Annotated in this window: 52 protein-coding genes and 1 tRNA gene; 33 read left to right on the top strand and 20 right to left on the bottom strand. The window is 67.5% G+C overall.

The window, feature by feature from the left end:
• Positions 1–121 precede the first annotated feature (121 nt).
• Together IOE58_RS12850 and IOE58_RS12845 are read left to right on the top strand one after the other, a co-directional pair.
• On the top strand, positions 122–568 hold the full coding sequence (locus tag IOE58_RS12850) for a Fur family transcriptional regulator (protein WP_348981985.1): 447 nt from the start codon (positions 122–124) through the stop codon (positions 566–568).
• A gap of 108 nt (positions 569–676) precedes the next feature.
• Positions 677–2,197, top strand: coding sequence for a catalase (locus IOE58_RS12845; RefSeq protein ID WP_193866765.1), 1,521 nt, complete (start codon positions 677–679; stop codon positions 2,195–2,197).
• Between the two features lie 123 nt (positions 2,198–2,320).
• Here the strand turns inward: IOE58_RS12845 and IOE58_RS12840 are convergent, their stop codons facing one another.
• Both IOE58_RS12840 and IOE58_RS12835 read right to left on the bottom strand, forming a co-directional pair.
• Entirely contained in the window at positions 2,321–2,704 is a 384-nt protein-coding gene (locus tag IOE58_RS12840) for a universal stress protein (RefSeq protein ID WP_193866764.1), read from the bottom strand.
• 125 nt (positions 2,705–2,829) lie between these two features.
• Positions 2,830–3,501: a lysophospholipid acyltransferase family protein gene (locus IOE58_RS12835; protein ID WP_193866763.1), complete on the bottom strand. Its 672-nt coding sequence runs from the start codon at positions 3,499–3,501 to the stop codon at positions 2,830–2,832.
• Between the two features lie 184 nt (positions 3,502–3,685).
• Here IOE58_RS12835 and IOE58_RS12830 point away from each other — a divergent pair, with 184 nt between their 5' ends.
• The 4 genes from IOE58_RS12830 (at position 3,686) to nrdE (ending at position 8,834) form a co-directional block, all read left to right on the top strand.
• Entirely contained in the window at positions 3,686–5,383 is a 1,698-nt protein-coding gene (locus IOE58_RS12830) for a Gfo/Idh/MocA family protein (RefSeq protein ID WP_193866762.1), read from the top strand.
• A 633-nt stretch (positions 5,384–6,016) separates the two neighbouring features.
• Complete coding sequence (gene nrdH / locus IOE58_RS12825; RefSeq protein ID WP_193866761.1) at positions 6,017–6,274, top strand: glutaredoxin-like protein NrdH; 258 nt, start codon at positions 6,017–6,019, stop codon at positions 6,272–6,274.
• 23 nt (positions 6,275–6,297) lie between these two features.
• Positions 6,298–6,696, top strand: coding sequence for a class Ib ribonucleoside-diphosphate reductase assembly flavoprotein NrdI (gene nrdI, locus IOE58_RS12820; RefSeq protein WP_193866760.1), 399 nt, complete (start codon positions 6,298–6,300; stop codon positions 6,694–6,696).
• 5 nt (positions 6,697–6,701) lie between these two features.
• Entirely contained in the window at positions 6,702–8,834 is a 2,133-nt protein-coding gene (nrdE, locus tag IOE58_RS12815; RefSeq protein WP_193866759.1) for a class 1b ribonucleoside-diphosphate reductase subunit alpha, read from the top strand.
• A gap of 72 nt (positions 8,835–8,906) precedes the next feature.
• On the opposite strand, the gene IOE58_RS14900 is transcribed toward nrdE, so the two are convergent.
• From IOE58_RS14900 to IOE58_RS12800, 3 genes are all read right to left on the bottom strand, one after another.
• Positions 8,907–9,107: a nitrous oxide-stimulated promoter family protein gene (locus IOE58_RS14900; RefSeq protein WP_193866758.1), complete on the bottom strand. Its 201-nt coding sequence runs from the start codon at positions 9,105–9,107 to the stop codon at positions 8,907–8,909.
• 131 nt (positions 9,108–9,238) lie between these two features.
• Positions 9,239–10,255: a permease prefix domain 1-containing protein gene (locus IOE58_RS12805; protein WP_193866757.1), complete on the bottom strand. Its 1,017-nt coding sequence runs from the start codon at positions 10,253–10,255 to the stop codon at positions 9,239–9,241.
• Entirely contained in the window at positions 10,252–10,587 is a 336-nt protein-coding gene (locus tag IOE58_RS12800) for a PadR family transcriptional regulator (protein WP_193866756.1), read from the bottom strand. The genes IOE58_RS12805 and IOE58_RS12800 overlap by 4 nt, the downstream gene beginning before the upstream one ends.
• A gap of 285 nt (positions 10,588–10,872) precedes the next feature.
• Between IOE58_RS12800 and IOE58_RS12795 the strand changes: the two genes are divergently transcribed.
• The 3 genes from IOE58_RS12795 (at position 10,873) to IOE58_RS12785 (ending at position 15,112) form a co-directional block, all read left to right on the top strand.
• Positions 10,873–12,822 carry a ribonucleoside triphosphate reductase gene (locus IOE58_RS12795; RefSeq protein WP_431831712.1) on the top strand — a complete coding sequence of 650 codons (1,950 nt, stop codon included), beginning with the start codon at positions 10,873–10,875 and terminating at the stop codon, positions 12,820–12,822.
• Positions 12,819–13,586, top strand: a complete 768-nt coding sequence (locus IOE58_RS12790; protein WP_348981984.1) for an anaerobic ribonucleoside-triphosphate reductase activating protein — start codon at positions 12,819–12,821, stop codon at positions 13,584–13,586. The genes IOE58_RS12795 and IOE58_RS12790 overlap by 4 nt, the downstream gene beginning before the upstream one ends.
• Before the next feature lie 119 nt (positions 13,587–13,705).
• Entirely contained in the window at positions 13,706–15,112 is a 1,407-nt protein-coding gene (locus IOE58_RS12785) for a GntP family permease (RefSeq protein ID WP_193866755.1), read from the top strand.
• On the opposite strand, the gene IOE58_RS12780 is transcribed toward IOE58_RS12785, so the two are convergent.
• The gene (locus tag IOE58_RS12780) at positions 15,085–16,551 is read right to left on the bottom strand and encodes a DUF418 domain-containing protein (RefSeq protein ID WP_193866754.1); all 1,467 of its coding nucleotides are present in this window, start codon (positions 16,549–16,551) and stop codon (positions 15,085–15,087) included. The genes IOE58_RS12785 and IOE58_RS12780 overlap by 28 nt on opposite strands.
• A 217-nt stretch (positions 16,552–16,768) precedes the next feature.
• Here IOE58_RS12780 and nrdF point away from each other — a divergent pair, with 217 nt between their 5' ends.
• Together nrdF and IOE58_RS12770 are read left to right on the top strand one after the other, a co-directional pair.
• The gene (gene nrdF, locus IOE58_RS12775; RefSeq protein WP_193866753.1) at positions 16,769–17,737 is read left to right on the top strand and encodes a class 1b ribonucleoside-diphosphate reductase subunit beta; all 969 of its coding nucleotides are present in this window, start codon (positions 16,769–16,771) and stop codon (positions 17,735–17,737) included.
• Positions 17,738–17,979: 242 nt separating this feature from the next.
• Positions 17,980–18,270, top strand: a complete 291-nt coding sequence (locus tag IOE58_RS12770; RefSeq protein WP_193866752.1) for a GlsB/YeaQ/YmgE family stress response membrane protein — start codon at positions 17,980–17,982, stop codon at positions 18,268–18,270.
• Between the two features lie 95 nt (positions 18,271–18,365).
• On the opposite strand, the gene IOE58_RS12765 is transcribed toward IOE58_RS12770, so the two are convergent.
• The gene (locus tag IOE58_RS12765; protein ID WP_193866751.1) at positions 18,366–19,022 is read right to left on the bottom strand and encodes an IMPACT family protein; all 657 of its coding nucleotides are present in this window, start codon (positions 19,020–19,022) and stop codon (positions 18,366–18,368) included.
• Between the two features lie 108 nt (positions 19,023–19,130).
• Here IOE58_RS12765 and IOE58_RS12760 point away from each other — a divergent pair, with 108 nt between their 5' ends.
• The 5 genes from IOE58_RS12760 to IOE58_RS12740 all read left to right on the top strand — a co-directional run bounded on the left by IOE58_RS12760 (position 19,131) and on the right by IOE58_RS12740 (position 24,199).
• Entirely contained in the window at positions 19,131–19,724 is a 594-nt protein-coding gene (locus IOE58_RS12760) for a hypothetical protein (RefSeq protein ID WP_193866750.1), read from the top strand.
• 204 nt (positions 19,725–19,928) lie between these two features.
• Positions 19,929–20,468, top strand: a complete 540-nt coding sequence (locus IOE58_RS12755) for a (2Fe-2S)-binding protein (protein ID WP_193866749.1) — start codon at positions 19,929–19,931, stop codon at positions 20,466–20,468.
• Positions 20,465–21,496 (top strand): FAD binding domain-containing protein, encoded by a 1,032-nt coding sequence (locus IOE58_RS12750; protein ID WP_193866748.1) that lies wholly within the window; start codon positions 20,465–20,467, stop codon positions 21,494–21,496. Before IOE58_RS12755 ends, IOE58_RS12750 begins: the two co-directional genes overlap by 4 nt.
• Positions 21,489–23,561 carry a xanthine dehydrogenase family protein molybdopterin-binding subunit gene (locus tag IOE58_RS12745; protein WP_193866747.1) on the top strand — a complete coding sequence of 691 codons (2,073 nt, stop codon included), beginning with the start codon at positions 21,489–21,491 and terminating at the stop codon, positions 23,559–23,561. Before IOE58_RS12750 ends, IOE58_RS12745 begins: the two co-directional genes overlap by 8 nt.
• Positions 23,558–24,199, top strand: a complete 642-nt coding sequence (locus IOE58_RS12740) for a nucleotidyltransferase family protein (RefSeq protein ID WP_193866746.1) — start codon at positions 23,558–23,560, stop codon at positions 24,197–24,199. Before IOE58_RS12745 ends, IOE58_RS12740 begins: the two co-directional genes overlap by 4 nt.
• 4 nt (positions 24,200–24,203) lie before the next feature.
• On the opposite strand, the gene IOE58_RS12735 is transcribed toward IOE58_RS12740, so the two are convergent.
• Both IOE58_RS12735 and IOE58_RS14895 read right to left on the bottom strand, forming a co-directional pair.
• A complete protein-coding gene (locus IOE58_RS12735) occupies positions 24,204–24,998 on the bottom strand; it encodes an XdhC family protein (protein ID WP_431831711.1) in 795 nt (264 codons plus the stop codon).
• Positions 24,943–25,377 carry an XdhC family protein gene (locus IOE58_RS14895; protein WP_431831710.1) on the bottom strand — a complete coding sequence of 145 codons (435 nt, stop codon included), beginning with the start codon at positions 25,375–25,377 and terminating at the stop codon, positions 24,943–24,945. The genes IOE58_RS12735 and IOE58_RS14895 overlap by 56 nt, the downstream gene beginning before the upstream one ends.
• Before the next feature lie 326 nt (positions 25,378–25,703).
• On the opposite strand from IOE58_RS14895, the gene IOE58_RS12730 reads away from it, so the two are divergent.
• Complete coding sequence (locus IOE58_RS12730) at positions 25,704–26,060, top strand: hypothetical protein (RefSeq protein WP_193866745.1); 357 nt, start codon at positions 25,704–25,706, stop codon at positions 26,058–26,060.
• 53 nt (positions 26,061–26,113) lie between these two features.
• Positions 26,114–26,186, top strand: a tRNA-Lys gene (locus IOE58_RS12725).
• A 214-nt stretch (positions 26,187–26,400) separates the two neighbouring features.
• Here IOE58_RS12725 and IOE58_RS12720 read toward each other — a convergent pair.
• The 7 genes from IOE58_RS12720 to IOE58_RS12690 all read right to left on the bottom strand — a co-directional run bounded on the left by IOE58_RS12720 (position 26,401) and on the right by IOE58_RS12690 (position 32,071).
• Positions 26,401–26,868 (bottom strand): HD domain-containing protein, encoded by a 468-nt coding sequence (locus tag IOE58_RS12720; protein ID WP_228020086.1) that lies wholly within the window; start codon positions 26,866–26,868, stop codon positions 26,401–26,403.
• 10 nt (positions 26,869–26,878) lie between these two features.
• Positions 26,879–27,325 carry a hypothetical protein gene (locus tag IOE58_RS12715; RefSeq protein WP_193866744.1) on the bottom strand — a complete coding sequence of 149 codons (447 nt, stop codon included), beginning with the start codon at positions 27,323–27,325 and terminating at the stop codon, positions 26,879–26,881.
• Positions 27,326–27,351: 26 nt separating this feature from the next.
• Complete coding sequence (locus tag IOE58_RS12710) at positions 27,352–28,476, bottom strand: tyrosine-type recombinase/integrase (protein WP_193866743.1); 1,125 nt, start codon at positions 28,474–28,476, stop codon at positions 27,352–27,354.
• Complete coding sequence (locus tag IOE58_RS12705; protein ID WP_181869305.1) at positions 28,473–28,658, bottom strand: helix-turn-helix domain-containing protein; 186 nt, start codon at positions 28,656–28,658, stop codon at positions 28,473–28,475. The genes IOE58_RS12710 and IOE58_RS12705 overlap by 4 nt, the downstream gene beginning before the upstream one ends.
• On the bottom strand, positions 28,633–30,108 hold the full coding sequence (locus IOE58_RS12700) for a replication initiator (protein ID WP_193866742.1): 1,476 nt from the start codon (positions 30,106–30,108) through the stop codon (positions 28,633–28,635). Before IOE58_RS12700 ends, IOE58_RS12705 begins: the two co-directional genes overlap by 26 nt.
• Positions 30,105–31,544 (bottom strand): FtsK/SpoIIIE domain-containing protein, encoded by a 1,440-nt coding sequence (locus IOE58_RS12695; RefSeq protein ID WP_193866741.1) that lies wholly within the window; start codon positions 31,542–31,544, stop codon positions 30,105–30,107. The genes IOE58_RS12700 and IOE58_RS12695 overlap by 4 nt, the downstream gene beginning before the upstream one ends.
• A 107-nt stretch (positions 31,545–31,651) precedes the next feature.
• The gene (locus IOE58_RS12690; protein WP_193866740.1) at positions 31,652–32,071 is read right to left on the bottom strand and encodes a plasmid replication, integration and excision activator; all 420 of its coding nucleotides are present in this window, start codon (positions 32,069–32,071) and stop codon (positions 31,652–31,654) included.
• A 99-nt stretch (positions 32,072–32,170) separates the two neighbouring features.
• Here IOE58_RS12690 and IOE58_RS12685 point away from each other — a divergent pair, with 99 nt between their 5' ends.
• Complete coding sequence (locus IOE58_RS12685; protein WP_122942810.1) at positions 32,171–32,917, top strand: hypothetical protein; 747 nt, start codon at positions 32,171–32,173, stop codon at positions 32,915–32,917.
• A gap of 1,123 nt (positions 32,918–34,040) precedes the next feature.
• On the top strand, positions 34,041–35,714 hold the full coding sequence (locus IOE58_RS12680) for a hypothetical protein (protein ID WP_193866739.1): 1,674 nt from the start codon (positions 34,041–34,043) through the stop codon (positions 35,712–35,714).
• A 760-nt stretch (positions 35,715–36,474) separates the two neighbouring features.
• Here the strand turns inward: IOE58_RS12680 and IOE58_RS12675 are convergent.
• The 3 genes from IOE58_RS12675 to IOE58_RS12665 are packed head-to-tail and all read right to left on the bottom strand — an operon-like array spanning position 36,475 to position 38,418.
• A complete protein-coding gene (locus tag IOE58_RS12675; protein WP_193866738.1) occupies positions 36,475–37,350 on the bottom strand; it encodes an SDR family NAD(P)-dependent oxidoreductase in 876 nt (291 codons plus the stop codon).
• A gap of 28 nt (positions 37,351–37,378) precedes the next feature.
• Positions 37,379–37,774, bottom strand: a complete 396-nt coding sequence (locus IOE58_RS12670; RefSeq protein ID WP_193866737.1) for a DoxX-related protein — start codon at positions 37,772–37,774, stop codon at positions 37,379–37,381.
• A gap of 20 nt (positions 37,775–37,794) precedes the next feature.
• Complete coding sequence (locus tag IOE58_RS12665; protein WP_193866736.1) at positions 37,795–38,418, bottom strand: TetR/AcrR family transcriptional regulator; 624 nt, start codon at positions 38,416–38,418, stop codon at positions 37,795–37,797.
• A 123-nt stretch (positions 38,419–38,541) separates the two neighbouring features.
• Here IOE58_RS12665 and IOE58_RS12660 point away from each other — a divergent pair, with 123 nt between their 5' ends.
• From IOE58_RS12660 to IOE58_RS12645, 4 genes are read left to right on the top strand one after another with little or no spacing between them, the layout of a single operon-like run.
• Positions 38,542–39,141, top strand: coding sequence for an NADPH-dependent F420 reductase (locus tag IOE58_RS12660; RefSeq protein ID WP_193866735.1), 600 nt, complete (start codon positions 38,542–38,544; stop codon positions 39,139–39,141).
• Between the two features lie 55 nt (positions 39,142–39,196).
• Positions 39,197–39,898, top strand: a complete 702-nt coding sequence (locus tag IOE58_RS12655) for an HXXEE domain-containing protein (RefSeq protein WP_348981983.1) — start codon at positions 39,197–39,199, stop codon at positions 39,896–39,898.
• Positions 39,898–40,839 carry a hypothetical protein gene (locus tag IOE58_RS12650; protein WP_193866733.1) on the top strand — a complete coding sequence of 314 codons (942 nt, stop codon included), beginning with the start codon at positions 39,898–39,900 and terminating at the stop codon, positions 40,837–40,839. The genes IOE58_RS12655 and IOE58_RS12650 overlap by 1 nt, the downstream gene beginning before the upstream one ends.
• Positions 40,823–41,611: a ferritin-like domain-containing protein gene (locus tag IOE58_RS12645; protein WP_193866732.1), complete on the top strand. Its 789-nt coding sequence runs from the start codon at positions 40,823–40,825 to the stop codon at positions 41,609–41,611. Before IOE58_RS12650 ends, IOE58_RS12645 begins: the two co-directional genes overlap by 17 nt.
• 66 nt (positions 41,612–41,677) lie before the next feature.
• Here IOE58_RS12645 and IOE58_RS12640 read toward each other — a convergent pair whose 3' ends face one another.
• The gene (locus tag IOE58_RS12640) at positions 41,678–42,682 is read right to left on the bottom strand and encodes an ABC transporter permease (RefSeq protein WP_193866731.1); all 1,005 of its coding nucleotides are present in this window, start codon (positions 42,680–42,682) and stop codon (positions 41,678–41,680) included.
• A 139-nt stretch (positions 42,683–42,821) separates the two neighbouring features.
• Here IOE58_RS12640 and IOE58_RS12635 point away from each other — a divergent pair, with 139 nt between their 5' ends.
• The 9 genes from IOE58_RS12635 (at position 42,822) to IOE58_RS12595 (ending at position 51,944) form a co-directional block, all read left to right on the top strand.
• A complete protein-coding gene (locus IOE58_RS12635) occupies positions 42,822–43,427 on the top strand; it encodes a TetR/AcrR family transcriptional regulator (protein ID WP_193866730.1) in 606 nt (201 codons plus the stop codon).
• 239 nt (positions 43,428–43,666) lie between these two features.
• Positions 43,667–45,079 carry an IS1380 family transposase gene (locus tag IOE58_RS12630; RefSeq protein WP_193864963.1) on the top strand — a complete coding sequence of 471 codons (1,413 nt, stop codon included), beginning with the start codon at positions 43,667–43,669 and terminating at the stop codon, positions 45,077–45,079.
• Positions 45,080–45,659: 580 nt separating this feature from the next.
• Positions 45,660–46,040: a Cd(II)/Pb(II)-sensing metalloregulatory transcriptional regulator CmtR gene (gene cmtR / locus IOE58_RS12625; RefSeq protein ID WP_193866729.1), complete on the top strand. Its 381-nt coding sequence runs from the start codon at positions 45,660–45,662 to the stop codon at positions 46,038–46,040.
• Positions 46,037–48,079, top strand: a complete 2,043-nt coding sequence (locus IOE58_RS12620; protein WP_228020083.1) for a heavy metal translocating P-type ATPase — start codon at positions 46,037–46,039, stop codon at positions 48,077–48,079. The genes cmtR and IOE58_RS12620 overlap by 4 nt, the downstream gene beginning before the upstream one ends.
• Complete coding sequence (locus IOE58_RS12615; protein WP_193866728.1) at positions 48,076–48,726, top strand: DsbA family protein; 651 nt, start codon at positions 48,076–48,078, stop codon at positions 48,724–48,726. Before IOE58_RS12620 ends, IOE58_RS12615 begins: the two co-directional genes overlap by 4 nt.
• 52 nt (positions 48,727–48,778) lie before the next feature.
• A complete protein-coding gene (locus tag IOE58_RS12610; protein WP_193866727.1) occupies positions 48,779–49,342 on the top strand; it encodes a vitamin K epoxide reductase family protein in 564 nt (187 codons plus the stop codon).
• Positions 49,343–49,407: 65 nt separating this feature from the next.
• Positions 49,408–50,007, top strand: a complete 600-nt coding sequence (locus IOE58_RS12605; RefSeq protein WP_193866726.1) for a TlpA family protein disulfide reductase — start codon at positions 49,408–49,410, stop codon at positions 50,005–50,007.
• Complete coding sequence (locus tag IOE58_RS12600; RefSeq protein ID WP_193866725.1) at positions 50,004–50,846, top strand: cytochrome c biogenesis CcdA family protein; 843 nt, start codon at positions 50,004–50,006, stop codon at positions 50,844–50,846. The genes IOE58_RS12605 and IOE58_RS12600 overlap by 4 nt, the downstream gene beginning before the upstream one ends.
• A 342-nt stretch (positions 50,847–51,188) precedes the next feature.
• Complete coding sequence (locus IOE58_RS12595; RefSeq protein ID WP_228020080.1) at positions 51,189–51,944, top strand: C40 family peptidase; 756 nt, start codon at positions 51,189–51,191, stop codon at positions 51,942–51,944.
• The last annotated feature ends 82 nt before the right edge of the window (positions 51,945–52,026 follow it).

Genomic DNA, 52,026 nt, shown 5'->3' with positions numbered 1-52,026 from the left:
CCCGGCAGGGCTGGCAGAACTCATGCTGGCCGTCGAACGGCACGCACCATAGGCCATGCACCCACCGGGACCGAGTGGTCACGACCCTACCGAACAAGGCCGCACTAAGGATGGTCCCCCAGTGAGCACCACCGACCGCACCTCCGGCCAGGCAGCCGATCACGCCGCCGCGCTGCGTGCTGCGGGGCTGCGGGTCACAGGTCCGCGGCTGGCCACCCTGGAAGTGGTGGAGCGCCGTCCCCATGCTGATGCGGAGACCGTCGCTCACGCCGTGCGTGAGCGTCTCGGGACAGTCTCGCGGCAGGCCGTGTACGACGTCCTGCACGCTCTCACCGATGCGGAGCTCCTGCGCCGCGTCCTGGTGGACGGCCGCCGCTCGCGCTACGAGCTGCACCGGCACGACAACCACCACCATCTGGTGTGCCGCAGGTGTGGCCGCCTGGAGGACGTGCCCTGCGCCGTCGGCGCCGCACCCTGCCTGATCCCGCACGATGATCTCGGCTTCGACGTCGAGGTCGCCGATGTCGTCTATCGGGGGCTGTGCTCCGCCTGTCGTGAGAGAGGCTGACCCCATCACCGGCGCACCCGTCGGCCCGCCTGCTCCCGTCCCCGTCCAGTCGTCCACCCCCTGTACGTCGCCCCGATCATCCGATCGAAACCCACCTGAGGAGAAGGAATGACCCAGTTCGATCCCACCAAGCCCTCCACCACCGAGTCCGGTGCACCGCGTCAGTCCGATGCGCACTCGCTCAGCGTGGGTGCCGACGGTCCGCTGCTGCTGCACGACGTCGCCCTGGTCGAGAAGCTGGCCCGCTTTGACCGTGAGCGGGTGCCGGAGCGCAGCCCCCACGCGAAGGGCTCCGGCGCCTTCGGCGAGTTCGAGGTCACCCAGGACGTCTCGAAGTACACCAAGGCCAAGTTCCTCCAGCCCGGTGCCAAGACCAATATGCTGGCCCGCTTCTCCACCGTGGCCGGTGAGCTCGGCTCCCCCGACACCTGGCGGGACGTGCGCGGCTTCGCGCTGAAGTTCTACACCGAGGACGGCAACTTCGACTTGGTCGGCAACAACACGCCGGTCTTCTTCGTGCGCGATCCCATGAAGTTCCCCGACTTCATCCACTCCCAGAAGCGCACCCCCGATTCCGGCCTGCGCGACAACACCATGCAGTGGGACTTCTGGACCCTGTCCCCGGAGTCCTCCCACCAGGTGACCTACCTGATGGGTGACCGTGGCCTGCCCAAGACCTGGCGCCACATGAACGGCTACTCCTCCCACACCTACATGTGGGTCAACGAGGCCGGCGAGAAGTTCTGGGTCAAGTACCACTTCCACACCGACCAGGGCATGGCCTTCCTCTCCAACGAGGAGGCCGGTCGCCTCGCCGGTGAGGACTCGGACTACCACCGCCGCGACCTGTTCCAGGCCATCGAGCGCGGCGAATACCCCTCCTGGACCATGAACGTGCAGATCATGCCGTACGAGGACGCGAAGGACTACCGCTTCAACCCCTTCGACCTCACCAAGGTGTGGCCCCACGCGGACTACCCGCTGCACGAGGTGGGCCGGTTCACCCTCAAGGAGAACCCCAAGAACCACTTCGCGCAGATCGAGCAGGCGGCCTTCAGCCCGGCCAACACCGTGCCCGGCACCGGGGTGTCCCCTGACAAGATGCTGCTGGCCCGCGTGTTCTCCTACCCGGACGCGCAGCGCCACCGCATCGGCACCAACTTCAACCAGCTGCCGGTCAACGCCCCCGTGGTCCCCATGAACTCCTACGACAAGGAGGGCAACATGGAGTACCACCACTCGGGCGACGCCCCGGTATACGCACCGAACTCCTTCGGTCGCGCCTACCAGGGCGATGACCATCAGGGTCAGGTCGACAACGGCTGGGAGGCCGACGGCACCCTGGTGCGCTCGGCCTACACGCTGCATTCGGAGGACGACGACTTCGGCCAGGCCCACACCCTGGTGCGCGAGGTCTTCGACGACGCGGCGCGCGAGCGCCTGGTGGAGACGGTCTCCGGCTCGCTGAGCACGGTGCAGGAGCCGGTCCTCTCGCGTGCCTTCCAGTACTGGAAGAACATCGACCAGGAGGTGGGCGAGGCCATCGAGCGCGCCGTCAACACCCCCAAGGCCGATTCCCAGCCCGGTGGCGACCCGCTGGATGCCGAGACCCCTGCCGAGCAGGCCTGAACCCGGCTGAACAGCAAAACGACGAAGCGGCCCGTTCCCATCCGGGGGCGGGCCGCTTCGGCGGTTCGTGTCCGAGTGCGGGCCGTGCGTCCGCAGCGGCCGGCGCACCCCGGTCGCCCGGTCTCACACCACCAGCACCTCGCTACGGGCGGCCAGCAGCAGCTTCTGCACCGTCAGGCCCAGCAGGTGGCGCGCCAGATCGTTCTGACGGCGGATGCCGAGCACCAGCAGCTCGGCCCTCTCCTCGTCGACCACCTTCAGCAGGACGTCGGCGATGTCGTCCTCGGTGTGCTCCTGGCGCACCTGCACGCGCACGGCGGAGCGCCGCAGGCGTTCCAATGCCGTCTCGAGCTGGAGGTCGTCGGCGTGGCGGGGGTCCTCGGAGACGCCTTCGCGCACCACGTTGACCACGATCAGCGGGCCCCCGCGCTGCTCGGCGGCATCGCGCGCGGCATCCAGCGCCTTGTAGCCCACCTCGGTGGGGATGAATCCGACGACGACGGCCATCTGCTCTCCTGCGCTGCGCTGCGGTTGCGGGCGGCCCCCGCGACGACGGGTGGCCTGCACCGATACTAGGCGCAGACGGGCCGCGATGTCGGGTCGAGGGTCCGAGCCGGAGGGGCGGGCGGCGATCAGGGCTGCGGATCCCGATGGGCGACGGGGGAGCGGCGCTGCCCGGACAGCGCCTGGATCTCGTCCATGATCCGCGCGGTCATCTGACGCCGCCGGGCACCCTTGGACAGCCCGGGATCCAGATCGGAGAAGTCGATCGGCGCACCGATCCGCACCGAGATCGCGCCGCGCTCGGGAAGCAGGCGACGGGGCCGGAAGTGCGGTGTTCCCTTCAGACCCACCGGGATCACCGGGCAGCCCGACTCCAGTGCGAGCCAAGCCGCACCCTGCTTGCCCGGATGCAGCAGGCCGTCCTTGGATCGGCCGCCCTCGGGGTAGATGCCGAACCCGTCACCCCGGCGCAGGATCTCCAGCCCGGCCTGCAGGGCACCCTTGCCGGAGGAGAGGGCCTGCCGGTCCACCGGGACCGCCCCCACCTGCTCGAAGAACCAGTCGAGCATCCGGCCAAGGAGGCCCGTCCGCTTCCACAGGTCGTCCTTGGCGACGAAGTGGACGGGGCGGGGGATCGCGATCGGGATGATCGCCGAGTCGATGTAGGCCAGGTGGTTGGAGGCCACGATGAAGCCTCCCTCGCGGGGCACGTTCTCCACGCCCGTCACGCGCGGCCGCCAGATGCCGTGCAGCAGCGGGACGGCGGCCCTGCGGGCGACGGTGTAGAACAATGTGGGCATCGTGACCTCCCCGGACGTGCTGGACGACGCCCCACGATAGCCGCCGGAGGGGCCCGATCGCGTGTGGTAGAACAACCACAGCGCAGCGCGCCGCCGCCGGCGGCGCCGGAGTCCTGCGCGGCGCCCCGCCCCGGAACCCGGGAGCCGCCGCCCGCCTCCGCCGAGCCCTCGAGGAGCCCGCCCGATGCCGAAGACCCTGAACATCGCCGTGATCGGTGCCGGAACGATGGCACAGGCCGTGCACCTGCCGGTGCTGCGTCGTCGCTGGGACAGGTTCACGGTGACCGCCCTGGTCGAGCACTCACCGCGCCGCCGCCGCGAGGCCTCCGAGGTGTGGGGGGTGGCCGAGGAGTCGCGCTACGAGTCGGTGGCCGATCTGATCACCGCGGTGCGCGGCAAGAAGGTCGCGGTGGACGCCGCGCTGCTGTCCACCGACGGCCTGCACGTCAGCGATCTGATGCAGCTGATGCGGCGGGGCATCCCAGTGCTGGTGGAGCCGCCGCTGGGGTTCTCCGCCGAGGAGATCGCCGAGGTCGTCGATTTCGAGCGCATGACCGGGCGTCACCTGGTGATGATGGCCCACCCCCAGCAGTACGACGATTCCGTCATCGCGCTGTCGGAGAAGATCGCCGCGAAGGACGTGCGGATGATCGACCACGAGGTGCTGATGCCGGCCAGTCAGCCGCTGTTCGGCTGGGCGCACGTGACCACCTCGGCCTACGACCTGCCCACCGAGGTGCGCTCCCAGCGCCGCAAGTCCCTCCAGGCCGCCGTGGAAGCGGGCGCCGGAGGCGGCGCCACCCAGCGCGACCGCGACCTGTACGTCAAGGGGCTGCTGACCGGTGTGGCCCACCAGGTGGCGGTGATCGAGCGTGCCTACGGGCCGGTGACCCGTCTGGTCGCGGTGCGGCACTGGCCCAAGGGCGTGATCCCGGGGTCCATCGAGATACTGGGAGAGCTGGAGAACGGCGCACCGGTGCGCCTGGTGTGGCACTACCTGCCGTTCGCCCCGGAGTACTCCGAGCGCATCGAGGTGCTGTCGGCCCGCAAGCGGGTGGACGTGGAGCTGCCGGCTCCGTCGCTGGGCGATCGGCGCTCGAGAATCAGCCTGCGGGAGAAGTCCGCCGGGGCGGTGGTCACTACAGCGAGCACGGCCACTGCAGGGGCGGCCGAGGCGATGTGGGAGGCGTTCCACGCCTTCGTGGGCCGCGGCACGCGCCCGATCATGGGTGCGGAGGAAGCACGCGCACAGCTGCTGCTGATGCGCGAGGTGCTCGCGGCGATCGTGGAGGCCGACGGACGCAGCCTCGAGCCGGAGCCCGAGCCGGAGCCCGAGGCAGCCGCTGAGCCGGAGCCGGAGGCAGTACCGGAGGCGAAGTCCGCATCCCCGCGCGTCGATGGGATCGAGTCCGAGGTCGAGGTCCAGCCCGCATCCGAGCCCGGTGCCACCGCCGACCCCGGCGAGGGAGACGAACCGCAGCACGCCGCCGTGGGTGCTCCGGACGGTGATGCGCATGCCCCCTCGGCGCCCGAGTCGGCCCCTCCCCAGGACACGGACGACGAGCCGGCTGTCGAACCCGCACCGGTCACCGAGCCGGTGCCCATCACCGAACCCGTCCCGGTCGTGGAGCAGTCCCCGTCTCCCGCCTCGGAGCAGATCGCCGAACCCGCACCGATTGCGGACCCGGCTCCGGTCGGCGAGCCCGAGCCCGTGACCGAACCGGTGCCCGTCCTCGAGGCGGCCGCCGAGGAGCCGGGAGCTGATCGGCCGAGTGCGCAGGAGCCGTCGGCGGGCGGGGCCCGCCGCTCCCTGCCCACCGACGAGGTCGACGTGTGGAACCTGGACCACGGCCACTCGCACCCTGACGACGACGGGCGCTGAGCCCCTCGCACCCTCCCTCGCGCCACGCCCACCAAAAGCGTCGCGGCCCGACCATCGGTTCACCCCGACTCGCCGCAACACGGCCATCGGTTCGCCCAGACTCGCCGCGACCCGACCTTCGGTTCACCCCGACTTGCCGCGACACGCCCATCGGCCCACCCCGACACGCCGCGACGCGCCCGGGATTCCGTGGCGATCCGAGTCACCTTGAGCCCGGTCCAACAGCCCGCCCGAGCGCTTCGTCCACCACCGGTGGAGCTGCCCCCTGCCTTCGTCCACAGGCTGTGATCGGCGCCGTCCTGCTGTTCCGTGCGTGGGGTGCCTGCTGTGTCCACAGTCCTCCCGGACCGTCCACATCCCGTCAACAGCCCGATGTGGATGACATTGTTGTAGTTCGGTACATCTTGTGGTGCTCCCACCGATCGACCACTAGGTGTAGTGTTGGCGGGGCCGCAGGGATCCACCCCTTCCACCGCCCTCCCAGGGGCAGCCGGCCACCTCGCGAGCAACGAGGTGGACGGCGGGACCGGGGGCCGGAGCCGGCGGCACGGGCCCCCGGGCCGCACTGACAACCGCATCACCCGTTCCTCCTCGCGCCGCCCCGGCGCGGTGCCCCGAGAAAGGTCTTCCTCCGTGGACATCACCGTGTACTCGAAGCCCCTGTGCGTCCAGTGCGATGCGACCAAGCGCGCCCTGAACAAGGCGGGCATCGCCTACGACGTCGTCGACATCACCGAGGATGCCGAAGCCCTCGCCCGCGTGAAGTCTCTGGGCTACGTCCAGGCGCCCGTCGTCATCACCGGTGAGGACCACTGGTCCGGCTTCCGCCCGGACAAGATCAAGGCGATCGCCGCCGCTTCCGGCGTGCAGCGTCGCGCCGCCGCCATCTGAGAGACCGCGCAGGAGGCATCGGCGTGGGCACCCTCGTCTATTTCTCCTCGGTGTCGGAGAACACCCACCGCTTCGTAGAGAAGCTCGGGATCCCCGCGCACCGCATCCCTCTCTACGCCAAGGAGGAGCCCCTCGTCATGGACGAGGAGTTCGTCCTGATGGTCCCGACCTACGGCGGCGGCAACCACGGTGGCGCCGTCCCCAAGCAGGTCATCAAGTTCCTCAACGACAAGCGCAACCGGGACCTGATCCGGGGCGTCATCACCGGTGGCAACACCAACTTCGGCGAGGCCTACTGCATCGCGGGAGACATCATCTCCGCCAAGTGCAAGGTCCCCCACATGTACAAGTTCGAACTGCTGGGCACTGCACGGGACGTGCAGAAGGTCCACGACGGATTGGAAGAGTTTTGGCGACACTGACCGAGATGCCCCCGGCCGAGCACCACAAGCCGCTGGACTACCACGCGCTCAACGCGATGCTGAACCTGTACGGACCGGACGGCAAGATCCAGTTCGAGAAGGATCGCCTGGCCGCCCGCGAGTACTTCCTGCAGCACGTGAACCCCAACACGGTGTTCTTCCACTCGCTGCGCGAGAAGCTCGACTACCTGGTGGAGAACAAGTACTACGAGCCCGAGGTGCTCGCGCAGTACGACTTCTCCTTCGTGGAGTCGCTGTCCGAGCAGGCCTACGCCAAGAAGTTCCGCTTCCCCACCTTCCTGGGCGCCTTCAAGTACTACACCTCGTACACCCTGAAGACCTTCGACGGGAAGCGGTACCTGGAGCGCTTCGAGGATCGCGTGGTGATGGTGGCCCTGACCCTCGCCCGCGGGGACGAGCGGCTCGCCCGGAACCTGGTCGAGGAGATCCTGGACGGTCGCTTCCAGCCAGCCACCCCCACCTTCCTCAACGCCGGCAAGGCGCAGCGCGGTGAGCTGGTCTCCTGCTTCCTGCTGCGCATCGAGGACAACATGGAGTCCATCGGCCGCTCCATCAACTCCGCCCTGCAGCTGTCCAAGCGCGGCGGCGGCGTGGCGCTGCTGCTGAGCAACCTGCGCGAGTACGGTGCGCCGATCAAGCACATCGAGAACCAGTCCAGCGGTGTGATCCCCGTGATGAAGCTGCTGGAGGACTCCTTCAGCTACGCCAACCAGCTGGGCGCCCGCCAGGGTGCCGGTGCCGTGTACCTGCACGCGCACCACCCGGACATCCTGCGGTTCCTGGACACCAAGCGCGAGAACGCCGACGAGAAGATCCGCATCAAGACCCTCTCGCTCGGCGTGGTGATCCCCGACATCACCTTCGAGCTGGCCAAGAAGAACGAGCCGATGTACCTGTTCTCCCCGTACGACGTGGAGCGCGAGTACGGCAAGCCCTTCGCCGACATCAACGTCACCGAGCTCTACCACGAGATGGTGGACAACCCCGCCATCTCCAAGAAGAAGATCCGCGCCCGCGACTTCTTCCAGGTGCTCGCAGAGATCCAGTTCGAGTCCGGCTACCCGTACATCATGTTCGAGGACACGGTGAACCGGGCCAACCCCATCCCCGGCAAGGTCACCCACTCCAACCTGTGCTCGGAGATCCTGCAGATCGCCACCCCGTCGGAGATGAACGTCGACCTCTCCTACGACACCTTGGGCCGGGACATCTCCTGCAACCTGGGCTCGCTGAACATCGCCAAGGCGATGGACTCCCCGGACTTCGCGCAGACCATCGCCACTGCGATCCGTGGTCTCACGGCCGTCTCGGACACCTCCGACATCGAGTCCGTGCCCACCATCGCCGAGGGCAACCGCAAGTCCCACGCCATCGGCCTGGGGCAGATGAACCTGCACGGCTACCTGGCCCGCGAGGCGATCCACTACGGGTCCGAGGAGGGCCTGGACTTCACGAACATGTACTTCTACGCGGTCACCTACCACGCCATCAAGGCGTCGATGGAGATCGCCAAGGAGCGCGGGGAGACCTTCTACGAGTTCGAGAAGTCCCAGTACGGCACCGGCGAGTACTTCGACAAGTACACCGACCAGGTGTGGGAGCCGGCCACGCAGAAGGTGCGCGACCTGTTCGCGGCCTCCAGCGTGCACCTTCCCACCCAGGACGACTGGCGCGAGCTGCGCGAGCAGGTGCGAGAGCACGGCATGTACAACGCCTACCTGCAGGCCGTCCCGCCCACCGGGTCGATCTCCTACATCAACCACTCCACCTCCTCGATCCACCCGATCGTCTCCAAGATCGAGATCCGCAAGGAGGGCAAGATCGGACGGGTGTACTACCCGGCGCCGTTCATGACCAACGACAACCTCGAGTACTACGAGGACGCATACGAGATCGGCTTCGAGAAGATCATCGACACCTACGCCGAGGCCACCAAGCACGTGGACCAGGGCCTGTCGCTGACGCTGTTCTTCCCGGACACAGCCACCACGCGCGACGTCAACAAGGCGCAGATCTACGCCTGGCGCAAGGGCATCAAGACCCTCTACTACATCCGCCTGCGGCAGATGGCGATCGAGGGCACCGAGGTCGAGGGCTGCGTGAGCTGCATGCTCTGAGCCGACATCGGCCGACAAACCGGGGCCCGGTCGAGGATTCGCTCCTCGACCGGGCCCCGGTTCGTGCTTGCGTCAGGTGCGATTTTCCAGCCGGCGGATCCGGGCGCGCACACTCCCTGTGAAGTGCCGTGCACCCTGCCGAGCGAAGCCGCAGGTCCACGACCGCGGCCCCGCGTAGCGCATCATCTGGCGGTTCCAGGCGCGCTCCTCGGCCTCGAAGCAGTGCACCTCGCAGTGCGCACAGAACGGCGTGGGGTCCAGCGTGCAGAACACTCACCGCGCTGTCTCTGGGGCACCCCGGTCGACGGCGGCCGCTGAGAGCTCTTTGGCCCAGAGGTGCGCAGTCGGCGATCAGGGCGGGCCGTTCCGCCAACTCAGCACAGCTTGAGCCCGCATGCCCAGAATCAGGGTCGTGACACGCTCTCCAGGGCGGAGGTGGCCGCCCAGAGAGCCGCGTAGAGCACCGCGGCCACCGGCCAGATCACCCAGGTCGACCCCCAGTCACCGGTCACGAAGCTCCACCCCAGGTATATCGCGACGGTCAGCGGCCAGAACACCGCGGCGATGACCCGGACCACGGGCGACCGGCTGGTCTCGGGAAGGTCGTCCGTCTCCTGCTCCAGCGTCGAGGCCGCGGAGTCCATCCAGGATCCTTGGATGTAGATCAGCAGGCCGAGTGCCACCATCAGAAGTGTGCCGCACACGCCGAGCAGGGGCAGCATGCCGTCCTGGCGGAGATTGCCGAGCACCAGGATCGGGACGGCGCTCAGGATCCACAGGGCGATCGCCACCGCAGTCGTGAGCGTCGAGGAGCGGCGGTGGGTGCGCCGCAGCTCCTGGGTGTACTCGTGCAGCGTCGGCGCGGGGGTGAATCTGCCCTCGGAGATGTCCTCGTAGTCCGCCAACCGGGCTCCCCGTACGATCAGCAGCAGCACGCCGAGCGCGATGGCGCCCAGCAGCAGCACCAGCCCGGTGATCACCACCCAGGAGGCGGGGTCGGTGTCCGGGGAGGTGAAGGCGATCAGGGCCAGCAGCGGAACGGGGGACAGCACGAACAGGGGGATGGCGATGGCGCTGAGCGGCTGTGCGGCGCGCACCGACTGCACGTACTGACGCGCACGGTCGGTGTCCAGGACAGGATCGGTGCGCACGTCCCCGGCCAGGGTGCCGTCGGCTCCGAAGCGCGGGCTGGTGGCGGCGCCGATCTCACGATCGATGCCCAGGACGGGGGCGACCTCCTCGAGGCTGCCGAACTCGGCGATCACGGTGCCGACGGCCTGGGCCTCGCTGTGACCGCGGTCCATCAGCTCCTGCTGCTTGTCCTCCATCATGGCGCGCAGCTCGATGCGAGCGCTGCGCATCCGCGAGGAGTCGGGGTAGGGGGCGAAGAGTGTATCGAGATAGGAGTCGATGACGCTCATGGCTGGTGCTGTCCTTCTGCGAAGTGATCGACGAGCTGACGGGTGCGGGCCCATTCGAGCCGCTTCGCCGAGAGCTGTGCGATGCCCTCGGCGGTGATGCGGTAGTAGGTGCGCGGCTTGCCGGAGGTGGAGACGTCCTCGTAGCTGTCCAGCAGCTGCTGGGACTCGAGCCGCTTGACCGCGGTGTACAGAGTGGTCTGCTTGATGACGTAGTCGCCGTCGGAGCGGTCGGTGATGGTCTTGGAGATCTCGTAGGCGTAGGAGGGGCGGGACTCGAGGATCGACAGCACGATCAGGTCGATGTGCCCTCGAATGGCATCGGCTCCGATCAATGCCCCTCCTTCTGCCGGGTGGGATGCGGGAGTACCGATCAGTGCCATCACCGTACTACGCCTGGCGTAGTACGGCTAGCGTCCATCGGGGACTTTGGTCCTCCCGGCGCCGGTTTCGTCGCAACCAGAACCACTACACCTGGGGGTATCGGCGTGTTGCGACCCCAATATGTTGTGGTCGATTCCTACGTTGGCAGAGCCGCGGCGCACACCACACACCCGCATCGTTGCGCGCCACCCGTGCCCACACCCGTGCACCGTGCCCCGTCCCGAAGGAGAGAGCCCATGACCGCGTCCCCGAAGCAGCCCGCCCCGATCGAGCCCGCCGAGCCCGGCGCGGCCCCCGTCGGCCGCCGCATGATCGATCCGGTCGCCACCGTCACCGAGTACGTGGACCGCTCCGACTGGCGCGTCAACGCCAACGCCAACCAGGGCTACTCCGTGGGCGGGCTGGTGCTCAACGCCGCGGGCAAGATGATCGCCAACTACTGGCTGGACGAGGTGTTCAGTGCCGAGGCGGGCCGTGCCCACCGCGACGGGGACATCCACATCCACGACCTCGACATGCTCACCGGGTACTGCGCCGGCTGGTCGCTGCGGCGTCTGCTCGAGGAGGGCTTCAACGGTGTGCCCGGGGCGATCGCCGCCGCCCCGCCCAAGCACTTCTCCTCGGCCTGCGGGCAGATCGTCAACTTCCTGGGCACCCTGCAGAACGAGTGGGCCGGCGCCCAGGCCTTCAGCTCCTTCGACACCTACATGGCGCCGTTCGTGCGGCTGGATGACATGACCTACGAGGAGGTGCTGCAGTGCATGCAGGAGCTGATCTACAACCTCAACGTGCCCAGTCGTTGGGGCTCGCAGTGCCCCTTCACCAACCTCACCTTCGACTGGGCCTGCCCGGAGGACCTGCAGGGCCAGCACCCCCTGATCGGCGAGCAGCTGTGCGACTTCACCTACGGCGATCTCCAGCACGAGATGGACCTGGTCAACCGGGCCTACATCGAGGTGATGACCGCGGGCGACGCTGACGGGCGCGCCTTCACCTTCCCCATCCCCACCTACAACATCACCCGCGACTTCGACTGGGAGGCCGAGAACACCCAGCGGCTGTTCGCGATGACCGCGAAGTACGGGCTGCCCTACTTCCAGAACTTCATCAACTCCGACCTGGACCCCGGGATGATTCGCTCGATGTGCTGCCGCCTGCAGCTGGACCTGCGCGAGCTGCTCAAGCGCGGCAACGGCCTGTTCGGTTCCGCGGAGCTCACCGGCTCCATCGGCGTGGTCACGGTCAACATGGCGCGCCTGGGCTACCTGTACGCCGGGGACGAGGACGCGCTGATCGCCGAGCTGGACCGCCTGCTCGAGGTGGGCAAGGACACCCTGGAGAAGCGGCGGGCCACCGTGCAGGAGCTGATCGACGGCGGCCTGTACCCGTACACCAAGCGGTACATGGGCCACCTGGGCAACCACTTCTCCACCCTTGGGGTCAACGGGATGAATGAGATGGTCCGCAACTTCACCGGCGATGCCCACGACCTGATGGACGAGTTCGGGCAGCAGATGTGCCTGCGGATCCTCGACCACGTGCGCGAGACGATGGTGCGGTACCAGGAGGAGACCGAGACCCTGTACACCCTGGAGGCCCCCCCGCCCGAGGGCGCCACCTACCGCTCCGCCAAGGAGGCCCGCGCGCGCTCCCCCGGCACCCTCACCGCCGGCACCACCGCCAACCCGTACTACACCAACTCCTCCCAGATCCCCGTGGGCGCCACTGAGGACCCCTTCGAGGCGCTCGAGCTGCAGGAGGAGCTGCAATCCCAGTACACGGGCGGCACCGTGCTGCACCTGTACATGAACGAGGCGATGAGCTCGGCGACCACCTGCCGGGAACTCGTGCGCAGAGCACTGACCCGGTTCCACCTGCCGTACCTGACCATCACCCCCACCTTCTCGATCTGCCCCAGCCACGGCTACCTCACCGGCGAGCACCACCAGTGCGAGCGCTGTGGTGAAGCCTGCGAGGTGTGGACCCGTGTGATGGGCTACTTCCGGCCCATGGCCTCCTTCAACATCGGCAAGAAGGGCGAGTACGCCGAGCGCACCTTCTTCACCGAGCAGGCCTCCGGCGTAGGCGGCTGCCAGGAGGCGGCCGACGGGCCCGCTGCGGCGGCCGACGAGCCCGCGGCCGCGACCGGCCGCCCAGGGGCCGTGATCACCCCGGTGACGGCGTGAGCCCTCTGGCCAGCCTGGCGGCACCAGACCTGCGCATCGCAGGTCTGGTGCCGCTGTCCACCGTGGACTGGCCCGGCCGCCTGGTGGCCGCGGTGTTCTGCCAGGGCTGCCCCTGGCGCTGCACCTACTGCCACAACACCGCGATCCTGGACGCCCACGCCCCCGGCGCCGTGCCCTTCGGTGAGCTGGGTCGGCTCCTGGAGCGACGGGGAGGGCTGCTGGACGGCGTGGTGTTCAGTGGGGGAGAGGCCACCATGCAGCACGCTGTGGTGCCTGCCGCCCGCGCCGTTCGCGAGCGCGGCTTCGCGGTTGGGCTGCACCCCGGCGGGGCCTTCCCCACCCGGATGCAGGCCCTGCTCGGGGTCGACACCGACGGGCATCGCGTCTGCTCACCGCTGGTGGACTGGGTGGGGTTCGACGTGAAGGCCGCGCCGGCCGGCTACACGGACCTGGTGGGACGGGCCGGTGCCTGGCGGCGAAGTGCGAAATCCCTCCAGTTCCTGCTGGCCTCCGGTGTGGACCACGAACTGAGGATGACGGTCACCCCGCAGTTGATCGACCAGGTCCCCGCGGTGATCGAGACCGTCCATCGCGGCGGCGGCACGCACCTGGTGCTGCAGAAGGCACGGGCCGACGGTGCAGAGAGCGGCTTCGCCAGGCAGCTGGCTGCAGTGCCGGACTGGACGGAGCGATTCGACGCTGCCGCGCACAGAGCACGGCAGCTCGGAGCGCAGCAGGGCCTTGAGGTCACGGTCCGAGCGTGACGGGGCCGTGACCCGCGCCAGCGCCGGTCCGAGGAAGGGCGGTCCTAGGATGACAGTGACGGGGTCCCCCGTCAGCGAATTCTGGCCCGTCCCTGTTCCCCTGCCCGTTTGGAGTCGTCATGGATGACCTCGTCCTCAACTGGGAACTCGGCACAGCCGGGCTGCTGATCGTGGCAGTCTCGGCCATCGCCGTGCTTCTCATCCTCATCATGGCCTTCAAGGTCCATGCATTCCTCGCCCTGATGATCACCTCGATCGGAACGGCCCTGGCTGCGGGCATCGCCCCGGCCAGCGTGCTGCCCGCCCTCGCCTTCGGCTTCAACACGACCCTGGGCAACGTCATGCTGCTGGTCGCACTCGGCGCGATGCTGGGCAGGATGATCGAGACCTCCGGCGGCGCCCAGGTGCTCGCCGACCGGATGATCGACCTGGTCGGCGAGAAGCGGGCCGGCTTCGGCCTGTCCCTGGCCAGCCTGCTGATGGGCTTCCCCATCTTCTTCGACGCCGGCCTGGTGGTCATGATGCCCATCATCTACGCCGTGGCCCGACGGGTCGGCGGCTCCTTCCTGTCCATCGCGCTGCCCTCGGCGGTGGCTTTCAGCGCCATGCACATCTTCGCCCCGCCGCATCCCGGCCCGGTGGCCGCCTCCGGCATCGTCGGTGCTGACATCGGCCTGGTGATGCTGGTGGGTCTCGTGTTCGCTGTCATCATCTGGTACCTGGTGGGCGTGCTGCTGGCACCCCGCCTGGGCATGCGCTTCGACATCCCGGTGCCGGACATCCTCGAGGGCGACAAGGACGAGATGGGCTTCTCCTCCAGCCCCCGCGTCCCCACCATCATCGGCCTGCTGCTGCTGCCGTTGATCCTCATCCTGCTGAACACCGGTCTGAACACCATCGGTTCGACCCGTCCGGACAAGGACGCGTTCCTGGCCGACGGCGTGGTCTCGACCCTGCGCCTGCTGGGTGAGACCCCGATCGCCCTGCTGATCACCGTGATCGTCTCGATGTTCGTGCTGGGCTGGGGTGCCGGCAAGAAGGGCACCCTGATCGAGAAGGTAGCTGATTCAGCCCTGGGGCCGATCTGCTCGGTGGTGCTGGTGACCGGTGCCGGCGGCATGTTCGGCGGTGTGCTGCGCGTGACCGGGATCGGGGACGCCGTGGCGGATTCGCTGAACAACGTCGGCCTGCCGGTGATCGTGGCGGCCTACCTGATCGCCCAGATCGTGCGCCTGGCACAGGGCTCGGCCACCGTGGCTCTGACCACCGCGGCCTCCCTGATGGCCGGCGTGATCGCCGCCAGCGACTTCAGCCCCCTGCAGGTGGTCGCGATCGTGATGGCGATGTCGGCCGGCTCGGTGGGCTTCTCCCACGTCAACGACTCCGGCTTCTGGCTGGTCAGCAGGTTCTTCGGGATGGACATGAAGCAGACCCTGGCCACCTGGACTCTCATTCAGGGCGCGATGGCCATCGTCGGCTTCACCCTGTCCTACATCCTCTACGGCGTCGCCTCGGCGATTGGCTGAGCCCCTGCCTGCGCCGCCGCATCCTGCTTCCCGTAGGTGAGGCGGCGCAGCAGACGCTCAGCCGGGCCCCGCATGTCCCTCGATGCCATCCATCCGGCGATCAGCACCGAGATCAGCCATACCCCCAGTGCCAGCGCGGTCGAGGCGGTGGTGGACAGGTGCTGTCCCAGGCCGAAGCCCCAGGCGGCCAGCAGGGGAGCGAAGATGATCGACTGGAACAGGTAGAAGGTGAGCGAACGCTGCCCCACTGCGGCGATGGCGCGCACCGGGGCACTCACCTGCCGTGTCATCTCCGGTGTCACCGGTGATGCCGGGGCCCCGTAGGAACGTGAGGCCACCAGAGCGGACCGGGCATCGGGGGAGAGGTCGCGCTTGCGCACGGCCGGTTCGGGGGCCTCGGCGGGCGCTGCGGTTGTGTTCGTCGCGGGACGGGTGCGTCCCTCCAGGTGCGCCGCGATCAGGCCGAACGCAGCGGCGTACCCGATGCCGCAGGCCACGCCGGAGATCATCTCGGTGCCCATGAACGTCCAGAACAGCACGTCCGGCATGTCCAGCACCCCCAGCATCGGCAGGATCCGCGTCACGCCCCCGGCCCAACCGATCGTGATCCCGACGGCGGCCGTCAGGCGCAGCAGGCGCATGTGGTTCCAGGGTTCGTCCAGGACACGGTGGCGCGCCGCCAGCCATCCCAGCATGATCGAGACCGGGACGGCGAACCCGAGGGCCGTGGAGGGCAAGCTGAAGGCCCACATCCCCGCTCGGAGCCCCGCGGCCACCAGGTAGTTCGACTGCCCGTGGGCGATGTCCCGGAACGACCCCATGGAGAAGGAGGCGCCGCCGGCATCCATGGCCTCCAGGATGTCCGGCTGGGTGGAGAGGTACAGGCCGCTGACCACGGAGCCCAGGGAGTACAGGGCGAACAGGGCCGTCGCCACGCTGATCCAGATCAGCAGGGTGCGATCGCGCCGTCCGAAGAAGATCCACACCAGCAGCAGCCCGGCGATCGCGTAGGCCCCCAGGATGTCGCCGAGGAACAGCAGCAGGGCGTGCAGGAACCCCAGCAGCAGCATCGCCCAATGGCGGCGACGCAGCATGCGCCGCACGGTGCGGTGCTCGAGGCCGCGATCGATGCGGGAGCGGAAGAACTGCACCATGCCGTACCCGAACAGGAAGGCGAACAGCGGGAAGCTGCGGCCGTCCACCCCCAGGCCCATCACCACCTGGATCGCCGTGTCCAGGGCATTGCGGGCCGGCACGTGGATTCCGAACGCCCCGGACTCCTGGCCCCACAAAAACCAGGGCACGTTCGCCATCGCGATCAGGGCGAGCATCAGGCCGCGCGCGAGATCGGGCGCGAGGGAACGAGGTGGACGTGCCTGCGTATCGGGGCAGCCCTCGCGGATACGAGGGCGTGCGGGGACCGGTTCGGTGGCGCTCACGATGATCGACCCTCTCGGCTCGTGGGGCTGTGGTTCGACCGTAACCGCCTCGCTGCCGGCGCGCACCCCGACGAAGGTCGCCGCTCCTGGCGGGTGGTGGCGCGGTGGTGGCGCGTCCCACCGTGGGGAACCGGATGCCACGGTCCCTTTGAGCACCGCCTCTGCCTAGACTGGCAGGCACCCGAACCCGACCCCTGAAGGAGCAAGTGAGGCAGCGGTGAACGACCACCTGAAGACGTCTGTCCAGGCGATCAACTGGAACCGGATCCCCGATCCCAAGGACCAGGAGGTATGGGACCGCCTGACCGGCAACTTCTGGCTGCCGGAGAAGGTGCCGCTGTCCAACGACATCCCCTCCTGGGGCCGCCTGAGCGAGCAGGAGCAGACCCTGGTGATGCGGGTGTTCACCGGCCTCACCCTGCTGGACACCGTCCAGGGCACCGTCGGCGCCGTCTCCCTCATCCCCGATGCGGTCACCCCGCACGAGGAGGCGGTGTACACCAACATCGCGTTCATGGAGTCGGTGCACGCGAAGTCCTACAGCCAGATCTTCTCGACCCTCTCGAGCACCAAGCAGATCGACGAGGCCTTCCGCTGGAGCGAGTTCAACGAGCCGCTGCAGAAGAAGGCCAAGATCGTCATGAGCTACTACCAGGGCGATGACCCGGAGAAGCGCAAGGTGGCCTCCACCCTGCTGGAGTCCTTCCTGTTCTACTCCGGCTTCTACCTGCCCATGCACTACTCCAGCCACGGCGAGCTCACCAACACCGCCGACATCATCCGGCTGATCATCCGTGACGAGGCCGTGCACGGCTACTACATCGGCTACAAGTTCCAGAAGGCACTGGAGAAGGCCTCGCCCGAGCGTCGTGCCGAGATGAAGGACTACACCTTCTCGCTGCTCATGGAGCTGTACGACAACGAGGAGGAGTACACCGAGGATCTCTACGACCCGGTGGGCTGGACCGAGGAGGTCAAGACCTTCCTGCGGTACAACGCCAACAAGGCGCTGATGAACCTGGGCTACGAGGGCCTGTTCCCCTCCGAGGCCACCGAGGTGAACCCGGCGATCCTTGCCTCGCTGTCGCCGAACGCGGATGAGAACCACGACTTCTTCTCCGGCTCCGGCTCCAGCTACGTGATGGGCAAGGCTGTGGAGACCGAGGACGACGACTGGGACTTCTGAACCGGCCGTGCCAGGGAGTGTGCGGGCTAAAGGTGTTGTAAAGCCCACCTTCGGATATGCACAACTTCTTCGCGCACCCGGCACGCGCAAAGTGTCACAAAGCGGGGCGAATCGGTCACCAGTACGCCGGAATTCCTGTACTTCTGACCGCTAGGTCGGCCGCGTGTTCCACCATGCGAGCGTCATCTGGGGCAGAATGGTCGCCGTAGTCCCTGATCCCTTCCCCTGATTGGAGAAAAACAATGGGTCTTCTCTGGGCCATCATTTCCTGGATCATCATCGGTGCCATCATCGGCCTGATCGCTCGCGCCATCATGCCGGGCAAGCAGTCGATGGGCCTCGGCCTGACCATCGTCCTGGGCGTCATCGGCGCCATCGTCGGTGGCTTCCTCGGCGGCCTGTTCGGTGGTGACGGCATCTCCGGCATCATGAACAACCCGTGGAGCATCGGCACCATCCTGCTCGCCGTCATCGGCGCGCTGATCGTCATGGTCATCTACGGCCTGGCCACCGGCAGCCGCAACCGCGCGTGATCCACATGCGCTTCGCCTGACACGTCAGGCACACATCGCCGCAGCGCCGTCCCCGACTCAGGTCGGGGGCGGCGCTGTTCTTCTGCCCGCTTCGGTCAGGCCATGGGCACGTCCGCATCGCGGCGGCCTGCCTCGGTGACGCGTACGCGACCGGAGGACCAGCGGGCCACATCGGCCGCGAAGTCATCGAGCAGCGGCGGGTCCAGCAGCACGTCCAACCGGGCGAGCCGGGAGGTGTACTCGGTGGGCTCCGCCTGGGCGCCATGGGCGCCGGCCCACACCCGTACCGCGTTCTCGGCGATGCCCACCTCAGCCAGCGGCACCTCCAGGCGCGCCACCACCAGTTCCGTGCGGCGCAGCAGGGTCGCGGCCGCCACGGCCTGCTCCACCCCGGCGGTGTAGGCGCGCAGCAGACCCCCCGCCCCCAGCTTGACCCCGCCGAAGTAGCGGATCACCACCGCCAGGGTGTCGGTGAGATCGGCGTGCAGCAGCGCTTGCAGCATCGGCATGCCGGCGGTCCCGGAGGGCTCTCCGTCATCGCTGGAGCGGTGCACAGGAGCGGCTGTGCCCGTGGCGCCGATGACCAGGGCAGTGCAGTGATGGCGTGCATCAGGGTGATCGGTGCGCGCGGTGCGGATGCGCTCCTCGGCCTGCTCGACCGAGGTGACACGGTGCAGGCGGGTGAGGAAACGGGAGCGGCGCTCGACCAGTTCGGTCTCGACGTCGGCGGCGAGTACGAACAGATCGGACATACGGAAAGTCTAGGCGCGTTGCCGTGCGGGAACCGGTTCGAGCGCGACGGCGCGGGGGTGACAGGGGATACGCTGAACGCGGCCGCAGCTTCGACCCGGGAGGTCCCGATGTCCACGTCCCAGCCCGCACCTCAGCCCCACTCCGACCCGGCGCCCAGCTTCGCTCCGGAGTTCGGCTCCGCCCCCGCGCCCCGGAAGAAGTCCAAGGGACCGACGATCCTCATGGTCCTGGGCGGCATCATCCTGCTGCTCAGCCTGATCATCGGCACGATCCTCACCGTGGTCGGTGTGGGTAATACCGCCGACGGTCTGAGCGAGATCGAGCAGCTGCCCGGCGGCAGCGGCAGCATCACCGCGGAGGAGGGGGACGTGCTCCAGCTGTACGCGCCCGAGGGAACCACCGCCACCTGCACCATCATGACTCCGGACGGGGCTGAGCCCGGCCCGGGCACCAACCAGTCCAGCAGCACCACCATCGACGGCGCCACCTGGGTCTCCTTCGACTCCTTCGAGGCCACCGCTACCGGCGAGCACCAGATCGACTGCGACAGCCCCCAGGTGGCCGTGGGCCCGCCCGTCTCCCTGGGCGGCATCTTCGGCGCCATCGGCGGCGTGCTGCTGGGCATCGGCGGCGGCATCCTGGGCTTCCTGCTGCTGCTGGCCGGCCTGATCTGGTGGCTGGTCACCCGCAAGAAGGACTGACGTCCATCGAGCCGCCGTTCTTCACCTGGCTGGCACCCCCAGCGCGAGCGAGCGCTCGTACTTGCTGCTGCCGCGCCGGTCCGGCCACTGGGAAGACCGTGCGCCTCGGTGCAGGCGAACGATCGGTCGGTGCCCGCCGGAACCGTTTGCCGAGCCCCCGGGCGGCCGGTACGGTCGAATCCCGACCTGATCCGGAGGTGCCCGATGGGCCATCCAGTCCACCTCATCGTCGATGGTCAGCCGCATGACCTGACCGTCGACCCGCGCACCACCCTGCTCGACGCGCTGCGGGACCACCTGGGGAACATGTCCCCGAAGAAGGGCTGCGACCACGGGCAGTGTGGCGCCTGCACCGTGCTGGTCGACGGGCGGCGGCTGAACTCCTGCCTGCTGCTGGCCGTGTCCCTCGACGGCGCGGAGGTGCTCACCTCAAACGGCCTCGCCACCGACGGCGAGCTCTCCGCCCTGCACACTGCTTTCCTCGAGCAGGATGCCTTCCAGTGCGGCTACTGCACCCCCGGGCAGATCTGCTCCGCGACCGGTGTGCTCCGCGAGGCGGCCGAGGGGCACCCCAGCGTGGTCACCGAGTACCACGGCCACGACCACCCGATCGAGCTCACCGAGGACGAGATCCGCGAGCGCATGAGCGGTAACCTGTGCCGCTGCGGCGCGTACGTCAACATCGTCGCCGCCGTCCAGCAGGCGGCCGGGGCGAGCGCCGCGAGCGAGGGGACGGACCGATGAGACCCTTCGACTACGTACGCGCGGACGACCCCGCCGGCGCCGTCGCCGCGGCCGCCGAACGACCCGGCGCGGCCTACCTCGCCGGCGGTACCAACCTCGTCGACCACCTCAAGCTCGGGATCACCGCCCCTGATCTGCTGGTCGACCTCGGCCGTCTCGACCTCGCGGACATCGAGGAGCTGCCGGACGGCGGCCTGCGAGTCGGCGCCATGGTCCGCAACAGCGATCTGGCCGCCGATCCGCGCGTGCGTCGCGACCACCCGATGCTCTCCCGCGCCCTCCTCTCCGGCGCCTCGGGCCAGTTGCGCAACGCCGCCACCACCGGCGGGAACCTGCTGCAGCGCACCCGCTGCGTCTACTTCCAGGACCCCACCACCCCCTGCAACAAGCGTGCCCCGGGCAGCGGCTGCTCGGCGCTCGGCGGATACACCCGCTACCACGCGATCCTCGGCGCCTCTGACGCGTGCATCGCCACCCACCCCTCCGACATGGCGGTCGCGCTCACCGCCCTGGACGCGACCGTGGTGGTGCTGGGCAACGACGGCGAGAAGCGCCTGCCCCTCACCACGCTGCACCGCCTTCCGGGGGACGAGCCCGAGCGAGACACGGTCCTCGAGCACGGCGACCTGATCACCGCCATCGAGCTGCCCCCGCCGGACCGCGCCGCCCGCACCCGTTCCACGTATCGCAAGATCCGCGACCGCGCCTCCTACGCCTTCGCCCTGGTCTCGGTCGCCGCGGTGCTCGAGCTCGACCCGGACGCCGCACGGCCCACGATCCTCTCCGCGAGGATCGCCCTCGGAGGCGTCGCCCACGCCCCCTGGCGGGCTCGCCGCGCCGAGCAGCTCCTCGCCGGCGCCCCCGCCACCCGCGAGAGCTTCCGCCAGGCCGCGGCGGCCGAGCTCGAGCAGGCCCGGCCCGTCGCGGGCAACGAGTTCAAGGTGACGATGGCCCAGGGCGTGATGGTGAGCGTGCTCGCCGAGCTCGCCGGCCTCGACGAGGAGAACAAGGAGCCCCGTGATGAGTGACCTCCTGCGAGCCTCCGCGATCGGCACCGGACGGGTGCGTCTGGACGGGCCCGACAAGGTGCGCGGCCTCGCCCCCTACGCCTACGAGCACCCGGTCGAGGATCCGCTCCATCTCTTCCCGCTGTGCTCGACGATCGCGCTCGGCCGCGTCACCGCGATCGACGCCACAGCCGCGCTCGCGCTCGACGGGGTGGTGTGCGTGATCACCCACGAGAACGCACTCCGGCTCGCCGACACCGAGGACGGCGAGCTGACGATCCTCCAGGACGACCGGATCGGCTTCCGCGGCCAGTACCTCGGCGCCGTCCTCGCCGAGACCCCGGAGACGGCCCGCCACGCCGCCGACCTCGTCGTGGTCACCACCGAGGCTGCGCCGCACGACGCCGACTTCCGCCCCGACCACCCCGCAGTGCGCGAACCCGAGGACGGTGCCGACGACATCGACACCGGTGACCTCGAGGCCGCGCTCGCCGCCGCGGAGATCGTGGTGGACCAGCGGTACTCCACCCCTCTCGAGCACAACAACCCGATGGAGCCGCACACCACCATCGCCCGCTGGGACGGCGAGCAGCTCACGCTGTGGACCTCCACCCAGGGCGTGCATCCCGCGCGACAGACCCTCGCCCCGATACTGGGCATCGACCCCGAGCAGCTACGGATCATCAGCCCGCACGTCGGCGGCGGCTTCGGCTCCAAGGGCCTGCCCCACGCGGACATGATGCTCACAGCGATGGCCGCGCACGCCGTGCCCGGCCGCGCCGTGAAGCACGCCGTCACCCGCCAGCACATGTTCGCGCTGACCGGGCACCGGCCCGCCACCTCCCAGCACCTCCGGATCGGGGCCCGGGCCGACGGCACGATCACCGCCTTCGGGCTCGAGGCGGTCTCCAGCTCCTCGCACACCAAGGAGTTCCCCGAGATGGCGATCAAGCCCTCTCGGCAGATGTACGCCGGCGAGCACCGTCGCATCACCCAGCGCGTGCTCCCGCTGGACATCGCCGTCCCCTCCTGGATGCGCGCCCCCGGCGAGGCACCGGGGATGGTGGGCCCGGAGATCATGATGGACGAGCTCGCCGAGGCCTGCGGGGTCGACCCGATCGAGCTGCGGGTGCGCAACGAGCCGGAGCGTGACCCCGACACCGGGATGCCCTTCAACCGACGCCGGCTGATCGACTGCCTACGCGAGGGCGCCACCCGCTTCGGCTGGGCCGACCGCGACCCGCAGCCCCGTGCCCGCCGGGAGGGCGGATGGCTGATCGGCACGGGCGTCGCCTCGGCGACCTACCCCGCATCCCGGCAGCCCGGCTCGAAGGCCCGGATCCGTCACGAGGCGGGGGTCTACGAGGTGGGCATCGGCGCCGCCGACCTCGGCACCGGCACCTGGACCGCCCTCACCCAGGTCGCCGCCGACGCCCTCGAGGTCGACCCGGACCGCATCGCGCTGCGAATCGGCGACACCGCGCTGCCGAACGCGACCGTCGCCGGCGGCTCCACCGGGCTCGCCAGCTGGAGCGCGGCCGTGCTGGCCGCCGCGGACGCCTTCCGCCGCGAGCACGGCACCGCCCCGGCCGACGGCGTCGAGACGATCGGGGAGGCGGCGGAGAACCCTGCCGAGAAGAAGCTCGCCATGCACTCCTACGGCGCCCAGTTCGCCAAGGTCCGCGTCCAGGAGGAGACCGGTGAGATCCGTCTGGACCGCATGCTCGGGGTGTTCTCCGTCGGGCGGATCATCAACCCCCGCACCGCCCGCTCGCAGCTCCTCGGTGGGATGACCATGGGGGTGGGGATGGCACTGCACGAGAAGGGCGAGCTCGACCCCCGCTTCGGACACGTCGTCAACCACGACCTCGCCGAGTACCACGTGCCCGTCAACGCGGACATCCGCTCCCTGGAGGCGTACTGGCTGGACGAGGAGGACCCCCAGGCCGGGCCGCTCGGCGCGCGCGGCATCGGCGAGATCGGCATCGTCGGCGCCGCCGCGGCGATCGCCAACGCCGTCCACCACGCCACCGGGGTGCGGGTGCGGGACCTGCCCGTGCTCGGCAGCGACCTGCTGGCACGGTGAGCGCCGCGTCGTTCGACGTCCCCCGGCCGGCGGCCGCGCCTCCCGTGGGCCTGCTCCTGGCCGCGGGCGCCGGACGGCGCCTGGGCCGCGGCCCGAAAGCACTGCTGCTCCTGCGCGGCGTCCCCCTGGTGGAGCACGTCGCTCGCGCCCTGCGCGAGGGCGGCTGCGCCGAGGTCGTGGTCGTCACCGGCGCGGGCGCCGAGCGGGTGGGCTCCGTCGTGGACAAGATGCCGTGGGCGCGCACGGAGCAGAACCCGCGCTGGCGCGAGGGGATGGGGACCTCACTGCGCACCGGCCTGGCCGCGATCGGACCGGGCCGCGACGTGCTGGTCACGCCGGTGGACCGCCCGGGGATGTGCGCGGCGGAGGTGGCCCGGGTGCTGGCCGCCCACCGCCCCGGAGGCATCACCGCCGCCGCCCACCGCGAGGCCTCCGGCGGGCTCCGACGGGGCCATCCGGTGCTGTTCGACGCCGCCTTGACCACCGCCGCCGCGGAGGCCGCGCACGCGGACGTGGGCGCCCGCGACCTGCTCCGCGCCCGACGGGATCACGTGCAGCTCGTGGACTGCACGGATCTCGACGACGGTGCGGACCTGGACCTGCCTGAGGACCTTTGGCGGCTGGACGCGCGTGGCTGACCTCTCAGCCGCTCGTAGCAGTGCGCGCATGCAGCGGACCGCTGCCGTCGCGCAGCGGCTCGACGGTGCGGCGCTCGGCCCGCACGGCCAGGATTTCCGCGAGGATCGCGATCGCCACCTCCGCAGGGCTCTCCGCCCCCAGGTCGAGGCCGATCGGGGAGCGCAGCCGCGACAGCGCCTCCTCGTCCACCCCGGCCTCGCGCAGCGCTGTGCGCCGATCGCGATCGCTGCGCCGGGACCCCATCGCACCGACGTAGGCGATGTCCAGTCGCAGAGCGGTGGCGAGCACCGGCACGTCGACCTTGGGATCGTGCGTGAGCACGCAGACCATGCTACGGGCATCGAGATCCCCGCGCTCCGCGGCCGCGGCAAGGAACCGGTGCGGCCAGGCACGCACCACCTCCGCCCCCGGGAACGCCGTGGGATCGGTGAACGCCGGCCGATGGTCGCACAGCGTGATCCGCAGCCCGAGCGGCCGCGCGGCCTCCACCAGCGCCTGCCCGAAGGCGTTCGCCCCGCACACCACCAGGTGCGCGGGCCGGATACGGGACTCGACGAACAGGTCGATCGTCGAGGCGCCCGCAGGGAGGCGGAGGGTGCCGGTGCGAGCCTCGCGGAGCATGGCGGCGACCTGTGCACTGCCCGCCTCGAGCAACTCCGGGGGCAGCAGCATCGTGAGCGCGCCGCGGACCTCCTCGGCCCCGTCGCCCGCGAGCAGGACAGCGCGTGGGCCGTCGGCGTCGTCACCCTCGGGGGCGACCGTCCGTGGTGCGTCGGACTCCCGCGGCAGCCGGGTCACGTAGGCGGCGGGGGAGGGGTCGTTGACCGTGCCGTGGGCTCTGCGTCCCCGGGGGCGGGGGAGCGAACGGCTGGATCAGCACCTCGAGCGAACCTCCGCACATCAGCCCGACGGCGAAGGCGTCCTCGTCGCTGAACCCGAAGCTCCGCAGGCTGCTCCTCCCGGTCTCGAGCGCTTCGCGGCAGGCCTCGAGCACCGCCCCCTCGACGCAGCCACCGGAGAGCGAGCCGTGCAGTGCGCCATCGGCGCCCACCAGCATCGAGGTGCCCACGGGCCGCGGCACGGAACCCTGGGCGGAGACGATGGTCGCGACGGCGCAGGGCACCGGATCGGAGGCGCGGGCGAGGCGCTCCCGGGCGCCGTCGAGGATGTCGAGCACCTCCTCAGCCTATGCTTCGGCCCCGATCGACACGACGGTTTCGACCCCTCGATCGGGCGGGGTGCAGATCACCAAGGCGGTGCTGCTGGTGGCGGCCGTCGGCGTCTCGACGGTGTGGATCCTGGCGCTCAACCGCTTCGATCTCTGCGAGCAACCGCTTCGATCTCTGCGAGGTGCTCGGCAGGGCCGTCGCGATCGAACTCGTCGACGGGCACCGAGAGACGTTACGGTTGCCCGGGCGTGGCATCTGGATCTCCCCATTGCGCAAGCGGGCCCCCACAGGGCACGTCGCCCGAGTTCGCCGTCCATTCGAACGGAGCCCGACCATGAGCGAAGCACCGAACCTGCACCCAGGAGAGACCGTTTTCAAGAAGGGCGGCGCCAACATGCAGCGGGGCATGGAGACCGTGGGCGGCAAGCTCACCCTCACCAACCAGCGGTTGCTGTTCGATGCCCATGCCCTGAACTTCCAGCGCGGAGCCACCGAGGTGTGGCTGCAGCAAGTGGTGGGCCAGAAGGGCGGATGGACCAAGTTCCTCGGCGCGATCCCGCTGGTGCCCAACTCGATCGTGCTCACCCTGGCCGACGGCGAGGAACTCAGCTTCGTGGTCTCCGGACGCGCTAAGTGGCTCGCCGCGATCGAGAAGGCGCGTGGCGGCGGCGAGGCGGCCGCCCCCCACTGACCTGCCGGGGCGACCGCCACTCGCGGGTAGACTGGTCTGGCCCGAAAGGGCTGGGGCCTGTAGCTCAGTCGGCAGAGCATCGGACTTTTAATCCGCGGGTCGAGGGTTCGATCCCCTCCGGGCCCACCCTGGTCAGAGCGACTTTCTAGGTTCCGACCTTTGCTCCGAAGTTGGCGATGACAGCAACGCTGACAGCAACGCGGCTGAGCGTGCTGCGCTGGACGCGTCGTGACAGCAGCCGTGCGGCATCGGCCCTTGTGACGGTCTGGACGAAGGAACCCCATGCCCTTCTGGACATGGGGTTCCACTCTCCGCATGAGGTGTGCGCTCGAGGAGTCGACTATGAGGTGACTCCCATGAGCATCGCCCAGGACTCGGCGTACTTGGCGGAAAGCCGGTATCGAGTGGACGACGGGAGCCGGAAGGCGCGGTCTGGGCCGCAGTTCTCCGCGAGGTCAGCTGCCTTCACGACCCGGGCAATCCTGTGCTCACGGATGCGTGCAAAATAGTCGGCACGTGAGGTGCCGTCGCGCTTGGTCAGGCAGTCGACTGCGTCGAGGATGCGATCCGGCATGCCGTGACTGCGCAGATCTTCGAGGGTGACTTCTGAGTCTTCGACGACATCGTGCAGCCACCCGGCGGCAACGCAGTCGAATCGGTCCTTGGCCGGGGCCATGTACAGTGCGCATTCCGCGACGCGTTGTGGGTGGGCGATGTAGTCCTCGCCCAGCTTGTCCGTCTGCCCCTCATGTGCACGCCGGGCGATGGACTGTGCACGTGCAACAAGGTCGAGTCCTTCGAGTTCCAATTTGCCTCTCCTAGTCGATGGGTGGGGTCGGGGTGGCAGCTTCGACGGCGCTGACCCAGGTAGCGATGCCCAGCGTCGAGAGTTCGTAGTAGCCGTCGATCAGAACGGAGCACTTCGTCGCTGCATCGGGGGCAGGGGAGCCCTGATCGATCAGGTAGCGGTACACCACTGCGCTCTCGCCGCCCTCTGATTGAGCCGCGGCAAGAGCTTTCGGGAGGGCGACGTCGAGCTCGTCGTCAGCGTCTAACCACAGCATGCGCCGTTCTTCGTCGTACACCACGGCCATGAACTGCGGGTTGGTCGAGGACTCCGAAGGGAAGCGGTCGACCCAGAAGGCTGGATAGGGGAACTCCGACCAAGGTCCGTCAGAACGACTCGGGCTCCCGAGGATGGTGGCGTCGGTGGGGTGTGATCTCATCTTCGATGTTTCCGCTTTGCTGTTGACAGTCGGGCGCATGTGGTGTATGTACCTCCTTCTGGAGGCTACCGGAAGAGCGCGTCCATCCGCTGCGCGGACTCGTCCTGCAGCGCCGGGATGACGTGCGAATAGGTGTTCATCGTGACCGCGATGGCGGAGTGACCCAGAAGTTCCATGACGACGAGCGGAGCGACACCCTCTGCGAGGAGCAGGGGCGCGCAGGTGTGCCGGAGGTCGTGCAGCTTGACCCGGCGCAGCTTCGCCTTCTTCAGGAGCGCCTCGAACGCCCGGTTCACGTTGCGCGGCTCGATCGGTGTTCCCGCCTGGGACGTGAACACGAGCGTCGTCGGGTCCACGGGCAGCCCGAGCGAAGCAAGCTTCACTCGTTCGGAAGACTGGTGGCGTCGCAGAGCATCGATGCAGAAAGACGGCACCACGACCCGACGGCGCGAGGTGTCCGTCTTGGGGCTCTTCAGCCGCAGCTCGCCCCGAGAGCGCTGAAGGGACTGCACGACCCGCAGGCGGCCGTTCTCGAGGTCGACATCGCCCCACCGGAGACCGAGTGCTTCCCCTCGGCGCAGCCCGAGCCCGATATAGAGGGTCCACAAGGCTTCCCAGTCGTGCCCCTTTGCCGCTCTCAGGAGCTGCTTCGCCTCCACCGGGGTCAGCGGTTCGACCTCCTGTCGTGCAGGATTGGAGACCACGACGAGCTTCGCCACGTTCCTCGGGACGAGGTCCTCGCGCATTGCGTGCTGGAGTGCCGAGCGGATGATCGCGTGGATCTGCTTGACCGTGGCCGCGCTCTTGCCTTCGCGGCTCTTCGCGCCGAGGAACTCCCGCAGATCTGATGCGGTCAGCTGACCCAGCGGCTTGGAGCCAAGTGCGGGGACGATGTGGTTCCGGATGTAGCCCTCGTACGTCTGATAGGTCGCCGGGCTCAGCCGCGGTTCCTGGACGTCGCGCATCCAGGACTCCAGGAAAGCCTTCACAGTGAGCCGCCCAGGGGTCGCGGCGATGCCCGACCGAGACGATTCCTGCATCTTCGCCAGCTTCGCACTGACCTCCTTGCGGGTCTTCCCGTACGCCGTCTTCCGCCGACGAGTGCCGTCCGGGGTCAGGACGTACGCCGCACCAGCCCACCGGCCGTCCTTGCGCCGATAGATGCTGCCCTCACCGTTCGCGCGGCTCATGCGACCACAGGGGCCGGTTCGAGGCTCTCGACGTACGCGAGAAGATCAGCGGCCTTGACCAGGCGGGAGCGACCGAGCTTGACGCTGGGCAGCTCGCCGCAGCGCATCAGGTCGTACACACGGGTCTTCGAGACGCTGAGCCGATCAGCGACCTCGTCAGCGGTGAAGCAGAGCTTCTCCATGATTCTTTCCTTTCTCGTGGAGTCGACGGGCGGCGCAGCGAGAGTCCTTCCACTCGCGTGCTGCGTCGGCGGCGGAGCGGGCGAGCTCGGCATCGCCGGGAGTGAGCCAGCCCTGTCCGACGAAGCGGAACTCATTGATCACGACGGTGTGCTCGGTGACGTCGAACGAGTCAGCGGTCCCCGAAGAGCCTGCGGACGTCTCGAGCCGTTCGCGGTCGCGGTGGTACTTGCGCCGCACATCGCGGAGAGTGCCGAGGGTCGTGGAGAACCGGCGGGACTTGCTCGCGAAGTGACCGCGGAAGCCGAAGGCATCAGCCCACTTCCCGAGCAGCGCGTAGGGGCTCGCGAATCCGTCGGCGAGGAGCGCCCGCCCACACAGCTCGAGGCAGGTCTCCCGCAGGCGCTTGAGGTGCCGATTCGGTGCGCCCTCCGCTGCGACATCACCAGCCGCCTTGGTGGCGTACTTGGCGAGGTAAGCCGCAACCATCTCGGGGGAGACGTCGCCACCATCGTCTGTGTGTCGCTGGACGGGGCGCGCATCGACCTGACGGCCGAAGCGGAGAGTACGAGCGCAGTCATTGCCGTCGACCGGCGCTGAATCGACCTCAACGCCCTGCGCGGCTTCGAGACAGCGCTCAGCAAGCCACGAGGCGGGGGCGTCGATTGCGGGGGAGGGGAAGGGCTCCTGGTCCGTCGGAGCCCCATCGAGCCGGACAAGTGCATGCAGGTGGATCGCGCCGCGCTTCTGGTACTCGCCGACCTTGGCGAACTGCACGCGGAGGAGATCCCTCGAGGCCTTCTCGCTCATGCCGAGATGAGTCGCGACCAGACGGCGCAGGCGGATCGTGAAGCGCCGCCAGAGTTCGGGGCAGTGCCACTGCCAGACGGTCTGCCCCTCGTAGTCGTAGCAGTCCGGGCACAGTGGCTGCCCGATCCGGGCGTCGTCGGCATCGTGGTGCTCGGTGCAGCGGCGAGGGCGACCGTGCTCGCACAGGCCCGGCGCAGCGTTGACGGTGCACTGCCGAGGCTGAGCACCGGGACGAGTCGACGAGTGCACAGTGCCGAACGACGGTGCGGTCAGAGTGAGGAACACCAGCGGGTGCGTGGAGACGCTCTCCGGGACCCCCTTGTCCCCGCCGGAGACCCCTGCGGAGAGGAGGTGCCACATGTCGCCCTGGTACTCATGAGAGCACGAGGGGCAGCGGGAGGCCCGCCGGTTGCCGCAGCGGACGTAGAGAACGCTGTCAGGGAGGTCGCGGCTGTCGAACGTGTGGAGGTGCTGGCCGGACCTGCGATCGAAGGTGCGCGCCTGACCGAAGAGGCGCACCGGGCGGGAGCAGAACCCGGTCGAGGCGGCCTGCTTGGACCAGTCCTCGAAGCCGTCGGAGAGCATCCGTGTCAGTGCGGTGGGATCCTCGACGTCGAGGGTGTAGAGTTCGGGGTCGATCACGATGCGGCTCCCTCCGAATCCGACTTGCTCCGAGCGCGAGCCCGTGAACTCCGAGGCTTCTCCGTGGGCTCCGGGACGACGACGGGGATCGTCGACGGGGCAGGGAACTGCTCGGCCGCTGCCCGGATCAGGTCGTCATCGACGAACGCAGCGCGCACGCGCATCGGCTCCGAGCCGTCTTCCGGGACCACATAGCCGATGCCCGGAGAGGCGAGCGGAATCTTGTGACAGAGGGCCCCAGATGCCACTGCACCGTCACCAAGGACCATCGAGGTCTCCTCGCGATCCCGCAGACGAAGCCCGACCATCTGGGTGAACAGGCCGCGGTTGGGGATCGTCTCCTTCCGGGGATCCTGGAGGCAGGCAACCACGGTGTAGCCGACGGCGCGCCCCTGGGAGCAGAGCAGCGACATCGCGGTGCGAGCGCGGCTCTTGAGGTCGCGGTCCTCGATGTACGACGTCAGCGCGGCCACCTCGTCGATCAGCACGACGACCAGCGGTTCATCGGCACTCGCGGTGTGCTGGCGGGTATGACCGGCCATCCGTTCGAGGCGAGCACTCATCGCCTCGACGGCGTCCTCGAGCACCACCACGGCTTCAGCAGGCGTCACGGCGTAGCGGGTGAACAGATCCTTGCCCATTCCCAGCTCGACGCCGCCCTTGAGGTCGATCCCGTGTACCTGTGCTTCGCCGCGAGCGATGGCGGGAGCGAGGCCGATGGTGACGCCCCAGACGAGCGATGCCTTCCCGGAGCCCGAGGAACCGGCCACGAGGGTGTGTGTGCCCGCGATGCGGAGCCACCAGTCATCGTCCGTTGTGTCGACCCCCATCCACACCGAGCACCCGTCCCACGGCTCTCCAGCATCGGAGAGGCCACGGTTCACGGTCTCGGCGAGGGCATCGCCGAACGTGAAGATCAGCGTGGGGGAGAGGTCTCCCGTCACGCGAATGTCCGTGGCGCCTGCCGTCGTGCGGAGGCGGTCCGCGACCTTCTGGAAGTCCTCAACGGTCTGGCCAGTGAGCAGTCCGGGCACGACGGCGAGCTCGTTGCGAGTCCACCGCCTACTCACGATGGTGGGGCAGACAAGGCGCTTCTGCCCCTCACGATCAATGCTGGACGATGCCAGCCCGCACTCCTCCATGAGCAGCGGCCATGACTCGAGCAGGTCGAGCCACACGGACCGGCGCGTCAAAGGGTGCGAGATAGCCCGGTAGTACGTGTGGGGCTGGAACCGGGCCCAGAGTGCGAAGTACAGCGCGATGGCTCCGACGACGGCGAAGGGCTTCCAGCTCCCGAGCAGGTCGGCCGAGAGCCAGGTGAACATCGCGACGACGAACCAGAACCGGTGGAACCAGCGCACGTGACCCCAGAGGCCCGTGAGAATCCACCGCAGCTCGGCGAGGCCGAAGCGGAAGGCGAGGGAGGCGGTGTGCATGGCTCACGCACCCCCGAACGCCAGCTGCCAGCCGAGCGGGATGATCTGCCAAAGCAGGATCCCGATCGCTGCGACGTTGAGCAGACCCATCGCCTTCCGCTCCATGATCACGCCGCCTCGGTGCTCGAGGTGCGAGCGGAAGCCTTCGCCTCGGCGAAGCCCGTGGCCCTCAGCGAGTACGCGATCTTCGGGAAGTTCCCGTTCTGGTCGACGTACGGGGTGAGGGTGAGCCCCTCGAAGGCGACGGCGCGGAAGGGACCTGTGGCCGGCCCCTTGGGCGGCACCGGCTGGTGATCGGAGGAGACCTTCACGGTCACCTCGGCCTGACCCTTCCGGCTCTCGGGATCCGGATCCAGAACCCGGACCTGCCAGACGCGCTGGCCAGAGACCTTGTCGCGCACCTGGGGGTCGACCTCGCCGGCCCTCTTCTTGTCGAAGTCCTCGGCGGCGGTGACCTCGCCGATCATGTACGCGCCCTGGGGGAACACGTCCTCCATCTGGACGGGGAAACGAGTCTGTACAGCCATGGTTGGCCTCCTTGGGTTGGGATCAACTGCCCGACCAGTAGACACATGACACTTGACGAACGTCAAGTGACAATGTGAGGGCATGCGTATGATGAGTGCATGAGCCAGCCGTACATCGCTACCAACGCGCAGGTCGGAGACGCCTTCAACCTGCCCGAGCCGATCCGCGATTTGGCGGAGAAGCTGAGGTTGCGTGCGCTTGAGACGAGCCACGAAGCAAGAGAGGAGCTCGAGGCGGGCCAGCGCGACGAGCTGTTCCTGCTGGCGTCTCTCGGGTTCGCGAACGAGGCCGAGCGCGAAGCCAAGGACCTCCGGACGCTCCTGACGGCCTATGCTCACGCGGTCGCGAGCGAGCGGCCCAGCCTTCAGGAGGTGGCGAGCTGGCAACGAGTCACCCCGGGGAACCTGCGGCGAAGGTACTCGCCAATCCACGTAGACGCTGTCAAGTCCCTCCTGGGCGACCGAGTGTCCTTTGACCTGGTCGAGACCGCCTTTGCATCAGTCGATGATGAGATGCTGCGTGATCGGAACGACCAGGCTCGGAATGACTACCGCATGCGTGCGGATATCCGCAGCGCATTCACGACGTTCATTGATGAGACTGCCGATGTGCTGCACGGCGAAGGGTGGCGAGGTCGCACGTTGGTCGAGTCTCGCTTCGACCCGAATCCGCTGCGCGGATACACGGGGGTAAGCGCGCTAAGCGTGGAAACCAAGAGAGCGCTGACAGATGTCTCGCCTAACCTTATGGAACACGCACTGTCCCGCCTCAGCGACGACCACGCAAAATACTTTGAGTTCGAACGGCATGCCGTGGAGCAGGCTGGTGTTGTCCCGCGGGCCTGATCGCTACCGTTCCGAAGATCGAGAAGGTCGCCTGATCGTGGAACGGTGTGCAGGAGCGATATCAGCCGGCGAAGGAGTCTTCCACGACGGCATCCGCAGCGCGTGCGACGGCGGCAAGTCGGCCTTGGCGTAACGCGTCCACAGGCGACTCGTCGTCGAGCCACGGGTTGGCCCCCGTGAACCATGTGCGTGCGACTGCCTCGCCCTCGGCCTCAGAGACCGTGCACCAGGCGGAGTAGGCAGCGCGAAGACGTCGTTCGCTTGCTGGACCCGGGGCTGCTGATCCCGCTACCCACGCATGAGCATGCTGAGGACCTCTGGATCCGGCTAGGGCCGAAACCAGCGTGGGTCCAAGACGCGCGTTGAGCCTCCTGGTGCACTCGCGGAGCTCGATGCTCAGGCCGGAGGGCTCAAGAGTCGAACTCGGCGCCCCGCCATGTCTGGTGAACGTTTGACCTGCCTCAGAGGACCCCACTGATGTGCTCCTTCCAGAGGACCTTGGTCAAGGAGGCTACCTCGAAGGCTTCCGGGCGCGCCGTCGGGCAGAAGCGAAGGCGCTTTCTCTGGGCGGAGCGCCCCTCGCCGGCCGCCGCCAGGGGGTAAATATCGGACTTGCTGCCGTGAAGGTTCCCGACACACGAGCCCCGTCAGCTCCGCCCCACTACCATCAACCGCATAGCTGCACCATCGCAGTGGTGTCAGAAGCTGACCTCGGGAGTTCCTTCCGGACGTCAGGGCCCGAGGTCAGCGCCCGCAATTCCACTGGAGGTCTCGACGTCGAGTACTGGCTCGTGAGAACTTTCCCTACTCCTTCAAGGGGCGGCTCCGCCGCCCGCCGTGAGTGGCACATGATCGCTTCCGGTCCTCGCTTCGCTGCGGGCCTCAGCGCTCACCGTGCCACTCACTCCGCAAGCCGCACCTGAAATTCGCTTGGTAAAACTGTAACTATTGACCCAAGGAAAGTCGATTGGCCCAGCACAAACGCAATCTCCAGCTATCATTCGACTATGTAATCTGCGAGCGCTGCGATGAACAGCGGCTTCTCGCCCGCCCGTGCATTAACTGCGGGAGAGGGCCGGAGCCTGATGAATGTCAGCAGGATCTCTCGCGGAGAATCGGTCTTGTGGACGACTTTCGAGCGACCCGGAGCTCCCCGACTTCGCCATCCGGTGTCGATCTGAGCCAGCTCGAACGACAAGTGGACGAAACAACTCGAACAGTTGAGCGCGCGTTAGCTAAAGCGTCCCGAGAAGGCGAGGCGCCGGGAGCTCTTCTGGCCGCTTTCTATCAGCTCGACAGCCTTGTGCTTTCGTGGCAATCGCCGCAGCCTCGACCAAATAGAAATCTAGGAAAGCTCATCGGTCGCGCACTCGGGCAGTTGCGGGCTGGGTACGAGAAGTTCCTTGATGCGATGTGTGCCCCAGACATGAACGAGGCACAAAGGTTCGAAGCTGAAGGCAACGCAGAGATTCGGTTGGGCGAACGCCATCTTGCGCAAATCGAGGAGTTGATCTGGGCGGACGAGGTTTCCAAAGACTCAGACCCCCTCCAGGTGGCTAACAGTGCCGGCCGGGCTATTCGCGACAGGCTAGGCAACCCGGCCACAATCGAGGAGCTGGAGCTTGAGCTCAGGCGTATCGAGGGTGCGAGTTCGGTAAGTGGAGGATCAGGCATTGAGTATCAAATAATGCGCATTATGGCGCTCACTCAATTTGACTTTGATCGCTTCACCGATATTCGGGACCGAGTTGCGGATGTGCTCGGGAAGTCCAGTGCCTTCTTGGAGCTGGGAAAGGGTGAAGCGTGGCGGCGTCAACATGCAAGGGCGCAGGCAAACCTTTCGGGCTCACTTAGTGCAGCAAATCTTGTCGTGAACTCTGAAGACTCGGGGGAGCTGGACATTGTCAACAGTGCGGTTCAATGTGTTGCAACTCTTCGAGATGGCGTATTACGACACGCAGTTGCAACTGTCGTGGCTCTCGACCCGGGCGAGTATGATTCGTTCGTAAGTAAGAGTGGCGGACATTCTCTCAAGGCTGCCGATAGGCGTTTTCCAGAGATCCCGATATCTGAGGGGCTCGAGTCGAGTTTTCGTAACGCCGGGGGGCATGGGGGAGTGGACGACCTGAACGGCGACGAGGTGACTATTCAGGGGAAAACATTCTCTTCTGAGCAGTTCACCGATGTGTATCTGGCTTACCTTGAAACTGTTCTTTCTGTTTGGAGCGGCCTGAATCTCGCGCTCGACCGACTTGGGGGTGAGTTCAGGATGCTGGACTACATTTCACCCAGGGATGTGAAAACAGCGATCACTGCCGGGGTGGGAATCTTGGGCGTGGAGTGCGCCTCGATTGAGACGCGCGGAGATTGGCTCAGTTTGAAGGTCCAAAGTTCTGAACACGATTGGCTGCAAGTCGCGGCGTTCATTAGTGGAATTGAACTAGTGGAGGCGGAGTCGTTGCTAGTTGAGTTTCTGGACGGCGGAGTCGTTCGTCATTTCACGGCTAGTCTGAGTGTGTTTAGGGAGGCGGATTATGGCGCGGCGGCCATGAGTGATGAAGAGAATGCACTTCTGGTTGCTGGAGTGCTTGCGGGGTGCGCACTGGGCGGGGTCTCGTTATGGCATAGGCAAGATTGGTCTGCCGTCTTGTCGAAATTGACCTCGCGAGATGGTGTTGAGGATTATAAGGCTTGGATTGCTCGACTTAAGGCCTTCAGGCGTCTAGCGATCGAAGTTGGTGATGATAATGCTGCGGCGTCATGCCTGTCTGCAATTCGGAGTTTTCGGATGGCGTGAGTGTGGTTCGGGCATAATTGCCATTGATGCGCCCCCAAATCCCTGACAGCAACGATGACAGCAACGCGATGGTGTCCGTCGGCCTCGAATCTGCTGTACGAGCTCGCTGACCTGGTAGAACCTGGTCGGCCACCCGTGTCCGGACGGACTTCTAATCCGCGGGTCGCGGGTTCGATCCCCGCCGGGCCCACTGGTCAGAGCCGATCTTCCGCGCTCTTGCCGCGTCCCACGGCGTGATGTGACAGCAACGTGGCCACGAACCCGACCAGCTGAGGCGCTCAGTTGGACCGCCCGCTCGGTCAACTTCAGGAGCGATGTCAACACTTACCGAGACTTCGACGAAGGTCACCTCGATCGTGGGGACGTCGCTTCCGCCAGGTGGCTCGGGATCGAGCTGGCCCTGCTACGGAGACTTCTCTGCCTCGCCGACACGAGAACCTGCATCGACGTCAAAGCCATATTCCTGCCGCAACTGGCCAAGCAGATCACCACTCTCAAGCGGCGACTTCGCGCCGTGAATGACATGCAACAGCAGCTGCGAGAGGTGCAGAGCCACGGCGACAATTGCCCTGGCAGCATAGAGCGATCTCGCTCGCAACGTGCGTTTTGATCTATCGTTGGGCAATAACCGGGCGGATACTTCGCGAATGTCGCTGCAGCATCGGATTTATGAAGCTGGAATTGTCGGGCCCAGAATCATTTGGCTACGAATTACTCTGTCGCCTCCGTGCCGTCTTCCAGCCAAAGTTTCGAGGCCGAGTCAGCGACTAAGTGTCTGGGCGCCGTCTATGATGATGTTCTGGCCGGTGACGTACCCGGCCATGGCGGAGCAGAAGAACAGGACCGAGTCGGCGATCTCCACCGGGAAGCCTGGGCGGCCCAGCGGCAGTCTTTGCAGCATGGCGGCGGGCCCGTCGGCGGGCATCATGCTCTGCATCTTTTCTCGAGTGCGGACAGCGTCCTTTGGCAACACATCTCCGGCGAAGTCACCGCTGGCTATGGCGTCGATCCGTTCCTGAGTGATCGTCGACCCGGGCGTGACGGAGTTAACCAGGATGCCGTGCTCGGCGAGCTCCTTGGCCATGTTTACCGTTGCCATGGCAAGGCCCGCCTTGATCGTGGAGTAAGCGGCGAAGATCCCGGTGGGTCGGAACGCGTCCGTGGAGAGGATGTTGATGATCCGGCCTCCGTTGCCAGCTGTGATCATGGCTTCTGCGGCGATCTGGGCGGCGAAGAAGGCTCCCTTGAGGTCGACGGCCTGCTCCTGGTCCCAGAGTTCCTCGGTGGTGTCGAGGAAGACCCGGTTCTGGAACACGGCGGCATTGTTGACGAGGATGTCGAGCCGACCGTAACGCTGTACCGCCTGCTCGACCACGCGGCGCGTGGAGTCGAGGTCGGCGGCGTCGGCCTCCCGAGCAACCGCGGCGCCACCGCTGGCAGTGATCTCGTCTGCGAGGGGCTGGAGGGTGCTGAGCGTGCGGCCGGTGAATACGACGGTCGCCCCGGCCTCAGCGAGACGTCGCACGATGGCTTCGCCGAGACCGCGGCTGCCTCCGGTGACGATGGCGACCTTGCCGTCGAGGGAGAGAAGCTGGTCCAGCGGGGTGGGTTCGGGGATGGTGAGAGGTGCCGTCATGTCGGGTCTCTTTCTCGGCCGGCTGTGGTCAGTTCGTCGGGGTGGGCTTGCGGGTGGCGCGCCAGATCCCGGCGATCATGAGCAGCTGGGCGATCACCCGGACGGGGGCGAGCTGGGGAGGGAGCCCGACTCCTTCGAGCTGCTCCGGTTCGCGGACCTGCTGGATCGCGGTGGGCAGGGTTGAGACGAGGACGGCGGTGGGGGCCCAGCGGGAGACCTGGCGCAGTCGCGGGACGAAGAAGCTCAGACCGATGCCGGCGAGACCGACGGTCATGCCGCCCTGGATGGTCTCCTTGTGATCCGCGAGCTGGTCGGGGACCAGGTTGGAGAATGTTTCTTTGTTCGTGGCCTGGATGGCGGCGGCGCCGAGGAAGGCGGCGCCGATCACGCGGGACAGGGTGCGGTGGGTGCGTGCGGTGGTCATGATTTCTCCTGGGGTGTTGTTCACTGTGGGCGTGCGGTCGGGTTGAGGTAGTTCTGGATGGCCGGGGCGATGCTCTGGACGAGTTCGTCATGGGGGATGTCGACGACGGCGGGGACGTGCAGGATGTGGCGTGCGACGGCGACTCCGAACAGGTGGGACGCGGCCAAGGCGGCACCACGGAGCTGCGTGATCGGGACGCCGGGCTCCAGCGAGTCCCCGTGCATCCTCGCGGTGAAGAGCTCGATGAGGAGGTCAGCGGCGTTCTGCGAGGTGGTCGCTGATCTGACGAGGGCCATGAGCACCGGGCGTAACTCGTCGTCCTCCCAGAGCAGCAGGTACTCGTTCGTCATGCGCTCTCCGAGGCTGTCGGGATCCCCCGGGAGTGCAGCCCGCATCCGTTCGATGATCACGGTGCGATCGGTCATCGTGGTCGCGAACAGCGTCTCCTTGTCTGTGAAGAAGTGCCGGATCAGTGCGGGATCGACCCCGGCCTGCTTGGCGATCGCCCGCATCGAGGTGCCCTCGAGGGCATGTTCGGCAAAGAGGTCGCGGGCGGCGTCGAGGATGGCATCGCGGGTCCCGCTGTCTCCGGCGCGCCGGCCCGTGGGGCGTCTGCGGCTCGTGCCGAGAGGTGTGCTCGTCATGCTCTGGATCATATCCCTCCTCGAGGAGTTCCCCAAGGGGGGAATTCGTCGTAGGCTGACGACGCCCCGTCTCGGGGCACACGTCTACAGGGCGCGGCAGCGTGCCCTCTCTGGAGGAATCCCATGCGTATCGCAGTTCTCGGCACCGGCTCCGTCGGCTCATCCCTGGCCACTGCACTCCAGGCCGCGGGACACGACGTGGCCCGCGGGTCCCGGAGCCCGCGTCCGGATGACGGTACGGTCGGCAACGCGGAGGCGGTCAACGGTGCGGACGTCGTCCTCACCGCTCTTCCCGGCCAGGCAGTCCTCCCCACTCTCGAGCACCTCGGCGGCGGAGCGCTCGAGGGGAAGGTCGTTCTCGACGTCTCCAACGCCTTCACGGAGGACTTCACGCTGGAGTACCCGGGCGACAGCGTCGCCCTCCAGGTCCAGCAGCGATTCCCCCGGGCCCGGGTGGTCAAGAGCCTGAACACCATGAACGTGGCTGTGATGACGGACCCTTCGGGTACCGCTCCGGGATCGAGCGTCTTCCTCTCCGGAGACGACGAGGAGGCCAAGCGGGCGGTGCGCGGGCTGCTGGGGGATCTCGGCTGGGCCGAGGCGAGCATGCTCGATCTCGGTGGTATCGCCACCTCGATCGCCACCGAGCACTATGCGTTGCTCTTCCTCGCGCTCATGGGTGCTCTGGGCACCCCCGAGTTCAACATCGCCGTCATCCGCTGACCTGCCCTCAGGAGGAAACTTGATGTGGGAGTGGTTTGCGCAGTATTGGAGCTCCGTGGGGCTCGGCGGGGCCATCGTGCTCCTGGTTCTCGCACTCTTCACCGATGTGCTGCGGCACGAGACCGGTATCTCCCGGTGGCGGGATCCGGTCTGGCTCGCCTGGGCCTCGGTGATCGCTTACATGCTCCACAACTTCGAGGAGTACGGGATCGATCTGCTCGGCCGCCCGTTCCAGTTTCCGGCAACTGCGTGCGAGACCTTCGGATTCCCTGACGTCGTGAGCTGTCCGCTGGTGCCGAGCTTCTTCGTCGCGGTCAACATCCCGTTCGTCTGGATCGCCCTCGTCGCCGCCGCGCTGATTGCGCGGAAGGTCCCGGCCGTGGGCCTGACAGGGGCGGGGCTGCTGCTCACCAACGCGCTCAGCCACGTTGCGACACTGCCCACCCCGATGGGCTATTCGCCGGGGACCCTCACGGCTGTGCTCCTGTTCATCCCGCTAGCTGTGTGGGTCTTCGCCACCCAGTTCGGCAGAGGGAAGCAGAGGATCCCCGTACTCATCGTCATTCTGGCTGCCAGCATCCTCGCGCAGCTGGTGCTGCTCCTGCTGCTCGCGGGGCTGAGCAACGATGTGATTGCCCTGAGCGCGGCGATCGTGATTCAGACGGTCGATCCTGTGCTTCTGATCCTGCTGCCGTGGCTCGCGCATCGACAGTGGCCGTCACGGGTGGGAACTTTCGTCGCGGAGGGTGAGGGCTGATGCCTGCGGGGCCGTCCGGGCGTCCGCGGCCCGTCGGTTTCCATGACGACGCGCCGCGCCCGGGACGGCACGACTTCTTCGACGGCACTGTCCCCTCCGTTGTCCGTACGGAGTTCGACGTCTCCGCCTACACGCTCGGGGTAAGCGGGCGTATCGAGGTGGATGCGAGGGCGATCGATCAGGAAGCCCGCTGTGACTTCTCCGGGTTGGTCTCGCTGCGGCGGGACCTCAGCTATCTGCACCGCGTCGAGTCGGCGGCGCTGACTGAGACCCGTACGATGTACAGCTCCTGGACGGCGAACGAAGCGCGCATCACCGCCTTCGCGGCGACCTGGCTGTGGGAGCGATTCTGGTGGGCCCGCGCCCTGCGGGAGGTACGAGCGGCACTGCCAGGCCCGCAGGAATCCCGGACCCGCGACGACGCATGCCCAACTCTGCTATTCCGGGCTCGTCGACTGTACGTGGAACGGGTCCTGCCCCTCGCCGGGCCCGGATGGGCGGCACTGGCAGGCGAGCAGGTCACCGCCGGCCACATGGCCCGCATGGCGATCCAGGAAGGTTCTCTCCTGGCGGCGCTCCGGGCGCTCTCGTCCCGGCTGGACGCTATCCCCGCAGCCCGAGCCGTCCTCGAGGAGATCTGTCGTCGGCGTGAGCAGTCGGTGGACTTCTTCCGTCAGGAGGCGATCGCACGGATCACCCGATCCAGCGGTGAGGCGCTGACCGCCCGGCTCGTACTCACCACCGGCGGCGATCCGCTGCGTCCCGCCGGGCAGTGGGTCCGCGACGAAGGCGTCTCCCGCCCGAGCATCTTCCGCACCGCAGAGGACCGGGCCGCGCTCCATGCCGCCCGATTTGAGATCACCCGCCTCCTTCCGGGGCGCGACTTCCGCCTCCCGCACCGCCGCATCACCCCAGGAGGGACCCATGGCATTCGACCTTGAGGCGTTCGCAGAGACCTCGGAACCGGTGGGCTGGGATGATCTCGACTTCGACACCTTTGAGACCCAGCCGCTGGACGAGAACACGCTCCGCTCCCTGCGGTACATGTGCGACGTCGAGTTCCATACGTCGTGTTATCTCCGGGACATGCTCGTCACCCCCTCCCACCGGGAGGAGGACGCCGGCGACTTCATGACGGTGTGGAATCGTGAGGAGTTCTGGCACGGCGAGGCCCTCGCTGCCGTGCTCCAACGCCATGGCATCGTTGTGGACTACGACGAGCTGAAGTCCAAGCGGGTCAAACTCGGCTGGCAGCAGGCGCTCAGCCCACTGAAGCAGTCGGTCCTCTCGAGCCTTGCGGGGACGGACTTCGTGGCGGTGCACATGACCTGGGGGGCGGCCAACGAACTCTCCGCCGTGGCCGCGTACCGGAGGCTGGCCGCGATGAACGATCACCCTGCTCTGACCCCGCTGCTGAAGCGCATAGCCCAGCAGGAGACCCGGCATGTGGCCTTCTACACCACCCAGGCGCGGGAACGGCTCGAGGGCTCCGAGAAAGCACGCGCGGTCACGCGCCTCGCCCTAGCGAAAGCCTGGCGCCCAGTGGGCTCCGGCATCATGCCTGAGACCGAGATCGTCCACGTCATGGGTCACCTGTTCTCGGGCCGCAGAGAGGATCTCGAGGGGCTGGACCGGAGGGTGCAGAGGCTGCCGGGGCTCCAGGAGCTCACCATCTTCCGCACCGCCCTCACGCGGATGGGCATCGCCATCTGAACGAACAAGGAAAAGCTCCCTCATCCCCACGCCGGGTGGGGATGAGGGAGCTCTCGTATCAGAGGATCACGCTGCGACGGTCTCGGCCACAGGCTTCTTGCGGAGCGTCGAGAGGCCGACGAGCACGATGCCGAGGACGGCCCAGCACGTCAGCACCAGGATGGGGAGCCCTGCGCCCCGGCCGTCGAAGAAGGCGTCCGCGCGCAGCAGGGAACCGGCGGCGCCGGGCGGCAGGAGCTGGCCGATGAATCCCCAGGGGGAGGGCAGCCACTGCCATCCGGTGGCCATACCCGAGAGCGGGTTCGCGATGAACATCATCAGCACCGCGCCAATTCCAAGACCAGCGAAGCCGAGTAGCGACTCCATGCCGAGGACGAACAGCGAGATCGCGGCCATGCCGAGGGACAGGGAGAGCGAGGTGGTCACGTAGTTGCCGTCGACCGATCCGAAGCCGAACTGCAAGATCGCGACAACCACGAAGCCGACGGCGACGGACGCTGCGAGCGACCCGATGATGCGGTGCCACGGACGCCTCTTGAGCTGCGTCGAGAGCAGGGCCGCGGAGATCATGCCTCCAAACGCGAGTGGCAGTCCGAGCGCGCTGAGGCCAAGGCCCTGGGGATCGTCCTGCGGGAGCGGGGCGACGTCGTCGTAGGTGACGGTCATACCTGCCTGGGTGAGCCCCGCACCGATGCCCTTCAGGAGGGAGGCGTAGGGGGTGCCCGCGCCGCTGGCGACGGTAATGGTGACCGCACCATCGTCACCGACGCTGATCCCGCCGAGGACCTCGCGGTCCTGGACCGCTTCGGTGACGGCCTCCGCCGAGTCGTACTGCTCCACCTCGAACGCGCCCGGCTGGGCCTCGTCGAGCTGTCCTCCGATCTGGCCCGTAACCTGCTCGGGCCCGCTCACGCCGAGGGGCAGATCCTCGGCACCGGAGTTGATCGACGGGGTGAGGAAGGCGAGCAGCATCAGGGAGACCGCGATGCACAGGCCGAGCACCACCACCACGATCTTCGCCCATGGCGAGCGCTCCGGACTGGTCTCGCTGCTCAGCGTCGTATCGGACATGACTGCTCCTGAGGATCCGGCGGCATCACGGCCGCAGCTATAGGCGGAGCGGTATGCTCCGTTTGCGATATGGATCGTACTGCTCCGGTTAGGCTGGGCGCAATACAGTGCGGTACGTGCAGAGCGTGGAGGCGATCACATGAGGGCAGATGCCCGGGCGAAACGACGAGCGATCCTCGATGCCGCATGGCGCCTGATCGCGGACCGTGGGGCCGAGGTGTCGATGCGCACGGTGGCGCTCGAGGCGGAGGTCGGCATTGCGACCCTCTATCGACACTTCCCGACGCGCGAGGACCTCATCGTCGGTGTGCTGGGTGAGGTTTTCGCGCGCGTCACCGAGGTGGTCGAGAAGCATGATCCGGAGTGGGCGGATGCGCCCGAGGCCGCCTGGAGGGCGACGGTGCACGAGCTCGCCCGACTTGAGTTTGGCGCGCTTGTCTACCAGATCGCTCCCACCGCCCAGAAGTCGGAGAGCCTTCAGCGGCGCATCCCTCCCTTGCGCGACAAGGGAGCTCGCGTCATCGACGCCCTGGTTCAGAGAGCCCGCCGGGCAGGTGTCGTGGATCCAAACATCAGGCCGGAACGGTTCCTTGTCGGGCTCGCGGCGATCAGTCGCCCGTTCCCCATCGCCATCGAAGAGATCCTCCCCGGGCAGCGCGAGTGGATGGTGTCGGTATATCTCGACGGACTTCGCGGCCCCGCGACCTCACCGGATAGATCAAGCGCTAGTACCGCAACTGCGTAGTCGCCCACGGTAGGGACCACATCAAGCTACTCAACGGAGCCAGCACTCATCGACACGACACAAACAATTAGCCTCCGAAGAGCGACTTATAGCGGCCCGGAGTCCGTTCCGATCTTAGCCTCGAGATTTCACGGGGGTGTGGTCTCGCCCGACGGACGGCATAAAGAAAGGTGCTCCTGGCCTGGGATGATGCGGGGTGTTGAGTCTCGTAATCCCTGGCCGGAAGGAGCACCTTTCAGGTGTCCCACCCTACCTTGTTCTTCTACCCCCGTCCGCGCGTGGACATCGCTGAGGTCCCGGCGGCCGCGCATGCGGGCGCGGTGCTGCTGACCGGCACGATCCACGCCACCGGCCTCGCCCCTTCGCTGCGTGAAGCTCTGGATCCGTGGACGAAGCCACTGGCCGAGCATCACGCCTCGAAGGTCCTGCTGGACCTCGCGATGACTCTCGCGATCGGCGGCGAGCACGCTTCGGATACTGATCTGCTGCGATGCGAACCGGGACTGTTCGGAGACGTCGCCTCGGCCCCAACGATCTCCAGGAACCTGACCACGCTGGCCGAGGACGCACCCGCCGTGGTCGAGGCGATCTCCCAGGCCCGCCGCATCGCGCGGGAACGGGCCTGGGCACTGGCCGGCGACCACTCCCCGGTCCGCAGGGTCAGTGCGCAGAATCCGCTGGTCATCGACCTCGACGCCACCCTGATCAACGTCCACAGCGAGAAGGAGCAGGCTGCACCGACGTTCAAACGCGGCTTCGGTTACCACCCACTGTGCGCTTTCCTGGACCACGGCAGCGAAGGAACCGGGGAACCGCTGGCGATCCACCTGCGCCCCGGCAACGCCGGTTCCAACACCGCCGCCGATCACATCACCATCACCAGGCAGGCCCTTGCGCAGCTCCCGGCTGGTCTGCTCTCCTCCGGCGGAAGGGGGTCGAAGAAGGTCCTGATCCGCACCGACGGAGCCGGTGGCACCAAGGACTTCGTCAAGTGGCTGACCGGGCAGCGTCTGGCCTACTCAGTCGGGTTCACCCTCCCCGCGAACACTCCCGACCTGCTGGAACGTATCGATGAGGCGAAGACGTGGACTCCTGCCTACGACACCGACACCGACGGGATCCGCGACGGAGCATGGGTCGCGGAACTGACCGGGCTGCTGGATCTTCAGGGTTGGCCGCCCGGGATGCGGGTGATCGTGCGGAAGGAACGTCCTCATCCTGGGGCGCAGCTGCGGATCACCGATCACGAGGGGATGCGCATCACCGCGTTCGCGACCAACACCCCGCGCGGCCAACTTCCCGTGCTCGAGCTGCGACACCGCCGCCGCGCACGATGCGAAGACCGGATCCGCAACGCCAAGGACATGGGCTTGATGAAGTTCCCGCTGCAGGGCTTCGCGCAGAACCAGGTCTGGTGCCAGATCATCCAGCTCGCTAGCGAGCTCGTCGCCTGGATGCAGACCATCGCGCTGACCGGCCATGATGCGCGGAAGTGGGAGCCCAAACGGCTCCGCGCACGGCTGTTCGAGATCCCCGCGACCCTCGTGCGCCGCAGCCGGCACAACCTCCTCCACCTCGCCCAGCACGCTCCCGAAGCCCGCACCGTCCTAACCGGCGTCAACCGGCTCCGCATTGCCGTCGCGCAGACCTGATCCGGCAAGGCCGCCCGTCCCTACGACCAGCAGCATCTCTTCTCGGGAGTGGAACCCGACCGCCCGCAACGGACACTGCGACGATCTGTCATACCCGAATGCCAGAATCAGCAGCTGAACACCGGCAACGACGCCGACCGCGACCGCTCACCAGCCCGATGAAAGATCGAGGTTAGCCCGAGGAGATATGGACGATGCCCCGATTACCGGGGGTCGGCATCGTTCGGTTGAGAATTACTCTCCGCCGAGCCGCGCACAGCGGTGAACGCAGCTCGTGGCGACGTTGCAGTCTGCGTGCACCGCCGAGGGGCATCCCGGCGGGCACCCGTGTCCTAAACGACCAGTTACGGGATTGTCGTCTTCCTCGGGACGGTGGCAGGTAGGAGGCGGACGAGGACGATCATGGCGATGAGTTCGACGAGAGTCTGAGTAACCACTGCGCGTGGTGCGATCGCCAGGGCATCGGGAAGCGATAGCGCGAGCGGGAGGACCATCTGTGAGTTGCGGGTGGCGGCTGAGAACATCACTGCCCGCGTCAAGGCGGTACCGCTGGCGGCAGCCGCAGCTGTATGGTCAGTGCATGCTGACTAAAGCTTCGCGCCTCGAGGTCATGAATCGTCTCGGCCGTGCCATGGCCGACCCAACCCGGTCCCGCATCCTGCTGTCGATCCTCGACCATCCCGGCTATACCGCCGTACTGGCGGAAGAGCTGTCGCTGACCCGTACCAACGTGTCCAATCACCTCTCCTGCCTGAGCGGCTGTGGCATCGTGGTCGCTTCCCCCGAGGGGCGGCGCACGCGCTACGAGATCGCCGACGCGCATCTGACCAAGGCGCTCTCAGGGCTGGTCGAGACTGTGCTGGCGGTCGATGATGGCCGTCCGTGCACCGATGAGGACTGCGCCATCCCGCTGTGCTGCGATGCCTCCGTCGAGGTGCGTTCCAAGGCGGGCACGCGATGAGCGACGAATGCTGCGGCCCCGAGAAGCCCGCACCGCCCGTGGCCCCAGTGGTGGAGGATGCATGTTGCGGAAGTAGCGGCCTGACGGATCCGCCGGAGGCACTCGAGCTCGAACAGCTCTCACCGTGGTGGCACGATCGCGCGCTGCTGCTGCCGATCACCTCTGGTGTCTTGTGGGTGCTGGGGCTCTTGACGGGATGGGCAGGACTCAATACAGCCGGTCTCGCGGCCCACGTTCTCGCCCTGCTGGCCGGGGCCTGGACGTTCGTCCCCGGCACTCTGCGTCGCCTAGTGCAGGGCCGTGGACGCGGTCGGCTTGGCGTCGGCCTGCTGATGACCATTGCCGCGCTCGGTGCGGTGCTGTTAGGGCACTTCGGTGAAGCCGCGGCCTTGGCGTTCTTGTTCTCTCTGGCGGAGGCGTTGGAGGACCGGTCGATGGATCGCGCGAAGCAAGGCCTGCGGGCGCTGCTTGCCCTCATCCCCGAGACTGCCCGCGTTTCACGTCCGGGCGGGCCGCAGACCATCGCGGCCGGAGAGGTCCGCACCGAGGACGTGCTCCTGCTCGGTGCGGGCGACAAGGTTGCCACGGACGGTGTGATCCTCTCTGGGCGCTCCTGGATGAATACTTCGGCGATCACCGGCGAGTCCATACCGGTCGAGGTCGGCCCCGGAGACGAGGTGCATGCGGGCTCCGTCAACGGCTCGGGCTCGCTAGCGCTACGCGCTACTGCTGATGGTCGGGACAATTCACTGACCCAGATCGTGCGCTTGGTCGAGCAGGCCCATGCCGCCAAGGGTGAACGTGCCCGCCTCGCTGATCGCATTGCCCGTCCCCTCGTCCCGGTGGTGCTGATCGTCGCCGCACTGGTCGCACTCATTGGCGTCCTCACCGGAGACCCGGCAACTTGGACCGAGCGCGCCCTGGTGGTGCTCGTCGCCGCGTCGCCCTGCGCGTTAGCCATCGCTGTGCCGGTGACGGTCATCTCTTCGATCGGCTCCGCGAGCAAGCTCGGCGTGGTCATCAAGTCCGGCGCCGCATTCGAACAGCTGGGGGCGATCCGCACTGTGGCTCTGGACAAGACCGGGACGCTCACCCGTAACGAACCCCGCGTCGTGGACGTCGCCACAAGTGAAGGCCGCAGCCGCGAGGAGGTCCTCGCGGCGGCCGCTGCTCTCGAGTCCGCCAGCGCCCATCCCCTCGCCGCCGCAGTCCTCGCCGCAACGGATGCCGCGGTGGACGCTGACGACGTCCAGGAAGTCCCCGGATACGGCATCACCGGAAGCATCCATGGCCGGGTGATCCGCGTGGGAAGTCCCCGCTGGATCTCCCCTGGCCAATTCAGGAACCGCACCCACGAGATGGCATCGCGTGGCATGAGCGTCGTCATGGTCGAGGAGGACAGCCATGTGATCGGCGCTGTCGGTATCCGCGACGAGCTGCGTCCCGAGGCGGCCGCGACGGTGGCTGCATTGCATGCCCAAGGCATCCGCACCGTCATGCTTACCGGCGACAACGCCCTGACCGCCCACGCAATCGCGGCAGAGGCCGGCATCGAGGAAGTCCATGCCGAGCAGCTGCCCGCTGACAAGGCCGCCTACGTCCGTCGCCTCTCGGAGCGGGCTCCGACCGCGATGATCGGAGACGGCATCAACGACGCGCCGGCCCTCGCGTCAGCGACGGTGGGCATCGCGATGGGAGCGACCGGCACGGCAGCAGCAGTCGAGTCGGCCGACGTCGCCTTCACCGGCACTGATCTGCGGCAGATCCCTGCCGCATTGGCTCATGCTCGCCGGGGTCACCGCATCATGACTGAGAACATCGTCCTCGCCCTGGCGATCATCGTGGTGCTGTTCCCACTAGCACTGTTCGGGGTGCTGGGTCTGGCCGCGGTGGTGCTCGTGCACGAGGTCGCCGAGGTCGTGGTGATCGCCAATGGCATGCGGGCCGCACGCACTCCAGGGGTAGGCGCGCAGGAGCCGTCCAGTCCGGTCGGGCAGGATCTGCGTGAGACGTCAACTGTCGGAAGGCCCGTTGCATGAGCAGGAGCACGAAATTCACTCTCGGACTGATCGCAGTGGCTGCGCTGGTCCTCGCCGGGTTCATCATCTTCCTCGACCCCGATGAGCAGGAATCGGCGCCGGCCGAGGACACGGGATCCGCGTCGGCCCAGCTCGTGCGAGAAGACAGTCCCCGGCTGTCCGAGGGCAGCAGCGACGTCGTCTTCGTGGAGTACCTCGACTTCGAATGTGAGGCCTGTCTGTCCCTGTATCCCGCGGTCGAGGAGATCCGCGCCGAGTACGGCGACCGCGTGACCTTCGTGGTGCGGTACCTGCCGTTGCACGGCAATTCCGTCGAAGCCGCCAAGGCGGCTGAGGCCGCAGGTGCGCAGGGCGAGTTTGAGGCCATGTACAAGGCGCTGTTCGACAACGCCACCGAGTGGAGTCACCAGGAGACATCGCAGCGTGAGGCCTTCTTCGGGTATGCCGAAGAGCTCGGGCTGGACATGGAGCGCTTCGAGCAGGTCTATGACGATCCGGCCACCCTCGCGCGTATCGAGCAGAGTGCTGCCGACGCCGAAGCACTCGGTGTCACCAGCACCCCCACCTTCTTCGTCGACGGGGAGCGCCTGGAGCCCACCCGCGTCCAGGACCTCACGGATCCTCTCGATGCCGCACTCGAAGGCTAACAGCCCGGCCGCCCGGCCGCCTCGGGAGACGAGGAAGTCGCGCGGCCTGGGGATGCTCTTCACCGTCACCGGCGCAATCGGCCTGGTCATGGCCGTCGTGCTGCTGGTCGAGAAGATCGCTCTGATCGAGGACCCCAGCTACGTCCCCTCGTGCAGTCTCAATCCGGTGCTCTCCTGCGGCTCCGTGATGGACACCCCGCAGGCCTCAGCCTTCGGCATCCCCAATCCGATCCTCGGCATCGCCGGCTTCGCGGCCGTTCTCTCCCTCGGATTCGCGTTCCTCGCCGGTGCGCGCGTGGCGCGGTGGATGAGTGCGCTCATCCAGGCGGGCGTGACCTTCGCGGTGCTCTTCGTGCAGTGGCTGATCGGGCAGAGCCTGTACGAGATCGGGGCACTGTGCCCCTACTGCATGGTCGTGTGGGCAGTGACGATCCCGTTGTTCTGGTTCACCACGATCCACCATCTCCGCGCGCTCGCAGACAGCTCCACCTCGGCCAGTCGGCGGGCGCTCCGCCTCGTGATCGAATTCCGCGTCCCGGTGCTCGTGGCCTGGTACCTGGTGATCCTGGCACTCATCGCCGTGAGGTTCTGGGACTACTGGTCCACGCTGTTCTAGGCACGAACGAGCTCACGTCCAGCCCCTCCACCCGACCCCCGCAATCACCTTGAAGGAGCGAGCACATGCGCACCCACTCCCGGCGACGGATCCTGTACGCCACCGGCCTCTTCGCCACCACCGGCTTGGTCACTGCCTGCGGCAGCACTGACACCGGCGATCGCTACGACTCCGAGGACGCCGGAGACGTCTCCGGCAACGGTGTGACCACAGAGATCGCTCCCGCCGATCGCACAGAACCCGTCGAGTTCACCGGGACCAGCTACGACGGCGAACGATTCGACTCCAGAGACCACTGGGGATCGGTGCTGGTGGTCAACGTCTGGTACGCCTCCTGCCCGCCATGCCGGGTGGAGGCCCCGGATCTTCAGGCCATCCACGAGGAGTACGCCGACCAGGGCGTCTCGTTCATCGGGATAAACGTCCGTGACTCGGCAGGGCCCGCCGCGGCCTTCGAGGAGACCTACGGCATCACCTACCCGTCGCTGCCGGACTCTGACGCAGAGATCATGTACCAGCTGCGCGGCCAAGTCGCACCCAACGCAGTCCCCACCACTCTCGTCCTTGACCATGACGGCCGAGTCGCAGGTCGGATCTCTGGAGCGATCGACCCCTCCATCCTGAGATCGATGCTCGACGCCGTCCTCGCCGAAGGAGCCGCGTGAGCACCAACGGACTCGCGGAGACCTTCCAGTCGATCGCCCTGTCCGGGTCTCTTCTGCTGGCCATCACCGTCGCCGCGATCGCAGGCCTGATCGCGTTCCTCTCACCGTGCGTGCTGCCCATCGTGCCGGGCTACCTCGGTTACGTCTCCGGGCTCGCCGGACAAGGACTGAAGACCACCAAGCCACCCCGGGGCGCCCGTGGGAATACCGGGAGTGCGGGACGACCGATGACCTTTTTCCGTGAGGGAACTGGGAGAATGCTGGGCGGTAGCTTGCTGTTCGTCGCGGGCTTCGCGGTGGTATTCATGGCGCTGGGCGGGTTCGCCGGCGCGATGGGATATCTCCTTCAGGCGCACGCAGTATGGATCAATCGGGTGGCGGGCATCGTCGTCATGTTCATGGGACTCATTTTCATGGGTGTGTTCCCTCGATTGACGGGAAATCTCCAGGTGTCCAGGAAACGTCCTGATGCCGGCCTTCTGGGAGCCCCATTGATGGGCTTCGTCTTCGGGCTGAGCTGGACCCCATGTATCGGCCCCACCTACGCCGCGATCATCGCCCTCTCCCTCGATGCCGGCGCCGACGGAGCGTCCGCAGCTCGGGGCGCGACCCTGGCGCTCGCGTACTCGCTCGGACTGGGTGTTCCCTTCGTCCTCAGCGCCCTGCTGCTTGACAGGGCGATGGGCGTGAGCAGGGCACTTGCACGCCATCGCCGCCTCATCGGAGTCCTATCCGGGGCGCTACTCATGGCGATCGGCCTGCTGCTGCTCACGGGAATGTGGGCCTCATGGATGGATCAGCTGCAAGGCTCCATCGCCACGTTCCAGCCCATCGTGTGAGCCTCACGAAGGCATTCTCTCCTGCCGATCTGCTGCCGGTGACCGACATGGGGTACGTCCACCTCGACTGCACTCGTGACGTCTACCCCATTTCGACATCAGGTTTTGGTAAAGAGAGGGTGTGAACCCGGGGCCATGTCGCGAGAGTGTTCAAGGGAAGGCGAAATCGTCGGTCGGGGTCGCTCATGACGCTATTCCGAGGGTGTCTCGGTCGGTACGTTGGTTCTACCGGCGACGAGGTATGAGAGTTTCTTCGCGATGCTTGCCCTGCTGTCGACGTTGCCGCGACCACTTGCCAGACGGCCCCGTGCATACACGCGGGGATATTCACGGAGAACATTCATGGCCACGAGCAATTCCCATCGCGCGGCCGGCCGCGCAGTCACCCCCCTTCGCCACAGCGGCCCCGCCCTGCGCGGCACCGGAGGCGCCGCCGTCCTCGGCACCGTCCTGCTCGGTTCCGCCTTCGCTGGTGGTGCGGCCCAGGCAGCACCCGCAGCGCCTGCCACCGCGCCGTCCGCAGTCACACAGGCCGCCGCGCCCGCCGCTCCGGCACCGGCGCAGGCGCTGCACTCCTCCGAGAAGCTTCGCTGGGGATCCCAGGGCGCCTCGGTCGAGCAGCTCCAGTCCGCACTGAACAATGAGGGCGCCTCACTCGCCGTCGACGGGAAGTTCGGCCCACTGACCCACAGTGCGGTGAAGGACTACCAGCAGACCAACGGGCTGCAGGTCGACGGCGTGGTGGGCTCCGAGACGCGCGGCTCTCTCAACGGTTCCGTCCCCGGCATCGGCGGGGGCGGTGCGTCAGTTCCTGCGGCCGCATCCTCCTCGAGCAGCACCGGGCAGGCGATCGTCGACGCCGCACGGACCCAGATCGGAGCCGACTACTCCTGGGGCTCGAGCAACCCGGGCGTGAGCTTCGACTGCTCCGGCCTGACCCAGTACGCCTACAAGCAGGTCGGCATCGACCTTCCGCGCACCTCCGGCCAGCAGGTCGACGCCGGCACCCAGATCTCCAAGTCCGAGGCCCAGCCCGGCGACCTCGTCGTGTGGCCTGAGTTGGACCTCTTTAGTGACCCATGTGTCAAGTCATCTTGAGGGCCTTGAGGATGGTGCGGGCATCGTCGGTGAGCTCGGCCTTGGCCGTGATGTCCTGGCCGGCCAGGGTGATGGTCACGTC

Origin of the sequence: Brachybacterium epidermidis, assembly GCF_015209585.1 — a bacterium.
Classification (GTDB): domain Bacteria; phylum Actinomycetota; class Actinomycetes; order Actinomycetales; family Dermabacteraceae; genus Brachybacterium; species Brachybacterium epidermidis.
This window is presented reverse-complemented; position numbering and strand designations above follow the sequence as displayed.

Excerpts from the sequence above, each read along its gene's own strand:
- IOE58_RS12760 (WP_193866750.1), top strand. The coding sequence starts at position 19,131 with ATGTCCACGTCCCAGCCCGCACCTCAGCCCCACTCCGACCCGGCGCCC.
- IOE58_RS12835 (WP_193866763.1), bottom strand. The coding sequence starts at position 3,501 with ATGCCCACATTGTTCTACACCGTCGCCCGCAGGGCCGCCGTCCCGCTG.
- IOE58_RS12710 (WP_193866743.1), bottom strand. The coding sequence starts at position 28,476 with ATGAGCCGCGCGAACGGTGAGGGCAGCATCTATCGGCGCAAGGACGGC.
- IOE58_RS12770 (WP_193866752.1), top strand. The coding sequence starts at position 17,980 with ATGGGTCTTCTCTGGGCCATCATTTCCTGGATCATCATCGGTGCCATC.
- IOE58_RS12595 (WP_228020080.1), top strand. The coding sequence starts at position 51,189 with ATGGCCACGAGCAATTCCCATCGCGCGGCCGGCCGCGCAGTCACCCCC.
- IOE58_RS12685 (WP_122942810.1), top strand. The coding sequence starts at position 32,171 with ATGAGCCAGCCGTACATCGCTACCAACGCGCAGGTCGGAGACGCCTTC.
- IOE58_RS12645 (WP_193866732.1), top strand. The coding sequence starts at position 40,823 with ATGGCATTCGACCTTGAGGCGTTCGCAGAGACCTCGGAACCGGTGGGC.
- IOE58_RS12610 (WP_193866727.1), top strand. The coding sequence starts at position 48,779 with ATGCTCTTCACCGTCACCGGCGCAATCGGCCTGGTCATGGCCGTCGTG.
- IOE58_RS12830 (WP_193866762.1), top strand. The coding sequence starts at position 3,686 with ATGCCGAAGACCCTGAACATCGCCGTGATCGGTGCCGGAACGATGGCA.
- nrdE (WP_193866759.1), top strand. The coding sequence starts at position 6,702 with ATGCCCCCGGCCGAGCACCACAAGCCGCTGGACTACCACGCGCTCAAC.
- IOE58_RS12670 (WP_193866737.1), bottom strand. The coding sequence starts at position 37,774 with ATGACCACCGCACGCACCCACCGCACCCTGTCCCGCGTGATCGGCGCC.
- IOE58_RS12650 (WP_193866733.1), top strand. The coding sequence starts at position 39,898 with ATGCCTGCGGGGCCGTCCGGGCGTCCGCGGCCCGTCGGTTTCCATGAC.
- IOE58_RS12675 (WP_193866738.1), bottom strand. The coding sequence starts at position 37,350 with ATGACGGCACCTCTCACCATCCCCGAACCCACCCCGCTGGACCAGCTT.
- IOE58_RS12690 (WP_193866740.1), bottom strand. The coding sequence starts at position 32,071 with ATGGCTGTACAGACTCGTTTCCCCGTCCAGATGGAGGACGTGTTCCCC.
- IOE58_RS12635 (WP_193866730.1), top strand. The coding sequence starts at position 42,822 with ATGAGGGCAGATGCCCGGGCGAAACGACGAGCGATCCTCGATGCCGCA.
- IOE58_RS12795 (WP_431831712.1), top strand. The coding sequence starts at position 10,873 with ATGACCGCGTCCCCGAAGCAGCCCGCCCCGATCGAGCCCGCCGAGCCC.
- IOE58_RS12695 (WP_193866741.1), bottom strand. The coding sequence starts at position 31,544 with ATGCACACCGCCTCCCTCGCCTTCCGCTTCGGCCTCGCCGAGCTGCGG.
- IOE58_RS12845 (WP_193866765.1), top strand. The coding sequence starts at position 677 with ATGACCCAGTTCGATCCCACCAAGCCCTCCACCACCGAGTCCGGTGCA.
- IOE58_RS12840 (WP_193866764.1), bottom strand. The coding sequence starts at position 2,704 with ATGGCCGTCGTCGTCGGATTCATCCCCACCGAGGTGGGCTACAAGGCG.
- IOE58_RS12730 (WP_193866745.1), top strand. The coding sequence starts at position 25,704 with ATGAGCGAAGCACCGAACCTGCACCCAGGAGAGACCGTTTTCAAGAAG.
- IOE58_RS12785 (WP_193866755.1), top strand. The coding sequence starts at position 13,706 with ATGGATGACCTCGTCCTCAACTGGGAACTCGGCACAGCCGGGCTGCTG.
- IOE58_RS12715 (WP_193866744.1), bottom strand. The coding sequence starts at position 27,325 with ATGCGCCCGACTGTCAACAGCAAAGCGGAAACATCGAAGATGAGATCA.
- IOE58_RS12605 (WP_193866726.1), top strand. The coding sequence starts at position 49,408 with ATGCGCACCCACTCCCGGCGACGGATCCTGTACGCCACCGGCCTCTTC.
- IOE58_RS12765 (WP_193866751.1), bottom strand. The coding sequence starts at position 19,022 with ATGTCCGATCTGTTCGTACTCGCCGCCGACGTCGAGACCGAACTGGTC.
- IOE58_RS12755 (WP_193866749.1), top strand. The coding sequence starts at position 19,929 with ATGGGCCATCCAGTCCACCTCATCGTCGATGGTCAGCCGCATGACCTG.
- IOE58_RS12805 (WP_193866757.1), bottom strand. The coding sequence starts at position 10,255 with ATGAGCGTCATCGACTCCTATCTCGATACACTCTTCGCCCCCTACCCC.
- IOE58_RS12750 (WP_193866748.1), top strand. The coding sequence starts at position 20,465 with ATGAGACCCTTCGACTACGTACGCGCGGACGACCCCGCCGGCGCCGTC.
- IOE58_RS12615 (WP_193866728.1), top strand. The coding sequence starts at position 48,076 with ATGAGCAGGAGCACGAAATTCACTCTCGGACTGATCGCAGTGGCTGCG.
- IOE58_RS12745 (WP_193866747.1), top strand. The coding sequence starts at position 21,489 with ATGAGTGACCTCCTGCGAGCCTCCGCGATCGGCACCGGACGGGTGCGT.
- IOE58_RS12660 (WP_193866735.1), top strand. The coding sequence starts at position 38,542 with ATGCGTATCGCAGTTCTCGGCACCGGCTCCGTCGGCTCATCCCTGGCC.
- IOE58_RS12705 (WP_181869305.1), bottom strand. The coding sequence starts at position 28,658 with ATGGAGAAGCTCTGCTTCACCGCTGACGAGGTCGCTGATCGGCTCAGC.
- cmtR (WP_193866729.1), top strand. The coding sequence starts at position 45,660 with ATGCTGACTAAAGCTTCGCGCCTCGAGGTCATGAATCGTCTCGGCCGT.
- IOE58_RS12665 (WP_193866736.1), bottom strand. The coding sequence starts at position 38,418 with ATGACGAGCACACCTCTCGGCACGAGCCGCAGACGCCCCACGGGCCGG.
- IOE58_RS12620 (WP_228020083.1), top strand. The coding sequence starts at position 46,037 with ATGAGCGACGAATGCTGCGGCCCCGAGAAGCCCGCACCGCCCGTGGCC.
- IOE58_RS12640 (WP_193866731.1), bottom strand. The coding sequence starts at position 42,682 with ATGTCCGATACGACGCTGAGCAGCGAGACCAGTCCGGAGCGCTCGCCA.